This is a genomic window from Marivirga sp., from assembly GCF_051117495.1.
Lineage (GTDB): Bacteria > Bacteroidota > Bacteroidia > Cytophagales > Cyclobacteriaceae > Marivirga.
The window spans coordinates 57,672-115,342 of the sequence record NZ_JBNPEF010000017.1 but is presented as its reverse complement, the minus strand read 5'-3'; the positions used below and the strand labels follow the sequence as shown (position 1 = coordinate 115,342).

Here is a 57,671-nt window from a genome sequence, read left to right as displayed (position 1 = left end):
AGTTTTATGAAAAGACAGCTGTGCCACTAGACCCTATTTATACAGGCAAAATGATGTATGGATTAATGATGGAATGGAAAAAAGACAATATCTCATCTGATGATCATATTTTAGCAGTCCATTCTGGTGGATTACAGGGGATAGTGGGTTTTAATGAAAGGTTTGGGTTTGATTTGGATGATAAATAGGTGGCTCGAGCATATTCCCGAGCCCTATTTCTAATGACTTAATTATGAGTCAAGCCATTTTAATGCCTCCTCCTTGTTGTTAAAATTTTTCTTGGGCATTCCACTTTCATTAGATACGCTGTTTAATTGCATCACGGCTACATTTTCATCATGTAATTCTGCCACTTTTTTCACCCCTGCTTTTATTATTTTTTCCTGTGCTTTGGAGTGTACATCTCTTACATCTCCTGGATGTATCGTCATTTCAGTAGCATCTGTTAACAATGTGAACCCTTCTGAAAGTTTGTTGATGGCTTCGTCCCAATCCTGCAGATAAGCAGGAATATCCTCCTTATTTCTCCAAAAGCCATTGATTTTTAAAAAAGCCCTATTGTTGGTTAAATCTAACTTTAAAGAATATTGCTTGTTTTCCGCAATTGTAATCATATTAAAAAATTTGTTTGATTCAAATATCCGATAATTACCTATTTTTGTTTAGGCATAAATGCCTTTTTCGATAACCATTAGATTTAACCGGATAAGTAATTGTATTATATTAACTTCTTTTTGTTTTGCTTTGGGATGCTCCTTTTTTTGGGTTATATCAAGCCATGGTGGGTGCTGTGGTGGAATGATGCACCCAATAGACTTAAGGTGCTGAAGTATTATGGAATTCCTTTTTTGTTGGTGCTAGTTTTAAAATTATTATTGTAATCCCAACGACTGGTTGATTTTTTCTCCTTCGGTCTGACGGTTATGCTTTGTCTCTATATTGATGCTATATCAATTAATCTGCATATCCTGTTCATTGTGCTGAAACCGTCTGACCGATTGGATACCATTTCTACTCAAACATATAAGGCCGTTCCTACGGAACTTTTGTGCATGCTATTGATGTCTTAGTTACCATAAGCTCGTCCCTCTAGGAATTGGAAAGTTTTTAAATTACCGAATAATCTATCTACTACTCAAAAAGCTACCGCAAGCTTCCCAGGTCTTGCTTATTTCGCCTTTTCACATATCAACAATGCTTTCTCTTCTCCTTTCAAAGTGGTAGCAAAAAGATAATGCTCACCCCCATCCTTCAAACCCAACTTCTTCTTCAATTGTGCAATAGGCATAGGAAAATTTCGGCTAGCTAAATTGGCTTTCATTTCAGGTAAATATTTTTTCAGCTCCTTTTTTTGCACTGGTATCTGATTTTCTATTTTGAAAACCCTGCCCGGAAAATCTTTTTTAATTTCATGGCAAGTAAATAGATGAGTATTAGGATGAAGCTTCGAAAGTTGAAATTTTTGAGCTAATTGTTTGAATAACCCTGCTTTCATCATAACTGGAGAAGGTTCGTATAAAAAATGTTGAGGTATTCCGATCTTGATGGAGCTTTCCTCTTCTTTTAGTTTATCTCCGTTAAATGAGAAAATAGGCTTTCCTTCATCCGATAATTGAACCGCATGAATTTCTGGGTATTCAACCGCCTCTTTACTTAAAATGTATATTAATTCCTTTACTTCTCCTTGCCATTCTATAATGTAAACAGCTTTTACTTTATTATCCAATTCAGCTATAGCTCGGCTAATATCCTGCATAGGTGCAGCTTTCACCAAGATATTCTGTGCTTTTTCGAAAAGAAGTGGCAAAAGCTCTACTAAATTAGGACTGCAGTCCTCCCATAAAAAGACCTTTTGATTGCGATCTCCCCTTCTTGCAGGATCAAGGTAAATCCAGTCTAATGGTTTTTTGATAGAATTAAAAAACGCTTCAGATTGAGAATGGTGAATGTTTATATTTCTATTCAGCACTTTGAAATTATATAGAGCCAATTCACATAACTCCTTTTGTTGTTCTACATAATGACTTTCTGAGAAATTTTGAGAGAGGTAATAAGTATCAATTCCGAAACCACCCGTTAAATCCGCAAAACTTGTACCTGAGATTAAACTGGATTTGAATTTTGCTGTTGCCTCAGAACTGCATTGCTCCAAAGAAAGCTTGGACGGAAACCAAACTTTTTCAGCATACCATTCAGGTAATTTAATTTTTGCTTTTTGCCGGGATGCGATTTGCGAGGCAAGCTCTTTTAAAGGTAAATCAGGAAATTTTTTTTGCTTTAAAACCAATTGAGCAGGATTATCCTGCTCATGGTCTTTTATAAATTTCCAATATTCTTCTTTAACGCTCAATTCCATAAGGATGAACTAAGCTGTGCTCAATCATATATTCTGCAATCTGTACGGCATTGGTAGCGGCTCCTTTTCTCAAGTTATCAGCCACTATCCACATATTTAAAGTGTTAGCTGCAGATTCATCTCTTCTGATCCTACCTACAAACACTTCATCTTTTCCGTGTGCATTTAATGGTAATGGATAAACATTATTTTTTGGATCATCCTGTAAAACGACCCCTAGAGTATTGGATAGAATTTCTTTTACTTCTACTACATCAAAATCTTTCTCAAAAGTAACATTCACTGATTCGGAATGTCCGCCCATTACCGGCAAACGGACACAAGTTGCTGAAAGTCCAATGGAATTATCACTAAAGATTTTCTTGGTTTCATTCACCATTTTCATTTCCTCTTTGGTGTAATCATTTTCCAAAAACACATCTATATGAGGCAATGCATTCATATCTATTGGGTGAGGATAAACTTTCTCACCTTCTTTTCCGGCCCTTTCATCCATTAATTGGTCAACAGCTGCTTTTCCGGTTCCCGTTACCGATTGATAAGTAGAAACTACAATGCGCTGCATTTTATATCTTTTATGCAAAGGAGCCAAAGCCATGACCATCTGGATTGTAGAACAATTTGGATTGGCAATTATACGGTGGTCAATTTTCAATTCATGACCGTTGATTTCTGGCACTATCAATTTGATGCGGTCGTTCATTCTCCAAGCTGAGCTATTGTCAATAACTACAGTTCCTATTTCTTCAAATTTTGGAGCCCATTCCAATGAAGTTGACCCTCCAGCAGAAAATAAAGCTAAATCCGGTTTGGCTTCCACGGCTTCTTCCAAAGTGATCACGGTATATTCCTTACCCTTAAAGCTCATTTTCTTGCCCGCAGAACGAGCAGAAGCGACTAAAAGTAATTCATCAAATTGGACATTTCTTTCGTCCAAAACTTTTAACATTTCACCACCCACTAAGCCAGTGGCGCCTACGACAGCTATTTTCATTTTCACAAATATTTATACTTTTGTAATTTGCAGTATTAATCCCTGCTTTATTATTTAATCGCAAAAATAGCATATTTGATACAGAACCAAACCAAAACCTCATGATAAAAAAACTACTGATCCTGAGTATTTTATTTTGCTGTTCATTTTTTTCACTGGATGCACAACTAATTCAAGATGATTTTTCGGATGGTGATTTTAACCAAAATCCAGTATGGAGTGGAGATATTAATGATTTTATAGTAAACGATAAGCTTCAATTACAGCTTAATTTTGAGGACGAAACTTTACGGCCTGCCTATTTAGTAACGGAAGCGGAAAACGGAAATTTGGATGAAAAGGAATGGAGATTTGATGTCAGCTTGGATTTCAGTCCTTCCAATTCCAATAAAGTCGAAATTTATCTAGTCAGTACCACTGCTGCTTTGCTGGATTTTGAGAATGATGGAAGCATTCAAGAAGGCTACTATTTGGAAATTGGAGAAAATGGAAGTGATGATGGTATCAGTCTATTTTATAGAATTGGAGATAACAAAACATTAATCGCTAGAGGAGGTGATGGAGATTTCGCATCGGCATTTGATGTTCGCATTAAGGTCAGAAGAGATGCAGAAGCGAATTGGGAAATTGCAGTTGATCCCAATAAAGGTGAAAATTTCACTACTATCGCCGCTGGAAATGAGGCCAGCTTAAATGAAACAGGATATGCGGGTTTTATCTGTTATTTTACTTCCAGCCGAAGCACTAGCTTTTATTTTGATAATGTTTATTTGGGGGATTATGTTTTTGATACTATTCCTCCGCAGATTTTGGAATATGAAATTTTAAGTGAAAATGAAATTCAATTATTGTTTTCAGAAGAGATCACCGAATCATCAGCCACGAATATCAATAATTATATATTAAGCCCTGATGAAATCTCACCTGTGACCATTCAGCAAAATGAGGATACTGTTTGGTTGCGTTTTGAAAAGGATTTTGAAAGTGGGTTAGATTACACTTTAGAAATTGAAAATATAAGTGATTTAGAAGGAAATTTATCTGAAAGAGAGACCATCGTATTTTTCTACTTTGAAGTGGAGGAAGCAGAAATAGGAGATGTTATTATCACTGAATTTTTCCCCGATCCAACGCCTGTTTTAGGTTTGCCTGATGAGGAATTCGTTGAAATTTATAATCGTTCTGATAAATTCATCAATTTAGAAGACTGGAAGATTTCAGATAATACTTCCTCTTCGGGAACGCTACCTTCTTATATTTTATATCCGGGAGAATATCTGATTTTGGCACCCTCATCAGCTGAAGAAAGCTATGCGGAATTTGGTGAAGTTCTTGTTCCCTCTTCATGGCGAGCTTTAAATAATAGAGCAGATAGTGTGACCATCAAAAATCCTGAAGGTATTCAGATGGATGGATTAGGATATGATTTAAGTTGGTATCAAGATGAAGAAAAGTCAGAAGGAGGTTATTCCATTGAAATTATCAATCCAAATTTGCCTTGTTTTGACCAAAATAATTGGCAGGCTTCAAAAGCTAATGCTGGTGGTACTCCTGGAATTGAAAATAGTATTTTGAACTTAGATTTTACAGGTAATACTCCTGAGATTACTTCATTCAAAGCTATTTCCCCTACTCAATTGGAAATCCAGTTTGACAAAAGCATGAATTTAAATTCTTTATTAAATGCAGAATATTCTATCATACCTGAGATAGAAATCACAGTAGAGGAAGGGGCTGATAATTCTGTAAAATTAAATTTGGCAAATGAATTAGTGAACGAGATTTCCTATGAAATCACCATTAATGAAGTAGAGGATTGCAATGGAAATATTTCTCAGAATCTAACTTCAAGCATTTTATATGATATCATTCCGCCACATTTAGATTCTCTATTATTTCTATCAGATTCTATTTTGCTTTTGACTTTTGATGAGCCTTTAGATACAACAAGAGCCGAGAATATTGAAAATTATGATTTATCTCCTCAAATAAATTTGCATGAAGCCCAGCTATGGAGTGAAAACCAAGTGGTTTTGATTTGGGAAAATGATTGGATAGCTGGTTTTCCATACACTTTGACAATTGATGGGCTATCAGATTTGTCTCAAAACTCTATAGTGGATTTCCAGCAGCAATTCATATTGACCAGTCCTGCCAAGCCTACTTTTAACGACCTAATCATTACAGAAATTATGGCCAATCCTAATGAAGACCAAGAGCTGCCCAACCGCCAATATGTAGAAATTTACAATCCTACTGAGCAATTACTTTCACTCACCGATGTGAAATTTATGGATGAGCGAGATACCGTTAGTTTAGACTTGAATTATATAGAAGCAGGTGAATATTTGTTGTTGGCTCCTAGTTCTGCCGTAGAAGATTTAAATTCCTATGCCAGGGTGATTGGTTTAAGCCCTTGGCCCAATCTCAACAATAGAGGTGATGATTTACAACTTATCACGGATGAGACCATTATCAACCAAGCTTTTTATCGAGACAGCTGGTACAAAGAAAATTTCAAATATGATGAAGGCGGATGGTCATTGGAAATGATTGATGTCAGAAACCCGTGCTTGGGAATTTCAAATTGGAGAGCATCAATTGCCGATGTACAAGGAACTCCCGGAGCTGAAAATTCGGTTTCTGAAGAAAATATTGACCGGAGCGGGCCTGAATTGGATAAAGCTTTTGCTCCAAACTCAACTGAAGTGAATGCCTATTTTAATGAGGTAATCGACATTACCCAAATCCGAAGAAATCAATTTAAGATTAGTCCGGAAATAAGAATTGAAAGTGTGGAAATGCTGGGCTTAAGTTCAGTAAAAATAAATTTAGCAGAGGAATTGAAAGAAAAGGTTCGCTATAGTTTAAATGCCAATAATTTGACTGATTGTGTAGGGAACATTATCAATTCACAAGCTAATCAAGTAAATTTTGCTTTAGCAGAATCCCCACAACAAGGTGATGTAGTTTTAAATGAAGTGCTCTACGACCAAAAATCAAGAGGAGCAGATTTTATTGAATTGCTCAATATTTCGGATAAATATATTAATCTGAGGGGGTGGACTGTTGAAGGCAATAGCGATGAAAATGTAATTATAGAGAATGAAAATGTCATCCTAGGGCCAGGGCAATATTTGGCCTTAACTTCCGATAAGGCAAGCACTATTAAAGATAGTCCTATTTCTCATGAAGAAGAAAATATAATAGAGGTCAATCTGCCAACTTTGACTAATGGAGAAGGCATTGTAAGAGTAGTTTCAGCCAATCAGGAATTAGAGGAATTTTTCAAATATTCAGATGATTTGCATTTGCCATTTCTAAGAACGGTGGATGGGGTTTCATTAGAAAGAATCCATCCTGAAGCACCTATAATGGAAGCAGATTCTTGGAGCTCTGCTACTTCGGCAGTTGGTTTTGCCACCCCAGGTAAAGCCAATTCCCAGTTGACCAATGAAAATATAAGCTATGGCAAAATAGAAGCCAATCCAAAAACATTTTCACATAATCAGCCGGGTAGAAATTTCACCTTAATCAATTACCAATTGGAAGATGCAGGCACCAAAGCCACTGTAAAAATATTTGATATGAAAGGTACGATTGTGAACACTCTAGCGAATAATGAAACGCTCAGCAATACTGGCTTTTTTCGCTGGGATGGAGTAGATTTTAATGGCAGGAAAGTAAGAACGGGTTATTATATTATTTACTTTGAACTTTTCACAGCGGAAGGAAATAAAAGAGTAGTGAAGGAACGAGTGGCTGTGGGGTTTTAGACCCCTCTGTCCTTCGGACATCTCCCCTAAAACAGGGGAGAAGCTGGTTTGTGCTAAATATTAGCAATATGCTTAATCGAATTCTTTACTTACTAAACTAAATATAGGATTAAGAGAGTGAAATAAAACACAACAATTTGCTCGAAGCTGTTCCCCTCCTTACGAAAAGGAGGGGTGTCCGAATGACGGGGTGGTTGTAAAAAACCTGCAATGGAATTACGATATAATTAGGTTCTTAGTCGCAATTATTTAATCCACCACCTCACTCTCAATAGAAAATCGCACCTCATCTTTCATGGCCATTTTTTGCCTGCCATAGATTTTGTAGGAGTCTAAAACACTATAATCTTCAGATTTCTTGAAGTTGATTTCAAAATTTCTTTCGGAAACATAAAGTGCATTATTTTCATGATAACGCGCTTCAAGTTTTATGACTGCACTGTCGTTATCAAAAAAGACATATAAATATTCTATGCCCAAAGAAGGCTTTTCAGTGGTGTATCTCCAGATTTTCCCGTCACTTGTTTGCTCCTCGGTGGCTTCATAAGCATCATATAAAGTAGGCTTATTGATGTCTGCCAATTTGAAAACTTCCAGTTCATTTTTCCAACCTAAGGAATCAAATTCTATAGTGTCTTTCTCCTTTTTGCCATCTACTTGAATGGACTTTTCAATTTTGGGCTGAAGTTTAGTCAGTAATTTCGACTGTTTGTCAATTAAGGCATCCACATCATAATATTCATTGATGGGTTTTTCCCTTACTGCAGTTTCGCAAGCACAAAAGGAAATTACTATAATCGCAAAAAGAATACTGTTGAGTTTTGTCATAGTTTAGCTAATATAAGTCAGTAAACCTGTCAGGTTTTAAAATTAAAAGAATGTAGAAAAGACCATCATTAATACTCTTTAAACTGAAAGAAACCTGACAGGTTTTATCCAACTAATTTAATTTATAAAGTTAGATTAGAAATATCACTCAATTAAAATATCGCCCGTCATCTCTTTAGGGATTTCAACATCCATGATTTTCAGAATAGTAGGTGCCAAATCCCCCAATTTACCGTCTTTAATGGTGCCGTCAAAACCAGGGTCAACCAAAATGCAAGGTACTAAGTTAGTAGTATGGGCAGTATTTGGGCTTCCGTCTTCATTTACCATATAATCGGAATTTCCATGGTCCGCTATAACGATGGTGGCATAGCCATTCTTTTGAGCAATATCTATCACAGATTTTGCACAACTATCTACTGTTTCGCAAGCTTTAACCGCTGCTTCAAACACACCTGTATGGCCTACCATATCAGGATTGGCAAAATTCAAACAAACGAAATCAGCTTCGCCTTTTTCTAATTCTGGAATGATTTTATCTCGGATGTCATAAGCACTCATTTCTGGTTTTAAATCATAAGTGGCTACTTTGGGAGAAGGGCACATCAAGCGTTTCTCTCCTTCAAATTCCGTTTCCCTTCCACCAGAGAAAAAGAAAGTCACATGCGGATACTTTTCAGTCTCGGCAATTCTGATTTGCTTTTTGCCGTGCTTTTCCAAAACCTCACCTAGAGTATTGACCAAATTATCCTTTTCGAAAAGTACTTTTACTCCTTTGAAAGTATCATCATATTTGGTCATGGTGATGTAATGCAAATCCAATGGCTTCATACCCTGCTCAGGAAATGCTTTTTGGGTCAATGCTTGAGTAATTTCTCGACCCCTATCGGTTCTGAAATTAAATGAAATCACCACATCGCCTTCTTCAATTTTGGCAACAGGATTTCCATTCTCAGTATGAATAATAGGTTTGATAAATTCATCCGTAACGCCTTCATCATAAGAAGACTGAATCGCACCCGAAATGGAATCAGTGCTTTTACCAACACCTTTTACCATGGCATCATAAGCCAATTTGACTCTTTCCCAGCGGTTATCTCTGTCCATTGCGAAATATCTACCCGTAACGGAAGCAATTTTAGCTCCTGTTTTTTCGGCATGTTCCTCAACATCCTTCAAATAAGATTTACCGCCATTTGGGTCAGTGTCACGCCCATCTGTAAAGGCATGAACGAATAAATTTTGAACTCCCTCTTCATGAGCCAAGCTCATCAAGCCCTTCAAGTGCCCGATATGTGAATGCACGCCTCCATCTGAAACCAATCCGATGAAATGAACTTTTTTATTATTCTTTTTGGCATAATCCATGGCTTCTGCCCAAACTGGATTTTCCTTGATGGATTTTTCCTCTATCGCCTTATTGATTTTCACCAAATCCTGATAGACAATTCTACCCGCACCTATGTTCATGTGCCCGACTTCGGAATTTCCCATCTGTCCTTCAGGCAAGCCTACTGCTAAACCGGAAGCATCCAGTTTGCTATGCTTGAAATCCTTGTACAAGCTGTCCACAAAAGGAGTGTTGGCTTTGTCTATAGCGGAAACTTCTTTGTTGGTGGCTAAACCCCAGCCATCCAATATCATTAAGATTACTTTTTTGTTCATTTTATTGAAGTTCATTATTTAAATAATCAGATTTCATTTTACGTAAGACCACTTCAAAATTGTCTAATTTATCCTGTAAAAGAAAATTAGTGTTAATTAATATTAATTCTATCCAATCATCAATTTTTGAATTTTCACTTGTTGGTGTGTTCCAAAATCCTGACAATTTTTCCTCATCAGTCTCAGTAATGAGATTAAAAACTGATTGAATATTGTTCAATACGTTAAAATATATCTTGGGTATTTTTTTTAGTTTATGGCTTTTATAATTGAAATCCTTTTTTCCGCCTGCAGTAAAAACATCCCTCAAATTAGGACAAACAATTGATTTTTCTTTAACGAGCCAGATTGCAATTCGCGCAAATTTATCATTGCTATTACTAAATATTTCAGGAAAATATATCATTGATTTTATCATCAATTCAGATTTGTAGTCTTGCGATAAGTTTTTCCAAATATTGATGACAAAATTTTTCGATGAGTCATCTTCTTCCCCTATCCACCATAAATCCTGACCAGGTTTCAATCTGTTTTTATAATAATTAACAATGGGCTGAATAGGTTTGCTTTTCAATCTGATTTCATCATAGGGTATTTTTATTTTGTCAAAAATTGTTTTACCCTCTTCAAGCTCCATATCAATCAAATATCTGGGTGAGTGAGTAACTACCACCTCAGCTAAGCATTCCTCATATTTTCTAAATTTAAATTCAATTGGCTCCCCTAACTTTCCGAATAACATAAAAATTCTTTCCACATCCTCAACTCTTGTCGATTCCAGCACACTATTTCCGGTCGTTTTCCAATGATTTTTAGTGGTAGTTTTAACCTCAACCCCGAAATATTTCTTGGCGATTATATCGGGAAATTTTTGTCCTCCTATTAATTCTATGGTGTTTTCAAATGCTGTCCCAATAGCATTTTTAGCCATTATTTCCTTTATGTACGGTTCTAATTTAATACCGCTTAATTTTTCAATCGAGTTTTTCGAATCTTTTGAAAGAACATTCAATTCATTTACAGTCTTTTCTAAGAGATGTTCGAAATCTTCCAGATTTGAATCAGAATTTAAAGAAATCACCATGTCTTAAATGAAATAGTTATCCCAAACTTCCTCAATTCTTTTAGCAATATTATATGCAAGTAGTGGAGGTACAGCATTACCAATTAATTTATAAGCTTTAGAGGGACTTACTAAATAAGAGCCTTTCCTGCCGTTTTTGTTTTCGATTACAAATTCATAATCTGAAGGAAATGTTTGAATTAATGCACATTCCCTTGGGGTTAATCTTCTTTCAGCTAATCCGTTTCTTAATTCACTAAGATTTTTTCCTCCGTTTTCAATGGATAACCTTCTGAATTCAATATTGCCATGATGTTCAGCTCTGATTGTGGGGCCAATATGGTTTAATTTTACTTCTGTTTGACCTTGACAATGCTTCCCCATAAACTTGGCTTTGGAATAGTGTCTTTGAGATAAGTCATCGGACTGCTCAGGTTCTTCCAAACCATTAAGAATATCATTTAAGCTTACTGGCTTTTTCAAATAAGGCTCATCTTTTGTGAATGAATGAGTAGGGCTTGGATAGGGGTCAAAAGCGGAAGGAATATAATCATTGCTCAAAGCCTCAAGTGCCTCTTTTTTTAATGCAGATTTTTTAATCCCTATAAAGAAAACCCTCTCTCTTGATTGCGGAACACCATAATCAGCAGAATGCAATACTTTAGGTTTTAAAACTATATATCCATTTTTGCCGATGGTTGAAAAATCTTTTTGAATAATCTCTTTTACGTTCTTTAGGTTGACTAAGCCTTTTACATTTTCAGCAATAAAAATTTTGGGTTTAGTAATTTCAATGACTTCCTTCATCCACATATAAAGATGCCCTCTTGTTTCTGTAGTGGGGTTGTTTTCAGAATATAATTTACCTCTATGGTCTTTATTGGAATTGAAGCCATTTCTTTTCCCTGAAACACTAAAATCTTGACACGGAAAACCGCCTGTTACTACATCCACATTTTTAGGGAATACATTGACCCCCGATTTATGCAGTTTAACCAAGTCTACTATACTGTCGGTATGGAATACTTCTGGATTAGGTTGGGATTTTTTAAAATAATGCACCCATGCATTTCTTGCCTCGGTTAAAATATCATTGGAAAAAGTCGTTCGAAACCGTGTTTTTTTTAATTTGAGATATCCATTTGCACAATATTTTTCAATAAAGTCCTTATTTAAAATTTCATTAATAGACTCCTTTTTCACCTTAAAACCACCTTCAAACCCCAAATCCATTCCACCACAACCAGAAAAAAGGGAAAGTACGTTTAATTGATTTTCCTGTACATTTTCTTTGTACATATTTTGAAGTTTAAGCGCAATTTGAGGCTCTTCAACTTTGTTTTCAGGTGTGTCTTTGATTTGATTAATCATTTTTAGTGTTAAATATTCACAAGAAGTTTAAGTTATTAAAATAGTCAATATTAAACAATTTATATGTAAACTAAACTGCCCCCACCTCTTCTCCAGCCATATCAAATATAATGGTTTTGGCTTGTTCTATGTTTTCTATATCCTCTATTTTCAATATTGGTCTGCCTTTGTAGTCTTTCATCTTGCACTTTTTAGGATGCGTTTGTACGAAAGTTAAAATTCTGCCGAAGATGTCAGAATTAAAGTATTTCTTATTATCAGCCGACACAAAGTAAGCTTTTAAGCTACCATTTTTAATCAACAATTTCTCGAAACCAAGGCTTTCAGCTTTCCAGCGGATTCGCACAGTTTCTATCAAATCATAAACCGGCTCAGGTATTTTTCCGAAACGGTCTTCCAATGATTTTTCGAAAACACCCAGTTCTTCCTCATTTTTGATATTATCCAGTTGAGAATAAAGACTCAATCTTTCGGTGATATTCCCCACATAATCCTCTGGAATCAGGATTTCCAAATCGGTTTCTATGGTGCAATCCTGAGCGATGATTTTTGCCTTTTTGGCTAATTCATCTTTAAATAAATCGGCAAAATGGCTTTCTTTCAATTCTGCTACGGCATCATCTAAAATTTTATGATACATATCGAAGCCTAAATCGGTAATAAATCCGCTTTGCTCGGCTCCCAGCATATTTCCTGCACCTCTAATATCCAAATCTCGCATGGCGACTTTAAAGCCATCTCCCAAATCAGAAAATTCTTCCAAAGTGGTCAGCCTTTTTCGTGAATCGGAACTCAAGCCGATGGTAGGTGGGGTCAATAAATAACAAAAAGCTTTTTTATTGGAACGCCCAACCCGACCTCTCATTTGGTGCAAATCGGACATGCCAAACATGTGGGCATGATTGATAATAATGGTATTGGCATTTGGAATATCCAAACCGGATTCGATGATATTGGTGGAAACCAGTACATCGTATTCGCCTTCGATAAAGCGCATCATCACTTTCTCCAATTTGGCGCCATCCATTTGTCCATGGGCAACGCCAATTCGGGCATCGGGCACTAATTTGAGAATAATATTGCCGACTTGTTCGATATCGCCAATTCGATTATGTACGAAAAACACCTGACCGCCTCTTTGCAATTCGAAGGCAATCGCATCCCGCAAAACTTCTTCATTGAAAGTATTTAATTGAGTGGTCACGGGCTGACGATTGGGAGGAGGCGTTTGAATCACGCTTAAATCTCTTGCGCCCATCAAGCTAAAATGCAAAGTTCGTGGAATTGGCGTGGCGGTCAAGGTTAAAACATCCACATTCACACGGAATTGCTTCAATTTATCTTTTACCGAAACCCCAAATTTTTGCTCTTCATCAATCACCAATAAGCCCAAATCCTTAAACTGCACATCCTTATTCACGATTCGGTGAGTTCCAATGAGGATATCAACTTTGCCTTCAGCGGTGCGCTTTAAAATATCTTTAATCTGTTTGGTGGACTTAAACCGGTTGATGTATTCCACCGTGACAGGCATTTTTTCCAATCTTTCAGAGAAAGTCCTGAAATGCTGCATAGCCAGAATGGTGGTAGGTACCAAAACGGCTACTTGTTTATTGTTGTCCACCGCTTTGAAAGCCGCTCGGATGGCGACCTCTGTTTTACCGAATCCCACATCCCCGCAGACCAATCTGTCCATTGGGTGTGGCTGTTCCATATCCGCTTTAACATCTGCAGTGGATTTGGCCTGGTCAGGCGTATCTTCATAAATAAAGGAAGATTCTAATTCAGCTTGTAGGAAGCTATCAGTATCACAGGCAAAGCCAGGAGCAGATTTTCTTTTGGCGTAAAGCTCAATTAAATCTTTGGCGATGTCTTTTACCTGCTTCTTGGCTTTCTTCTTTTTGTTCTCCCATTCAGGCGAGCCTAATTTACTGATGGTAGGATTGTTTCCTTCTTTTCCGCTGTATTTTGAAATTTTGTGGAGGGCATGAATGCTGACATAAAGCAAATCATTATCCCGATAAATTAAGCGGATCACTTCCTGCTTTTTTCCGTTATTATCGACTTTATCCATTCCAGCAAAACGTCCCACACCATAATCGATATGGGTGACAAAATCCCCGGGCTGAAGGTTTTTCAGTTCGCGGATGGTGATTGCTTTGGATTTGCTCTGCTTGTCTTTAGTTTTGTATCGATGGAAACGCTCGAAAATCTGATGATCGGTATAGCAGGCTAATTTCAATTGCTCATCTATAAATCCTGCTCTCAAAGTATGCGGCAAAGACTGAAATTTGATGAAAGGGTCAATTTCTTCAAATATATTTTTCAGTCGCTCGGTTTGTGTTAAAGATTCCGAAGAAATGATATTGATGAGACCAGCTTCCTGGTTGCTGGATAAATTCTCTGCTATTAAATCAAAGTTTTTATTGAAAGAAGGCTGTGGCTTGGCTTGATACTCAAATTCCTGATGAGCTTTTAGGTAAAAACGATTTCCGAATTCTACTTTCAGATATTTTTCCAGTCCTTTTTTGAAGCTTTCAGGCGTTTCAAATAGCATTTCGGGTTCTAGGACTACTTTCGTCTGTTGAGTAGTTTTTAATATTTCTTCAAAAGATTGTGAGGCTTTTTCATAATACTGCTGAAGTACATCTAAACTCTGTTTATAATCCTTAAACCATATTTTGGTATTGTTAGGAATGTATTCCAATAATGATTCTCTGCTTTCTTCCAAAAGTTTGGTCTGCACATTGGGTATGATATTGATTTGCTTCACCGTTTCGGTGGAAAGCTGAGAAGCCACATCAAAAGTTCGGATGCTATCAATTTCATTCCCAAATAATTCTATTCTGAAAGGCTCATCACTGGCATAGGAAAAGATATCTATGATCCCCCCACGAATGGCGTATTGTCCTGGCTCGTAAACAAAATCCGTAGGTTCAAAATCATAAGTTTGCAGTAATTCTGCAATGAACTCCACATCCAGGCTTTCTCCCACTTTAGCTGTGAAGGTATTCGACTTTAAAGATTTTTTATTGATTACTTTTTCAGAAAGCGCCTCAGGATAAGTGACAATAATTTCACCAGTGGAGGATTTGTTATTGATGCGGTTTAGGATTTCCGCTCTCATCAGCACATTGGCATTTTCTATATCATCAAACTGATACGGTCTTTTATAAGAGGTTGGAAATAAAAGGGGCTCCTTAAAATCTAAAAGGTTTTGCAGATCATTTTGAAAGTAAGCGGCTTCCTCCTTATCATGCAAAATGATCAGTTGATTTTGATGATTTAAAAGATGCGAAACTGCAACGGCTATGGCATCCAAACTACCTACCAACCCCTTAAATTGGATGGTTTGGTCCTCATTGGGTTTGAGGGAAGCCACCATCGTTTGCATGATGGCATCATCTTTATATAATCTTAGAAAGTCTTTAATTTTCATGTATCGAATCTGTCTTTTTATGGCGACATGGAATAGTCAAAGTTTAAAAGCTCGGTTAATCATCCTTCTATGCCTTCATTTATCTGCTACTGTAAGTATGGATAGGCTCATGACTATTTCAATTTATGTGCTATTTAAATTTTGTGCTCACTTTTTCGTTCTAATTTCGTAAACACCATGCAAAGGTAAAACAAACTAACGGGAATGGCGCATAGTTCAAATTTGCAATCAAAAAATTAAGTGAGCTTAAAGCTGATTCTGGTAAACCTGTCAGGTTTGGCTTTGATATTGATGATGAAAGAGCCACCTTATCAATCTTTAATTTCATAAACCTGACAGGTTTTAGCCAAGCAACTGACTTGATTCTTTCAGGTGAAAACACCTGAAAGGGGGTTGGGTTTGGTTAAGCAAAAGTCACAGTAAGAACTAACATCCACCGTTTTGGTGTTTTCACCAAAACTTTTAACCTTAATATTTAAAAAGAAGCCTGACGAGTTTTAGTAAAAAGAAGAATCCTTATAACTAAACGCAGTATTAAGAGTTATGAATAAAGAGACTAAAGAAATCAGCTGGAGCGATTTTTCCAAAATTGAAATGCGAGTTGGTACAGTGGTTAAAGCGGAGGAATTTCCAGAAGCCAAAAAGCCTGCCTACAAATTGCAAATTGATTTTGGTGAGTTGGGAATGCGAAAGACTTCTGCTCAGATTACCAATCTCTATAATTTGGAAGACTTACCGGGTAAAAAGATAGTGGCGGTCGTGAATTTTCCACCCAAGCAAATCGCAAACTTTATGAGTGAATGTTTGGTTTTAGGAGCTGTGGATGGAGATGAAATTAGTTTGTTAAGCGTTGATAAAGACGCCAAAAATGGATTGAGAATTGCGTAGAAAGTAACAAGTTATAAAAATGGATAAGAATACTAAGAAAGAGAATTTATCATTTTTTGAGAGGGTTGAGAGACTGCATCCTTATAAAATGATTTTTATTTTGAGTTTAGTAGGGAGCTCTTTGATTTTTCTTTTCCTCCTATTCTCTTTTTTCATGAGCTTGGGAAATGAAGGCCAAAAAGACATTGAAATCCCTGCCGTTTTTGCTTTAAGCACCGTTTTAATTGGCGCTTCCAGTTTTATGATTCATCCAATTCACAGCCTTTTTAAAGCCGAAGAAATTTCATCCTTATTAACCGCCTTGCGATTCACTTTCTTTTTAGGTTTAGGTTTTGCTTTATGTCAATTCTTAGGTTGGAAAGCTTTAAGAGAATCAGATATACTATTTTCATCCGATGTGACTTCTTCCTTTTTTTATGTCCTGACTGGCGTGCATGCGCTGCACTATTTAGCAGCTCATACTTACTTGGGATATCTAATCCTCCAAACCCAAAGAATATCTAAAGATCCTGTTCAATATTTGATAGCCGAAACCAATCCGTATTGGCATTTGAAATATGAATTGCTCACCAAAGGATGGCACTTTTTAGGTGTTTTGTGGGCGATATTGATATTGAGTTTTTGGGCTTTTCTTTAGCCCAGCTCCCAAACCCGCCAGGGAAGACACATGGAATTTCTTTTACTTTTTAATTTGAATTAACAATACTTTTCCAATCTCTTACATGAGAAAAAGCTCCAAAGGAGCAACTGATTTCCACTAGCTGGTAGCAAACAGAAGAAAATGAATGGAGATTATTGATTTTTGTTCTTTTCTATTCTAATAATAGTAGTTAATTCTTCTTTAAATTGAGGAATTACCTTTTCAACTACAGCCCAAACCGCCCATAAATCCACACCAATGTAATCGTGGATCAATTTGTCTCGCATTCCCGCAATCTTCTTCCATTCGATATTCGGATATTTTAATCTAAACTCAGGATCAAGTTGCTTTTTGGCTTCACCAATTATCTCAAGGTTTTTTATAACGCCATCTTGAATAAGAGAATTATTTAGAAAGTCTCTTTCATTAATATTTAAGGTGTATTCTTAAATTTTTAAAATACAATCCTGAATATGGTTTAAATAAATGAGAGGATTTTTCTTCATTAAGCCAATGCTATTAAATCTTTTTCAACATAAACTTTTAGGCTTGAATGTAAAGAGCGGGTGGTTATTAAGTCAACTTTAATCCCAAGTTTTTCAGTCATTTTTTGCTCTATACCTATTATCTCTAATAAATCAGGTGTGTTTTCAAAATCAACCAAAATGTCTAAATCACTAGTGGAGGTGTTTTCTCCGCGAGCATAAGAACCAAAGACACCCACCGATTTTGGCTTATATTCCGATAGGGTCTCGAGAATGAATTCTTTTTGCTTAGCATTAATCATATCATAAATTCAATAAATTTTAATCAAAATTTATTTTCAAGCTTTAGGTTAAAATATTAATTCAAATTAGCATCATAGTTATTTCAGGATTTAGTTTCCCCTTCGGAGGCTAGGGGGCTGTAAATACCCTCCAACGCATCATCCAGACTCTCAAACTTGAATTCAAATCCTGAATCTAAGGTTTTTTTAGCGCTTACTTTATTTCCTCCCAATACCATTTGCGCCATTTCAGCTAACAATAGTTTCATTGCAAAAGCAGGTACATTGGGTAGAATCAAGGGTTTATCTAAAACTTTCGCTACAGCTTTTGTCACTTCTTTATTGGTTGCAGGATTGGTCCCGACTCCATTATAAACTCCGGTTAATTTATTTTCCAAAACATGTAAAAACAAGCGAGCTAAATCATCTATATGAATCCAGCTCATCCATTGCTTGCCTGAACCCAAAGGAGCTCCTGCCATTAATTTTATGGGTTGAGCAAGTTGTGGGAGGGCTCCACCTTTCTCGGTTAAAACAATTCCGATTCTGATTTTGGCAGTAGGAATTTTCAATGATTTGAATTGGTCTGCTGCAGCTTCCCATTTTTTAGTAACCTCAGCTAAAAAATCATTTCCGGCCTTCGATTCCTCATCAACTAATTTATCTCCAGTGTCCATGCCATAATAGCCAATAGCACTTGCTGATATGAAATGTTCTGGTGCTTCATCGGGTATTTTAGAAATTGTTTTATGCAATAGAGCCGCAGATTCGGTTCTGCTTTCGATAATTACCTTTTTTCTACTATCCGTCCATTTTTTGTCAGCAACTCCTGCACCAGCCAAGTGGATAATCACATCAGCAAAGCGAATGGCTTCTTCATCCATTTCTTGTTTTTTGATGTCCCATTCAAATTGTTGATATGGATAATTATCTTTTTTGCTTCTTGTTAGGTTTGCCACTTCATAGCCCTTTTCTTTCAAAAGAGCTGAAAGTTCCGTTCCTACTAATCCTGAGCCACCTGTTATTAAAATATTCTTCATAATTATCAATTCTATTACTTTTAACTCATGAAGACTAAATAAGTTGGCTTAGGAATTTGACATTTTTATTCAGGCCTGGTTTTTGTATTTAGCAATATCATATTGCATATATTTGCGTTAACAAGCTAAATTAATTGGTTTTAAGTATGTTAAGAATAATATCTATTTTCGCTTTTTTAATCTTGAGTCTAGGCCAGCTTAAAGGACAATATCAGACCTTAGCCACAGAGCATTACTTATTAGGGGTAGATGTCAATGGTTATGAAATAGACTTACCTTTTTCTAAGGAAAAAACAGAAGAAAGCTGGAATGAATATGCAAAAGATTTTGGCAAAAGCGAGGAAACCCAATCGCACAAAACTTATCAGACAACATTCAGAACAGATATTTACCCTAATGATATTCTAATTTATAGTCAAATAAAAGGCAATAAAGAGCAAAGTACTATTTGGGCAGGAATTGACCCTCAGGGTATTCCAAAGGATGTATATTCTGAATTGCAAAAGGCGATGGAGGAATACATCTATAACTTTAACATCAAAATGAGGACCGACTTGGCTCAGAAGAAAATTGATGAATCAGAGCAAGCCGCAACTTATTTGAGCAAGGAGTTTGAAAATCTTAAGAAAGACGAACGAAAAAACCAGAAGAATTTTGATAAAACGAATGAGAGAATCAGCTCCTATGAAGAAAAGCTAAAAGAATTGAGAAGTGATTCAACGCAATACTATCAAAATCTTCAAAGTCTAAAATCTTCTATAGATTCGTTATATGTTGAATTAGAAAAAGTTAAATCTATAGTGGAGACATATAAACAGAGACTGGAAGACATAAAGTAAGCCTAATGCTTTTTCTTCAATCTTACATAAACCAGTTTCAAATGGGTTTTAGTACCAATTCTTTCTTCAATTTCAAATTGCTTAAGTGATTTCAATAATGGGGTTAATTTGGCAAATCCATAATTCCTAGAATCAAAATTAGGTTGCTTCTTTTGAAGTAGATTTCCTACATCTCCTAAAAATGCCCAGCCATCCTCATCAGCTAAATCAGAAATCGTACTGGTAATCAACTTAATGTCTTTTGGTGTGACCTTATCTACAGTAGCTTTTGCTTTTGATTCAGTACTTTCCCTTTCTTCAGTTTGATTATTGAGGATTTCTATATAAATAAACTTATCGCAAGCTACTATAAAAGGGTTAGGCGTTTTCTTTTCGCCTATGCCATAAACTTTCATTCCTGCCTCACGGAGTCTAGTCGCCAGGCGAGTAAAATCGCTATCGCTGGACACTAAACAAAAGCCGTTTACCTTTTCAGAATAAAGAATATTCATGGCATCAATAATCATAGCAGAATCCGTGGCATTTTTGCCCGTGGTATAGCCATATTGCTAAATGGGGGTAATGGCATTTTCCAACAATAAATTTTTCCATTTGCTCAAATTGGGCTTGGTCCAATCACCATAAATTCTTTTGATGGTTGGGTTACCATATTTGGCAATCTCTTCCATCATTTCTTTCACATTTGCTGATGGAATATTATCACCATCGATTAGTACTGCTAGATTTATGTCCATTTTGACTCCTGTTTTACTCTTTTATACAAATTCGCTTTATTTTAGCAAACGCCATGCTAGTGGTATAGTTTTATTGAGGACTTGCTAATGATTTATTGCGAAATAAACCCAATAAGCCTAATAATGGTCCGATTGCCAAAATGATGAATAAAAATTCAGGACTTATTTCTAATCTAAGAACATTCAATAGCTGAATACTAATAATGGTAATAGCAAAGCCAATGGAATTCACTATCGTCAATGCAGTTCCTTTTTGTTCAGAAGGGGCGTTTTGTGCGACTAAAGTTGAAAAGAGAGGAGAATCCGCTATAACTACCATTCCCCAAAAAATTAGGAAGAAAATGAATACCTCCGCTTGTGCGTAAAAGATTATCAAGGGAGAAATAATACAGCATAAGCCTGAAAGTAACAGAAAGGTGCCAGCTGTTTTCTTAGGCCCAAATTTTTCTGATGTAAATCCTCCCGCAATACAGGATAAACTTCCAATTCCAATTATAATGAAAGATAGTAGCGGAATATTAAATTCTATTTTTACATGAAGCCTTTGATAAGCTAATAAGACAACCGGAACAAAAGCCCAAAAAGCGTATAATTCCCACATGTGGCCGAAATAACCAAAAGCGGATGCTCGAAATTCCTTTTTCTTAAAAACCTGAAAAAAGGCTGAAAAATCAGGCTTCTGACTTCTTTTCTGGAAAGGGCCATCGGGTACAAATGTTAGTAGCAATATCCCGCCCAATGTAGCCAGCGTAGATGTAATGTAGATAACTAATTGCCAATCAATATTTTGAGTGGCTTGCTTTAAAAGATGCGGAAAGGCTGTACCTAAAACCAAGGCTCCAACCAAAAAACCTAAAGATTTACCCAAACCTTCTTCATAATAATCAGAAGCGATTTTCATGCCTACTGGGTAGATTCCCGCCAGAAAAAAACCAGTAGCAAATCGACCACTGATTAAACTCCACAAAGAATTTCCTTCCCAAACAGCTCCCAAATTAAAAATAGCACCAATCAATGCACAAAAGAAAAATACTTTAGAGGGAGAAAATCTATCGGCTATGGACAGCACTGCAAAAACCAAGGTGCCAATGATAAACCCGAACTGCACCGCAGAAGTTAAACTACCTAAAGCGGTTGCAGCCAATTTAAAATCAAATAGCAAATTAGGCATCACAGCATTTCCTGCAAACCATAGAGAAGTGCAACAAAATTGAGAGAATACTATTATGGGAAGAATGCGGGAAGGTGGGTTCATGAAGTTCTAATATCAAATTTCACCTTAAAGATATTATTTGCTTACAGTTATTTCTAATTATCTACATTTTTTGAAACGTAGATTAACCTATTTGCGGCTATCCGACACCCCTATAATCCCCTCAAGGGGATAGTTCTCACAGATTTACATTAGAGAAAATGAATAATTTGGCTCATTTTTCTTCGAAGATTTTATGTGAAATAAATTAGAAAAAGTAATATTGGTCAGGTCTACTAAATATGAATTGAGATCGCTCTTATTGCATGATGATAATCAAAACCCCTCCACCATCTTCTCACTTTCTTCCCAAAGTCTATCTCTTGCAGCTTGACTGTTGGCTAAGGAAGAAGCTTTATTCACTTTCTTATCTTTAAAATATGCCCCGTTTTTATCGGTCGGCAAATCATTAGTTGCCAAATAGATAGAGGTGGAAGCTCCTTCTCGAGTGGTTTTCATAAATGGTTTCCCTAATTTCCACATCAATTTAAAAAAGCCTGGTAATGAATCTCCAAAACCTGAATCAATTACTCCAGGATGAAGTGCGTAAGAAGTCAATCCTTTATCAGCTAATGATTTGGTAAAGAGCACATTGTATAATTTAGCATTGCCATATCCCGCTATGGTGGAATATTTTTTCTTTAAATTCAAATCAGACCAGTCTGGTTTTCCTGCTCTGTGGGCTTCTGAGCTTACATTAATTACCTTGGTATTGCTCTTTTCTAATAATGGCATTAATATTTTGGTCAATAAAAAATGTCCTAAGTGGTTTACGGCTAAATGCAATTCAAAGCCGTCTTTGCTTTCCAAACGCTCATTGAAAGTTCCTCCTGCATTATTGATTAACACATCTAGTTTTTCTGCTTTCTGCAAGAGTTCTTCACCAGCTTTTCTTACTGATTTCAAATCTGCCAAATCACATTTGATAATGCTGACATTTTCTTTTTTATCCCAATTGGCAATTACCTCTTGGGCTTTCTCCGTATTGCGGACTAAGAATATTAAATGATGTCCTTTTTTCAATAATTCTTCAGAAGTAGCTAATCCAATTCCTGAAGTGGCTCCTGTAATGGCGATGGTTTTTGTATTTATCATATTCCTAACACAACTAAATTTGAGAGAAATAGTTGAGGAATTTCATGGCTTTAAACATAAAGGAAATTAAGTGGTTTCCTTTTTGTAAAACTTAAGCTCTATATTAGGATATGATTATTATTGTAGGTGCTGGTTTATCAGGTTTAGTGACAGGATATAGATTAAAGCTAGCTAAAATACCTTTTAAGATTTTAGAGTCTAAAGACAAAATTGGCGGTAGAATAATCACCAAAATCACTGATAATGATACTCCTATCGAAATGGGGGCAACTTGGTTTGGGAATCAACACCAAAACTTAATAAAACTCTTGAATGAATTAGAAATAGCTGCATTTCCGCAATTTCAAGGCCAATTTTATTATTACGATGACCAAAATTCACCTCATCATGGAAAATATAAATTTCCTCAGCAGGAACCTAGCTATAGAATAGCTGGAGGAAGTGTTCGTCTTATCAACAAACTGTTAGAAGAAATTGGTGATAATAATATTTTGACCAAGCACAAAGTGGAAGGCATAAAAAGGCTTGATGAAAAGTTAGTTTTAAAAATAAATAACAAAGAAAATATTGAAGCGGATCAGGTCATCATTGCTTTAGCTCCTAAAATTTGGGTGCATCAAATCCAATTTGACCCTCAACTTCCTAAAGAACTCACCGAAATTGCAAAAAACACACAAACCTGGATGGAAGATTCCATTAAAGCAGCTGTAGAATTTAAGACTCCTTTTTGGCGAGAAGATCAGCATCCATCCACTATTATGAGTAATTACGGCCCCTTCGTTGAATGCTACGATCACTCTAATCAGCAAGAAAGTAAATTTGCACTATGTGGATTTTTAAATCCTGCATTTAAAGAGATTGAAAAAGAGGAACGAGAGAGATTAGTCCTTCAACAGTTATCAACAATTTTAGGTGAAAAGGCGCTAGATGCTTTGAGCTACCATGAATACGTCTGGTCAGAAGATGATCTAGTGAAATGGCCGAAAGATATTTTCATGCCACCGCATCAAAATAATGGACACCCTATTTTCAGAAAACTCATTTTTAACCATCAATTAATCATATCATCTTCGGAAAGCGCTAGTAGATATCCAGGCTATATGGATGGAGCAGTGGAAGCAGGTGAAAATGCTTTTAAGCAAGTATTTGAGAAAATTCAATCCGAACAAAATCAACAATTAAACTGATATCCATCAGCCTTTTTAACCTTTATGTGTAGTACATTTATGCTCAAAAATAAGACCATGACAGATTTAGAAATAGCCAACAAAAGCAAATTAAAGCCTATACAAGAAATTGCCCAAAAATTAGGAATTGTAGCGGATGACCTTGAAATGTATGGTAAATACAAAGCCAAGCTTCCACTCAATATAATTGATGAAACTAAGATTGATCAAAGCAATTTGATTCTAGTTTCAGCTATTTCCCCCACACCTGGAGGTGAAGGCAAAACAACCATGTCAATCGGTCTTTCAGAAGGCTTAAATCAGTTGGGAAAGAAGACCACAGTGGTTTTACGAGAGCCATCACTTGGGCCTGTTTTTGGAATGAAAGGAGGCGCGACTGGTGGAGGTAATGCGCAGGTTCTTCCTATGGAAGATATTAACCTGCACTTTACTGGAGATTTCTCAGCTATAGAAAAAGCTAATAATTTACTGTCGGCTATAATCGATAACAATCTTCAAAGCAAGACCAATTCTTTGGGGATTGATCCACGGACAATTGCCTGGAAGCGCGTAATGGATTTAAATGATCGTGCTTTAAGAAACATTGTAGTCGGACTTGGCGGCACAACCAATGGAATCCCAAGAGAAACGGGTTTCGACATTACAGCAGCTTCAGAAATCATGGCGATTCTCTGTCTATCTTCTGATTTAATAGACCTTAAAAATCGACTAGGAAATATTTTTGTAGGCTATACTTTTGATAAAAAGCCTATTTATGCTAGGGATTTGAAAGCAGAAGGTGCTATGACCGCTTTGCTTAAAGATGCCATCAAGCCCAATCTGGTTCAAACAATTGAAGGAAATCCGGCTATTATTCATGGAGGACCTTTTGCCAATATTGCGCAAGGAACCAATACGGTAATAGCTACCAAAATGGGAATGTCATTATCAGATTATACGGTAACAGAAGCAGGCTTTGGCTTTGATTTGGGCGGTGAAAAATTCTTAGATATTAAATGTCAGAGTGCGAACTTAAAACCAAAAGTGGTAGTATTGACCACCACCATTCGCGCACTGAAATATCATGGAGGAGCAGAATTGTCAGCGCTTAAAGAGCCGAATGTAGCACAATTAAAAAATGGATTCCCAAATCTGGAAAAGCATATAGAAAATGTACAGAAATTCGGTATCACTCCGATTATTGCCATCAATAAATTCAATACAGATTCAGAAGAGGAAATTGCAGCTGTTTTAGAATTTGCCAGGTTGAAAAATATTCAAGCCGCTGTTGTAGATGTTTGGGCAAATGGAGGAAAAGGAGCTTTGGAATTAGCACAACTCGTAATCGACTCCGTTAATGCGGAGCTGTCAAACTTCAAACCTTTATATGATTGGAACAGTCCGGTTTTGGATAAAATAAGCAAAATAGCTCAGGAAATTTATGGAGCTACAAGAGTTGAATATGCAGCCAAAGCAATGACAGATTTGCGAAGAATTGAAAACTTAGGTTTGAGCAATCTTCCGATCTGCATGGCTAAAACCGAAAAATCACTATCCGATAATCCAAAGCTGTTAGGAAGACCAAAAGATTTCGTCATCACCGTTCGAGAAATAGAAATTGCTGCTGGAGCAGGATTTATTATTCCGATAACCGGAACTATTATGCGCATGCCTGGGTTGCCGTCACATCCTGCATCAGAACAAATTGATGTAAATGAGGAGGGTAGAATTACGGGGTTGTTTTAAATAAATGTAGAGACGTGATGCATCGCGTCTCTACATTTATTTAACCGTCAAAATTTACGTCTCCCCTAAATGACCTTGAAATTGTCAACCACTCTTCGCCAATTTTAACCTTATCTTTCTGAAAAGCAGATATTTTATTTTGGTTAACTATAAAAGAGCGATGGATTTGGGTGAAATTATCAGGCAATTGGTCAAGAATGGATTTCAAAGTCATTTTGCTGACTAGCGGTTTTTCATCTTCCAAAACAAACCTCAGATAATCTCCTTTTGCTTCTATATATAAAATTTCATCTAATAGAACTTTTTGTTGTTGCCGATCTATGGAGATAAATATATGATTTGCTTTTTGAACTTCTTCAGTGGATTTGGTATCCAACGCATTTACAGATTTCAGGAATCGCTCAAAAGAAATTGGCTTGAGCAGATAATCTAGTGCTTTTACTTCAAACGCCTCCACTGCATATTTTCTATGCGCTGTTATGAAAATTACTTTTGGCTGAACATTGTAGCTTTTGATAAAAGTCAGTCCATCCAATCCAGGCATTTCGATATCGATAAATAATAAATCAACCGAATTTTTCTGTAGAAAATCCCGCACTTCCCAAGCATTGCTGAACACTCCTTTCAATTCCAGAAAGGGAACTTGAGCTACGTAATCGCTTATCAATTCTCGCGCTAAAGGCTCATCATCTGCTATGATACATTTCCAGGTTTTCAAATCATTTTCTTTTTATAGGAATAGTGATTTCAATTTTAAAGATTCCGTTTTCCACAGTCTTTCTCAACTCATAATCTTGTTTATAAATATAGGATAATTGGCTTTCGATATTTTTGAGCCCGATGGCTTTTGGATTATGCTCGCCTTCTATAAAATTATTGGAAAACGAGATTTTTAATTTATCATCAGTTTCCTGTAGTGAATAGTTTATAGACAATTTTTCTATATTGTTTTTGCCCGCATGCTTAAAGCAATTTTCCATTAAAGTAATCAAAATCAATGGTGGGATTATAATAATTTCAGTATTTTGAACTTGAATGCTTTTTTCAATTACCAATCTATCGCCAAAGCGAAAGCTTTCCACATAAATGTAATCTTCCAAAGTCTTGATTTCATCGGATAACTTGATGAGATCTTTTTTGCTGTTTTCCAATATATATTCAAGCAAGGCACTGAGGCGTAAGATCATTTCAGGAGCTTTATCAGATTTCTTCAAACTAAGTGCATATAAATTATTCATAGTATTGAATAAGAAATGCGGGTTCAGCTGACTTTTCAAAAACCGAAGCTCTGCTTCTGCCATATTTTTGATTGCCTCATTCTTCTCATTTTCGGTTTTTCTCCATTTTTCTATGCTATTGATGGCTACAAAAAGAAATACTATTAAAAATAATACGGTATTCAGAATAGCCAGATCCCGAGTGGCGGGTGGCATCAAATTATACTGAAGATCCGCTATCAAGATGAAAACTAGAGTGTTGATAAGCAATGTTAAGAAAATGGCTGAGATAATAAGATAGATGACGTAAACTACAAACCTTCCTTTTCTACCCTTCAATAAATAGGTAGGAATTAAATAATTGGAGATTAAATAAGCGGAAACTATAGTGATGGGCAAATAAATTATGGCTAGTAGTAATGCCTCTTTCCAATTGTTATCATAACTAAGCAGAAAAGCGCAGAGCACAAATGATAGGAGCCAAAAAAGAATATGGTATAAATAGTTTTGCTTCATTAGAAGGTAAATTTAATCAAGTTCAGATAAGAAGCATTTATTATCGACCAAATACTGCTTTAAGTAGGCAGAATGCAAAATATACCTTCCAATACTGCATTTATGTTTTCTACCTTTAGAAAAATGTCAGTTATCGATATTTAAAAATTATTAGCTGAAAAGGTTATAGCATTGTACATCACCAAAAAACAAAAGTTATGAACATTATTGAAATTCATGTTGAGGGAGGGATCTTATTTATGGGGATATTATTCTTTCTATTAGTTGGGGTAATTGCTACTTCCGTTTTAGTAATTAAAAATAAGGCGGATCAACCAAAAGCTAAAAAATGGCTGAAAATTTCGCAAGAGATTGCACTATTTGCTTTAGTATTCGGCATTTTAGGTCAATTAGTAGGCTTGGTAGGTGCTTTCCAAGCTATTGAACAAGTGGGAGAGGTTTCCCAAGCGCTCCTAGCAGGTGGGTTGAAGGTATCCTCTTATACCACTCTGTACGGGTTCTTTATTTTTCTTCTGGCCAAGCTATTCAAAATTGGCTTTCAATTCTCTCAAAAATAAGGTGTATTCATAGTGGTCAGATTTGGCATCTCTAATGATGTCATTTCTGATCATTTTGGTAAACTTCAGACATCCTATTTAATACATTATATCAAAGAAATAATTATTCAAATATCTTTTTAATCAAGAGAACTTATGAGAATCATAGAAATCATACTATTATTAATTGTAACCGTTTTTCCAATTTACATTTCAATAAAAAACTACTCACTTAATAAGAAAAGTGCTTTAGTATTTATCGGAATTGTATTTCTTATTCATCTGATTTTCGAAGGATTCAGATGGCAAATGATTCCCTCCTATTTACTTATCCTAATCCTAACATGGTGCATTTTTAAAGAGTATTCCTTTTTCAAAGGAGGATTGTTTAGAAAAATAATAACCGGAATTGGATTCGCAATTTTGATAATTTTTGCTTGGGTTTTGCCTTATATTCTACCAGTATTTGATTTGCCAACGCCATCAGGAAAATATAAAGTCGGTGCTCAAGATGTTCATTTAATTACAGATGAGGAGGAAACCATTACACTAGAAGCAGGAGATAAAAGGGAGCTGATGGTTAAAGTTTGGTATCCTGCTAAAATCAATAATGAAGAAAAGGAAGTTTATCTGAATGATGCAGAGAGAATTGGGTTTAGCACTAAATATGGAGCTCCAAAAGGCATCTTTAATTATTTGGATCATGTAGAAACCAATACTTTTAAAAAGCCCGATGTGGCAGAAGGAAAATTTCCTGTTCTTATTTTTTCTCATGGACACCAATCTAATGCTACCGGATACTATGCAATATTAGAGGATATAGTAAGTCATGGCTATATTGTATTGAATATTAATCATACTTATGAAAGTGTGGGTTCGCTTTTTCCTGACGGAGAAATTAAATTGTATAGTAAGGAATTTGAAAAAATCCAACTTGATGAAAAAATGTCTGCAATGACTTGGTCAGCCACGCAAGAATTGGAAAAAGCTAAAACTAATGAAGAAGAGTATGCTGCTGTTAAGGATCTCATTCGAGATTATGTAGCCGGAGATATCGGATTGCGCTGGAGCAATGATATTTCTATGGTCATTGATGCTCTAGAAAAAGGAGATACTTTTTCATTCTTCGCAACACACATTAATACCTCAAAAATTGGAGTGTTCGGACATTCGCAAGGCGCTACAGCAGCAGGTCAGGGGTTATTGAATGATAAAAGAATAAAAGCAGGAATAAGTATTGACGGAATTCTATGGGGCGCCATGATTGATACTACTTTGACAAAACCCTTTGCTATACTTTCTGCAGATTGGGATTATAACGCTTATCAACCTGATTTAAATAAACACATTTTTCGAAATGGTACTGCTAATGATTTCTATCAAGCTAAAATTTTAAATGCTGGTCATTCCAACTTTATGGATATTCCCTACAAGATTAGAATACCAGTTATCAATGAGGCAGGATCCATCAAACCAGAGCAAGCATCTAGAATAAGTTCAAAGTTTGTCCTGCAGTTTTTTAATAAATATTTAATAGGTCAAAATATTAATTTATTGAAACTAGAAGACGAATACGCTGAACTTGAATTAGTTCAGGAAAATTAGCCGTTTAAAATAACGCAATAATGTGTCTCATGAAATTATTGCCATTTTAAACTTAAGCACGCATTGACTTGTGTGCTTTTTTGTTTTGAAAAAATTGATGCTGTTTATATGAATTAAGGACGAATAGAAAGTTAAAATTTAATAATCAAAATTATTACGATTTCCACTTGATTTTTTCCGTGTCTCATCCCTTTGAAGAAAGGGATCTATTGATTTTAACCAAAGGTTAAAATATAAATTGGTGTTTATGGAGATAGCTAGTGCACCAAAAAAGAAGCATGAGCGTGTTAAGAGTCAAAGACAGCAAATATTGAAACAGCGTTTCAATAAGACAAGATTCCCTTCTGCATTGGCATGACGCTCGGATTTCCATATGCAGATAATCAAACCATTGCTCTTTTCCGCTAGCATTTGTGTCTTCACAAATGCATTGAGAAAAGCAAATCAATATTCTGCAATCTGGTTGTGGAGACACAACCAGAGGCAAAGGTGCACAGCATACGCCCTGTCACATTAAAAAAGGAAGAGGTTTGATAAAAGCTTAAATTAACTACATTGGGCAAGCGTTTCCAAACGCATGACTTCACCAATTTCCACTTATGCTTTTTTAAAATCATTAAGCCCAAGTTTAAAATTTACTTAGCTTTGCAAAAACACTTTATTATTTATTGCATTTACTTATTATGGAAGACAATAAAACACTCAATTATACAAAGAAAGTAATCGAAAACACTCCAACCGATTGGTTGAAACTCACAACCCACCGATTGGATATCTACAATGAGGATTTGGCTAAAACTGAATTTCTGGAAAAATTTGAGGCTTTATATGATTCTCAAGTTGCTGAAAAATCGACACTTAGTGAACTGCCTACTGCTTATGATTATATTCGCTTAGGACATCCATTGTCCACTGTTTTGGAATGGACTATTGCCAAACAAAATGGTTTAAAGCCAGATAGCGTCATTGCTTTTTCTTCCAAAATAATTCCGATTTTGGCCATTTTGAGAACTAATTTATTTGATAATAAAAATACTCGAATTATATATGTTGACAATCTACCTGACGCCTTTAATGAAGAAACCATAAAGCGTGTTTATGGCTATCATTTCGAACTGAAAAAAGTTAATGATTTAGAAGAAGTTGGCGAATTTGACGGAAGTACTATTTTCATCTCTCAAGAGGATGATTTAAATAGTATTTCTTTACAACAAAACATTGATTTTTTCATTAGCACACAGGGAAAGCTAGGAAGTATTTTATTGGTTAATGGTAAATTGAATGAAAGCTATATTTCTCCTATTCAACATGTAAGGAGAAGGGAAACTATTGCTATGACTCCTCAAAATTGCTATGCATTATTGCAGCAAATGACAGGGAAGTCGGTTTCTGAAGATGCAGTTTCTAATTACGAAAGCAATAAAGCTAAAGTATTGGATACGGTAAGGAAAATTACTGCTGTTGATACCAAAGCACTATTAGGCTCTTGTGGACTATCGGTTCAGTATGCCATCATGATGGGACTTATTGAAGATGCTATGGAAAACCATAAAGGAAAAGCCATCAAAATTATTGTGCCTCCGAATTGTTATGGAGGAACTAACGATCAGGCCAGAAGAGTTGCCGCTTGTTTGGACAATGTTGAAATTATGGATCTTCCGGTTGATGGCGACAATGACATGGTGCAATCAACAGATAAAGTATTGGATGATGTAGCTAAGTTGGATGCTGTTCCATTGATTATAGCTGAAATTCCGACCAACCCTAGAGTGGAAGTGCCTGATATGGAGGCTTTGAGAAAATCTTTAAGTAAAGAAAGAAAAACACCAAATGGGGAAAAGGCTGTTGATCCTGTTTTCATTTTGGACCAAACCTTCTGCCCTAATATCCAATTTTTAAGCGACTCTAGTATTTTGTCAGAAATCCAGACTATTTCTTATGTAAGTGGATCCAAATTCCCAAGTGGAGGGAAATGTACTGCGGGCTATGTCACGGCAAATAAAAAAGCATCTTCCCTAATGGATAAAATTGAGAAGCACATTATTCTTTGTGATAATGAGGCAACACCATTGCAAACTGAAATTTTAGCCGAGCAATTACCCTCTATGAATCAAAGAATTGCGGATGCTTACAAAAACACCAGAGAGTTTGTTAGTTTTATTCAAAAAACTTTACCTAGCGCTAAAATCAATTTCGTATCGGAAGAACTGGCAGAAGCTGGATTTACCCCTTCTGTTTTTTCATTGGATTTGCCAACTAAAGGAAATTCTGATGAAGAAAGAGAAAATTATAAAAGGGCTTTAAACCAAAAGCTCATTGACATGATGATTACTGAGATTCCGAATGAAAGTAAATATTGTGTGAGTTATGGTCAGTTAAAAGGTTGTTATTGGACCATTCCTGCTACTTCCACACAAGGAACTACCAAAGAAGAGGATAAAGATTATATTGCCAGAGTATCCGTATCGGGTGATTTAGATTTGGAAAAGCATAAGGAGGTATTTGCGGAATTTGTAAAAGGAATTTAAAGATACTGATATAGGGATAATGGGCAAAAGCAGATGCTTTTGCTTTTTTATCATCTTGAAAGACTATACTATTCAATATCTCAAGAATAAATAAATTATATAGTTTAATAGTTTGTATATTATTTTTCAAATACATTTGTAGTCCTTTAATGAGAATAATTAATTTATAATGAAGAAAGCCCTACTTATTTTCAGCATCATCATTTTTTCTCTTGAGTTAAAAGCACAAGACCAAACAGAAGGAAGTTATTATGAACCTGAGGATCGTCCTAAGTTTTACATAGGGATTGGAAGCGGAATTAATGCTTATACCGGACTCGCAGGTATTTCTGCAAATTACATAATAAATGATAAAACGCTTTTTGCACAAGGAGGACTTGGATTAAGTGCTTGGGGCATTAGAACCTCCATCGGAATTCGTTATGATCAATCCTATAGACATGGTTTTACTTTCGGAGTGAATCTATCAAGATCTTCAGGTATTGATGATATCGATATGGAATTTGATTCAGGTAACGGCTCCCCAAACGAAGTCAATATGCGATTGGAAAGTGCCAGCACCTTTGATTTAAAAGCGGGCTACAACTGGTGGTTTGGGAAATACAATACACTGAATATTAGCCTTGGTTATGCCGTACCTTTAAAAAATCAACCTTGGACAGTAAAAGACGGATCGACTTTATCGTCATTTGATCAGGCAGTTTTACAATTAATTTCTCCTGGAGGGATTATCATTGAGGGTGGATTAACTTTTGGTATTCGATGATAATGATGGTTTTTAATGTTCATTCTGTTAAACATATCTTCTTGAATCAGTACAGAAAATATTAGACTGCCAAAAACGTCCGCTTTTGCTATTATCTGACCTATTTGTGTATAAAATTATTGTTTTAGTGAAGCAGGAGTTTTGTGTTCCTACTTCAATTTTCATTTGTTAAAAATCACTCCAAAACACAGCTACAGCATTCATAGAACTTAGATTTCAAGGACTCCCTTCCTCTTTGTACCCGCATTTTAGCTGCTGAATAGGAAATATTTAATTTCTCAGCAATCTCTTTTTGGTTTACACCTTCCAAATCAGACATTCTTACCGCTTCCCTGTATTTATCGGGAAGTTGTTCTAGAAGTTTTAAAACACAGTTTTCTGCCGCAATATTTACAAATTCTTGATCCTCTTCTTCTGAGAAACTTTCAGCTAAGGGCTGGTTGATTTTCTTTTGTTCATCCCTAAAGTAATCCATCACCACATTTGAAGCCACCCTATATAACCATGCTCTTAGGTTCTTAACATCTTGTAGTTTTTCACACATACCGTATAATTTAAGAGCTAACTGAGAAGTCAAATCCTCAGCTATTTCTTTGGATTTGACTTTCTTTAGGATATGGTGCTGTATTTCATCTTTAAATTCCAAATAGATTGGAAAAACGGCTTTGCATTCTTCATTCATAATACAATATCTAAAATTTATTTCAATGCAACAGCACTTTCATAATAGCCCGGGCTGTCCTGATAAGTAGTAAATAATTCCCATTCATTCTGGTCCTGATCTTTTGCCCATGATTTTTGCGATTTTGCATAGCAGCAGGTAGTTAACCCTTCCTCTTCCATGGCCACATTCGCATTTTTAGCTTGTTGATAAAGTCCTTTCAGTTCCTCCTCAGAACTGGCTTCAATGCCTAAGTGATTGACTCCAAAAGCTTCTGCAGAATTACTTTTTAAACTCAAATTCAGGCTTGGATTATCAATTTTCCATTGTAAGTAATCCTCTTTTTCTTTTGTGGGAGCGCTTCCCAATAAAGCGGAATAAAATTTTTTTGCATTTTCTAAACTACTTACATTCAACATAATGTGTATTCTTTTCATCTTTCTATTTTTAAAATTCACCCCTATGACGGAGACATTTATGAAAAGACACATTTTTTACTCGATGATATTGAAAAATCAGTATACCGCTGGTAAATTTTAGATTGGATTAAAAGTATATTCCCAGTAAATTCGGTATAGAATGAAAAATTGAAAAATTTAATATGAACATAAAATCCTATTTCTCGCTCATTATTGCAGGACTGTTGATATTGGCCTGTACAGATCAAAAACCAGAAACGGCCACCAAAGTAAAATATGTAGCCATTGAAGGCATAGACTCTACCAGAAATCCAGGGGATAATTTTTTCCAATATGTAAACGGAATATGGTATGATTCAGTCTCAATACCCGAAACCCAAGCGGGAGTAGGTGCTTATCGGTTCATGAATTATCCGCAAAGATTGCGCCTTCAAAATTTATTGGACAGCGTCTCACAATTGGATAATGCTAAAGGAAGCATAGAACAGAAAGTAGGCGATTTTTATGCTTCGGGAATGGATACTGTAATCATTAATAATAAAGGCCACCAGCCTATTCAGCCAATTCTTTCTGAAATTGAGGATATAAATGATGTTCCTACTTTGATGAGCTATGTAGCTTCACAAACCAAGCAGCAAAATAATTCCATCATAGGCTTTTATGTAGGTCCGGATGATAAAAACAGCAAAATTAATATTGCTCATGCCTATCAAACAGGAATAGGATTGCCTAATAGAGATTATTATTTCGAAGACAATTCCTCTACCGCAGGAATACAAAATGCTTATAAAAAATATTTGACTACACTTTTTGAATTGAGCGGAACGGATGCTGAACAAGCAGAGAAAAATGCGGAAACCATTTACGAAATAGAAAAACAAATAGCAGAATCGCATAGAACCCGAGTAGAGCTAAGAGATGTGAAAGCCAACTACAATAAATTTTCTGTTGAAGATTTAAATGAAATGTATCCCAATATAGCTTGGAGTAGATTACTAAATGAAATGGGGGCCGAGACAGATTCTGTAGATGTAGGTCAACCCGATTATTATGAAAAATTAAATAAACTCTTAACCAGCATTCCCCTTGAAGATTGGAAGCTTTATCTAAAGGCCACCACTTTACGGAATTATGCTGACAACTTGAGCAAAGATTTTGTGGATGCAGAATTTGCCTATACTAAAGTGATCTCTGGTCAGTCTGTTCAAAAAACAAGAGGCGAAAAAATGGCAAGTGCTGTGGATAATATGTTGGGAGAAGCATTAGGGCAATTATATGTGAAAAAATACTTTCCAGAATCCGCTAAAGAACGAATGCTGGAATTATTGGATAATGCTCAGAAGGCTTATGCCAACCGAATTGATCAACTGGAATGGATGACAGACAGTACAAAAGTTAAGGCAAAGGAAAAATTATTCTCCATCACTAAAAAGATTGGGTATCCAGATGAGTGGCGAGATTATAGTAATGTAGAAGTCGTGCCCAATGACTATTTCGCTAACATCCTTTCAGCTTCAAAAGCTCAATATGATTATAATCTAGCTAAACTTGGCCAGCCGGTCAATAAAAAAGAATGGTACACAACCCCATCAACCGTAACCGCTTATTATAATCCTTCTGCAAATGAAATCGTGTTTCCTGCAGGAATTTTACAGCCTCCTTATTTTGACTATGAAGCAGATGATGCGCTCAATTATGGTGGAATTGGTATGGTAATCGGGCATGAACTTACCCATTCATTTGATGATCAAGGTGCGCAATTTGATAAGGACGGTAATGTGAATAACTGGTGGACTAAAGCCGATTATGAGGAATTTAATGCCAGAACGCAGGCCGTGGTAGACCTTTACAGTTCATTCACTGTTCAAGATACATTGCATATCAATGGCGCCATGACGGTAGGTGAAAATACTGCTGACTTAAGCGGATTAGCTGTAGCTTATGATGCATTTAAAATGACAGAGCAAGGACAAGATACTACCAAGATAGACGGCTTTACACCGGATCAACGATTCTTTATGTCATTGGCCAGAATATGGCGTGTAAAAATGAAAGATGAATATCTTCGCTTGTGGATCAAAACCAATTCGCATTCACCCCCAATGTGGCGTGTAAACGGGCCATTAATGAATATACCAGCTTTTTATGAGGCCTTTGAGATTCAGCCAGAAGATAAAATGTATTTACCTGAAGAGGAAAGAGTAGCCGTTTGGTAAAATAGCTTAATAGGGGCAGGGACTTGATCAGAGTCCTTGCACTTTTATTTTAAGAGATAGTATTTTTTCAAAGTCAACAAAATGGCAAATGTTGAAGATTTCATAAACCAACTGGAAAATAAGCAAAGAGAAATTATGCTATATTTTCATGAACTACTGGCACACCAATTAGAATTAGAAGATAAAATAAGGTTTAAAATCCCGTTTTATTATCATAAATCTTGGGTTTGCTATCTAAATCCTATTAAAAATAATGCGGTTGAACTAGCTTTTTTATATGGAAAGGAATTATCAAACCAACAAGGTTTACTGGAAGCCAATGGTCGGAAACAGGTTGCAGGAATTACCTTTTCAAAAGTGGTAGATATTCCTAGAGATCAGGTTTATGAAATTATTCAAGAAGCTTTAATGCTTGATGAAATGAAATCTAATCAACGAAAGAGTAAATCCACTTAAGCTTTGGCAAAGAGCTGCAACAAAAGCCTTATCTTATGCATCTAATGATTATTATACTAAAGTATTAGCATTCGTTTTTCAATCTGGCTCTAATACCTTTAGTCCATACACTAAATGAAATAAAATGAATCATATCAGTAAGGAGTTAAAGAGTACAGCAAGGCTTGCTGGTATATGGTATTTATTACTGGCCGTTTCAGGTGTCCTAGGATTTCTGGTGTTTCATTCGCAGGTTTTCAATGCAGATCCGCAAGTAACATTAACCAATTTAATTGAGGCAGAACCAACAGCCCGTATTCGCTTAATATTGGAATTTGTAATTATTATTTCTCAAGCACTTACAGCCATTTGGTTTTATAAACTCTTCAGAAAGATCAATAATGCGGCTGCTTTAGCGACTGGAATTTGGGGAACAGTGAATGCAGTAATCATTATGATCAGCGCAATATCAATGGCTTCGGCTATTGCAGTAGCTTCTTCGGATCACACTATAGAAGAGAAAGTACTTTTAATTGAGCTTTTTAATCAGCTGATTTCAAATTCATGGGCAGTAGGAGGTCTTTTCTTTGGTCTTTGGCTAATTCCCTTAGGTTATATCATTAGCAGTTCGCAAAGAATGCCGATTTGGTTGGGAAGGATATTGATAATTGGTGGAATTGGTTATATCGTCAGTATATTGCTTAATTATGCAGGTGTAACTGCATCTTGGCTAGATTATTTGACAATACCAGCTAGCATAGGTGAATTTTGGATGATAGGATATCTTTTAATATTCGGCATCAGACCAGCACCTGAAGAAAATGATTTGTGAATTATCCATCGAATCAATCCAAAGATAAAAATCTATTTTTCTACTGTACTTCGTAAGTTCTTGATAACTTGAGTGTAGAGCTCAAATCAGCATTGCAAAAACTAATTTTATTTATCTGTGTTCCTATAGCATGAGACAAGGCACTTATTTATTTCATACTTTCTTAGTGATATCAATTTTTTTCATGTTGGCTTGCGAAAATTCAACAGATGAGATCGACTTTGATGAAATCGATAATAATGATTCAGACACAGCAGAAACAGACCTTCAATATTTAGCTTTGGGAGATTCCTATACCATTGGTCAGGGCGTTTCGGAGAATGAACGATGGCCAGTACAATTAAGCCAGCGGATTGAACAAGAAACTACATTGCATGTGGAAGTTGAAATAATTGCCCTAACGGGTTGGACCACAAGTAATTTATTAGGAGCCATAGAATCTTATGATATAGATACAGGAGATTATAATTTAGTATCGCTCTTGATTGGTGTAAACAATCAATATCAAGGAAAGCCATATTCACTATATGAAACTGAGTTTGATTCGCTACTTCAAATCGCAACTCAAATAGCAGGAGCAGGTGGAAATGTCTTTGTAGTCTCCATTCCGGATTATGGGGTTACGCCTTTTGGAAGCTCCAATAGTGAAAAAATAGCGAGAGAAATTGATCAATATAATGAGTACGCCAAATCGGTCTGCAATGAAGCGGACATTCCCTTTATCGATATTACTTCCATATCCCGTGATTTAGGAGCTTCTTCAGGAGCATTAGCTAGCGATAATTTGCACCCAAGTGGATACCAATATTCCCTTTGGACAGATAGGATTTTACCAAGAGTATTGGAATTGATTGAGGAATGAGGTCATTTTCTAGCTTTTAATCGTTTTTAAATCGAATTGTTTTTTTATATAAACGATCATTCTCTAAACATCACTAATCCTTGAGCTTAAATATCCCGGAGTCTAAAAGAAAACCAGAAAAGAATTACATAAAGCTTACCCCTAGTATTTTGTAATTTACAATATTATAGACAAATGAACAGTTAATTAAAAGGTACAATATATTATTAACATGAAAAAAACAATAATTTTATTATTGGGCTTTAGTATTCTTGTATTCCTTACAGGTTGTGAAGATGTTGAATTTCAGTGCTTGAGTGGGGAAGTTATTGGAAAAATAAGAAGTAGTGGTGGAGGCCTTGCTGTTTCTTTGGATCAAGATCATGAACAAGCCGTGAGTTGGCAGGGAGAAAAAAATGTAATTGTGCTATTAAATATTCCCGATAATTATCAAAGTTCTGGAACAACTATATTTTTTACTTCAAGACCTGCAACAGTAAAAGAGAAAGGTCATATAACCGATGATGGTGACGAAAGTATAGAATTAGTGCTCTATGGGTTGGAATTTAACGATAATGAATGCCCGTAAGTATAATAATATTTTCCCGTTGGCGCATGCGTGTTCCGTGTGCCAATAATCTACCACCTCACTAATCCTCCTCCAAAACCTCCTTCACCCTTCCCACTTCACCAGTTTCCAGCATCACTTTTATACCATGCGGATGAAAGGCAGATTTAGTCAATATCTTTTTCACAAACCCATTGGTCAGATCACCAGTTCGCTGATCTTGTTTTTGCACAATTTCCACTTCATCTCCAATTTTTATATTGTTTCTATTTTTTCCGTCAGCCATATATTGATTATTTGCAATGAATTAAAATGCAAGTTACAGGATTTCTTTCTTAAAAGACAGCTTTTTGAAGCATTGGATTTTACAGCATTTGAGCTTTTTAACTCATAAGAAGGCATAGAATTAACTTTTTTTATTAAGTTTGGTACTATTCAAACCTTAAATAGACAAGCATGATTAAATACCTTTCCAAAGCTGAATTTTTACTTTTAGGCTTATTAGCTATAGCCGTTGTCCTAGAATCAATTGGAACAAAATTGGATATTTTATATCTCATCAGTTTGGCTGGACTAGGATTGGTTTTCTTTTTATTCGCCCAATTTCCGAATCAAAATGAAGAATCTTCTTCAGAAGAAAACAACGATAAAGAAGAAGGAGGCGGCTTTAAAGCATTATTAGGACTTGTAATTGTGCCAAAAGTACTATGGATTGGAACGGCTGTGACTACCATAGGAATTATGTTTTTCTTACAAGATTTTAAAGGAGCTGAAAATTTACTCACGATTGGAGGCATCACTATTGCAATCACTACCGTCATTCTGCTGGTTTTGCGAGTAATAAATGTAAAGAATCTGCATACGGTAATTCCTATTCTTTACAGATCATATCCTGCTTTGTTGGCAGCCGCTTATTTAGTCTTTGCTTGAATAGGAAGCCAGAAATGAGGGAATTAGTGTTTCCGGACAGGTTAATATGTGATTTGTAGTCAGTAAGATTACAAACAGTTTTTTATCAACATTAAATGGAAAATGCTATCTTCATTAAATGAGTAATTTGTTTTTACTCAAAAACTATAAACCTCTATCAGATGAAAGCCGTTTTTTGTTCTCATTACGCCTCTCCAGAAGAACTCGAAATCAAAGAGGTGCCCAATCCGGTTCCTGCTAAACATGAAATATTGGTAAAAATACATGCCACCGCCATCAATGACTATGATTGGGGCATGGTGAGAGGAAAACCCTATCTGTATCGCTTAATATTTGGACTTACAAAACCAAAGCGTCCTATTGCTGGAATGGAATTATCGGGCGTGATTGAAGATATTGGAGAAGGCGTTACACAATTTAAAAAAGGAGATGCAGTTTATGGAGATATTTCTGAATTTGGCTTCGGAAGTTTCGCTGAATACATTGCCATCAATGAGAAAGCTGTGGTATTAAAACCAGAGGCCATGAGTTTTGAAGAAGCCACTGCTATTCCACATGCTGCATTGCTAGCTTACCAAGGACTAGTAGAGAAAGGGAAAATTCAGAATGAACAGAAGATTTTGATTAATGGTGCCGGTGGAGGAGTAGGTACTTTTGCACTGCAAATCGCTAAAATGTATGGTGCAGAAGTAACGGGTGTTGACACAGGCGAAAAGCTCAACAATATGAAGACCATAGGTTATGATGAGGTCATTGATTATAAAAAAGAGAATTTCACCAAAAGAGGCGAGCGCTATGATTTGATTCTGGATGCGAAGACCTCTCAGCCGACTTGGAACTATCTAAAAGCCTTGAAGCCTAAGGGAAAATACGTTACGGTAGGAGGAACAGCTGGTAATTTAATACTATTCGGATTAAGCAGCGGATTAATCTCTATTTTAAGCGGAAAGAAGTTTCTGCTTTTGGCACTACAGCCGAATCAAGGGCTTGATACCATCAACCAATTATATGCCGAAGGTAAAATCAAACCCGTTATCGATGGTCCCTATGCCTTCCATGAAATTCCCCAATTGATTCAATATTTTGGAGAAGGAAAGCATACTGGAAAAGTGGTGATCAGACTTTAAAATATTCACCAATGCAAAAACTCTCAACTTAACGGCTCTTTACGCCACTGCTACTTGGTACTATTAGTACTATTGCCTAAACCTGTCTGGTTTGGCTTTGATATTATTGATAAAGATACCATTATTTTCAGTCCTTATAATTATTGAAAACCTGACAGGTTTCAACGTATTGCTCGACTTGAAAGTAAGTTTAGGGCTTGCATACAGAAAGCTGCTATATAAAAACAATCAAATTTTTTTCATTTGTTATATTGAGACAGATGATAGTAAATTGCACCAAATTTTAATTTTATAAACTATGGCTTCTGGATTTTTTGCTTTACTGGATGATATTTCAATGTTGATGGATGATGTGGCCACGCTCAGCAAAGTGGCTGGTAAGAAAACAGCGGGGATACTTGGAGATGATTTGGCAGTAAATGCAGAAAAAGCATCTGGTTTTATGGCTTCTCGAGAGATTCCAGTGCTTTGGGCTATCACGAAAGGTTCTTTGCTGAATAAACTCATCATTTTGCCGCTCGCCTTTTTACTGAGTGCTTTTGTCCCCGAGGCTATTCATATCATTCTTTTGTTTGGTGGCTTATACCTTGCTTATGAAGGAGCGGAAAAAATTTATGCCTATTTCTTCCATGCTAAGCCAAAGGTAAAAATAGAAAAGGCTGAAAAATTGACTAAAGAAGAGGCATTAAGTCGAGAAAAGGAAAAAGTAAAATCCGCTATTGTAACTGATTTCATCCTATCCGTGGAAATTATCATAATAGCTTTAGGGACAGTGGAAAATGAAACCTTGCTTAACCAAATCATGGTGGTTTCAATTATCGCCTTAGTAGCTACAGTAGGTGTTTATGGAATAGTGGCCCTAATTGTTCGAATGGATGAGTTTGGGGTTAAATTGATCAATTTAAATGAAGAGGATAATAGTTTTTCAGATAAAGTAGGAAAATTTCTAGTACAAGCTTTGCCTAAAGTAATTAAAAGCTTGACCGTAATCGGGACTATTGCGCTTCTTCTAGTTTCCGGTGGAATTTTTGCTCACAATATAGACTTTCTACATCACCTACTTCCCTCTATACCTTCTTTTGTAACAGAATTTCTCATCGGCCTTGTGGTGGGAATAGTGGTTTTAGCTGTGGTGGAGTTAGGTGGTTTTGTAGTGAAGAAAATAAAAGGCAGTAAATCTTAATTAATTGGTTCTATAATTTATTTAGCTGCAAAGCATCTTTTTTAGAGGTTTGGTCTTATTCATTTTAGGTATTTTGAATTTTTGTTACAAGTGCTCGCTGTCTTATAAACTGAACATCAAGGAAGATAACAAAAGTATTCTCTGCGAAAACTCTGCGTCTCCGCGACTCTGCGAGACTTTTCAAGCGTCTTTAGACGCCTGCGGTCAATTTAATTATATATGGTCTAAAGAAAAAGAGGTCTATACAATGTGAAAACAGCAATTTTTATGAAAATCTGAATTTCTAAATTAAAGTCGAATTCAGGTTAATACTTTCATATCCTTCATGCTTCCATGTGAAAGACTTATATTCGTTGAGTAAATTCACTAAACGATATATCATGGAAATTACACCTCAGTATTTCAAAATCGAGATCAAAAATAAAGTAGCGACCGTTAGCTTTAATAGACCAGAGAAATCCAATGCGCTCCACATGCCGGCCTGGACGGAGATGAAGGAAATTTTCAATTTACTTTCCGAAACCGCTGAAGTACGAGCTATTGTGCTAGCCGGAGAAGGCAAAAACTTTTGTGCGGGGATCGATTTGGAATTGCTGATGTCGGTGAGTCAATATCAAAAAATTGAATGTGGCGGAAGAAGAAGTGAAGAAATAAGAAAGTTAGTCTTAAGCCTTCAAGAAGCCGTAAATGCTATTGAAAAATGCAAGAAACCCGTATTGGCCGCAGTACATGGCGGATGCATAGGTGGGGGAGTCGATATCATTGCCGCTTCCGATATGCGCTATTGCAGTAATGATGCCTATTTCACCATTAAAGAAATCGATTTAGGAATGGTAGCAGACCTGGGAACTTTGCAACGTCTGCCAAAATTAATTTCTCCCGGCATGGTTTCCGAAATGGCCTATACAGGCAGAAAAGTGCATGGAAAAGAAGCTAAAGAGATTGGGCTAGTGAATCAATCTTTACCATCAAGGGATGAATTGATGGAAAGCACCTTAAAACTGGCCACCGTGATCGCTTCAAAATCTCCTTTGTCCATTCGAGGCACTAAAGAAGTGCTAAAATACAGCCGAGATCATTCGGTGGAGGATTCACTAAATTATATGGCTACCTGGAATTCCGCCATGTTGCTTTCAGATGATTTGAGCGAAGCCTTTAAAGCTAGTATGGAAAAAAGGAGTCCAGAGTTTAAGGATTAGTGGGGGTGTATTATTTCTAATTTTAATTATACCAATTTCGGTATAATTAAAATATATTCTTAATTATCTGATTATTACTAAGGAGGACAAGAAAGAGACTTAAATGATATTTGAAGAACTAGATCTCTATTTTTCTAGTTAAGAATATTTATTAAATTTATAATATGACAAAATTAAAAGATAAGCTTATTGAAGAAATCAAAAACTCCCAAGACAAGGAGCTATTGGAGGAGATTTACCAAGTCTTATGCGACAAAGGTCATGATGAAATCGTTCATTTTTCCGACACACAAATTGAATCTATAAAGAAGGCACAACAAGAAGTCGGGGAAGGCAAGTATTTCACACAGGAGCAAATTGATGACCAACTAGATCAATGGCTAGAAGAGTAATTTGGGCAGATACCGCTAAAAACCAATTACATGATATTATTTTATATTGGAACAGAAGAAATAAATCTAAGACCTATAGTCGAAAACTCCGCAAACACCTCAAAAGCATTCTAAGACTTATTGTTTTCAACCCTAATATTGGTAAAAAAACGAACTATCCAGATAAAAATGTTCGATCGAAAACCTTTATGAAAAATTTTCAAATTATATATCAGGTTCGGGCAAAGGAATTAGTGATTCTAAATTTTTGGGACAGTCGTCAGGATTCTGAAAGAAACGATTATCTTTGAATATCATATATTACTTTTGGCAAGTGCTCACTTGTGCTTTTGACTAGTCTTTAAAATCCCTCACCCATTTAACCGACCCCTTTTCCAACTAGCCCAAAAACAAGAATCAATTGAATTTTTTCGATGAATAGTACTATTTATATGGTGAAAAATAGAACGGTATTTCTATATTTACAATTCATCAATAACCGAAACCTTTATAATTCCTCCGATACTTAAGTACAGGAGGATACCCAATCAAATCATAAAGTTTTCTGGGAGTTGAGAAAATGAAAAAGCGCATTGCTTATACCTGAATCGTTTAATCTCTATGCAATAGCACTAACAATGTATATCAGTAATGCTGGTAGTCCAATATTATGCTTTATTATGAAAACCAACGCTAAAGACAGATGCCGATACTGAATGACATAATAGACTGGGTTGAAAATAAGCCTTCATTTTGGCAAGTAGCTGTTGACCGATTAATCCGAAACAATGAACTGACAGATACCGACATTTCTGAACTTACGGAAATTTGCAAGGTTGATTTTGGAATTTCTGAATTTGAATTTGATGCAGTTGACTTTGATGACTTAAGGGATTTTGCTGATAACTCAGTAAATGATGACGATGTCATACTATCCAAAATCAATAACATTGATAATATTAATGCTCTTTCAAAATCAAGTGAATTAGAGTTTTCACCAAATGGATTGACAATCGTTTATGGAGACAACGGTTCAGGAAAATCTAGTTATGTGAGTATTTTAAAGCATTCTTGTAACACAAGAGGTCAAAAACCAATAATAAATGACAATCTATTTGACCCAAGCTGTGTTGGGAATGATAAAAAAGCAGACATAGAATATACTTCTGATGGTGTAAATTTCTCTACTGTCAACCTTATCAATGAAACAATAAGTGAAAATACCTTAAAAAAAATTGATGTATTCGACACTTTTAGTGCAAATCATTATATCGATGGAGAAGATGAAATTGCCTTTATTCCACAAGGTCTTTCCATTGTTGATAAATTAGCCGAAGCTGTAAAAAAAGTCGAAGCGAAATTAGGTCTCGAGCTTTCCGCTCCTTCAATGCAAAAGTTTGATTACGAACTATTAGAAGTGCCGGAAGGAACGACTGCAAAATTATTTCTTGACAACTTAAATTCGAGCTCAACTTTGGGTGAACTAAGAGCTGAATCTCAATGGAATTCAGCCAAAAACACGAGAATTGAAGCTCTTCAAAAGGAAATAGATAAATTAAAAGCAACTGACCCTAAGAAAAGCTTAAAGTCCAATGAAGAGAAAATCAAGCGGTTTGAAGTTTTAACAAATAAGTTTCAAAATCTAGAAAACAACTTAACAGGTCAATCCCTAAATAATCTAAAGCAGATATTAAATAATTTTTGTACAGCCAAAGAAGCTCTGACGGAATCCTCAAATACTGCATTTTCGGATTTACCTATAGAAGGTGTTGGAAATAATGCTTGGAAGGTTTTATGGGAAAGTGCAAGGAAATTTTACAATGAAAGCAATCAAACAGAAAGTTTTCCTGATGTATCAGATGAAAGCAATTGTCCTCTTTGTCTTCAAGATTTAGATGAGGAAGCTAGAGAAAGGTTTACAAAATTTGAAGATTTCGTAAAAAATGACATTCAAAAAACCTTTGACGAAGCCAAAGAAAAATATGATTTAGCAATTGAAAAATTAAATAGGCTTGAGTTCGATTTTGAAGAGCAAAAACCTACAACTCTAGAGTTAAATGAACTAATTGAAAATTATACAGATAAAAAGACAGAGTACCTAACCTCTCTTTCTGAACAAAAGCAATATATAGTTGAATTATTTAATTCAAAAAAGTCTATTCCAAGCATTAATACAATAGAGTTTGACAATACAGCTAAAACTTTGATTCAAGAGTTGAATAAATCTTTAGCCGAAACGAATGAAAAATTGAAAGTTCAATCGATTGATGATGATTTAAAACCTTTAGTGAAAGAATTAAATAAATTAAACGGTGAAAAGAAAATTTATGAGCATAAACCAAAATTAGGACGTGAAATTTACCGTCAAAAAAAGGTAGGCTTGTTAAATCAATGTATAAGTAAATGTAATACTCGAACCATCACAACAATAAGCAATGAACTAACAGCGGGTTATATAAATCAAAACCTTAAACAAAATTTCAAAGAAGAATTAAAAAAGCTAGGTTTTAAAAACATTAAAATAGAACCTGAAACAAAAGGTCAAAGAGGGAAACAATACCACTATTTAAGACTTGATGAAAACAACTCGACTAATATTGCTTTAAAAGATATCTTAAGCGAAGGAGAACATAGATGTATTTCATTAGCTACATTCTTATCCGAATTATCTATTTCAGAACATAAAAGTGCAATTATTTTTGACGACCCAGTTTCCTCACTTGACCACAAATGGAGAAATAAAATATCAAAAAGAATTACAGAAGAAGCCCTTGAAAGACAAGTAATTGTTTTTACACACGACATTACTTTTCTTTTGATGATTCAAGAACACTCAAAGAGTCTTAATTGTGCATTAGATATTAAGAGCTTGACAAGAAAGAAAAAGGAAACGGGATTAATAGCCAGTAATCCACCGTGGGATGCTTTACCTGTTCGTAAGCGTATAGGTATTTTAAAAAGTGCATATCAACAACTTGAGAAAATCGAAAGAACGGAAACAGAGGAAATATATAAAGAACGTGCTAAAGTATTATATGGTAAACTTCGAGAAACTTGGGAGAGGTTTATTGAGGAAATATTTTTAAATGGCGCTATTCAACGCTTTGGAAGAGCTATTCAAACTCAGAGGTTATCAAAAATTATCGATATAACAGATGATGATTATAAACTCGTTGATGTTAATATGAGTAAATGCTCTACTTATTTTACGGGGCACGATACAGCAGGAACCTTAATTGAAGAAATGCCTGATTCTGACGAATTTCTTGCTGATTTGAATGTATTACAAGAATACATAAAAGCAATTGATAAAAGAAGAAAATAAAACTGTTCCCGCCATGCTCTGCATGGTGGTCTTCCATCCTTCATTCAATATAGCCAACCTCAAAAAGGTAATTTTTAGTTAAATGGAATTAAAATTTGACATCTTTATTCCGAATAAGAACAAGCAATATTCGATTAGTGATATTCTAGGAATAGTTGCTATGATTCTTGCAATACTACTGCTCATCTTAAATCATTATTTCAAGATTCCAGAATCAGTTAATCAACCGTTTGCTGGAATTCTCTTTTCTATAATGATTTACTATTTCGCACGGGCAGTAGTAGTAAGAGGTAAAATTCAACCTCTAAAGGGGGAGTTGAAGGGACAGCTAAAGTTTAACCATACAGAGATATTTATAAATGATCAGAAAATTGATCTCCGTGAGATAAATAAGGTGGAGTTCATTTTTGGCAATTACTATTCTGAATTTAAAAGTAGACAACCAATTTTTGACCCACATAGTGAAAATGGAACGAGTAACTGGGTGACCCTATGTTTTAATAATAAAGAAAATCAAACAATTCAATTTCAACGAATGTATGATGGCCAAGAAAAATACCTAAAACCATTGCTAGAATATCTCCATTTCAAAGATAAAATCTCTTTTTTGAGGTTAACCGAGATATTAGGGATGAATAAATATGAGGAGATTCAAGATTATAAGCTCGAATTGAAAAGGAGAGTAGCAACCATAGAGAGTTAATTATTTCTGCTAGACCAGACAGCAGCAAAATTTTCCTAACCTCTTTTCAATCACTATCCCCCATCTCCAAAGCTCGTCCATGAGTAGCCCCATCCAAGCGAAAGCCTTGATCCCCTGCAGGCAATTCCAATCCCCACTTTTTCAATATCGGAGCCTCCAATGATTTTTGTCTGTATTCATCAGGAGTCATAATCGGAATACCGTAAATAATAGAGAAATAAGGCTGACAATCTGAGCAAGTCAGAAGTCCTTCAATAATTTCCTCATACTCTTTTTTGAAAATACTTATATTTTCCTGCTGGGCAAGTCCGCTTGAACTGTAAAACTTGAAAAATTGCTCCGTTCGCATCCCATGATCGGATAATGAACTATCAGACCATCACTTACACCCTATTCCAAAGAAAATAGATTTCGAAGAGCACTTCGGGAAGTCCTTATTTTTGATTAAATTTAGTATAGCATCTGTCCTTTTCATTCAAGGAATCGTCAACTATTAGATGCGGAGCTAATCCAATAGTTGGGTTTGAGCCGAAAATATTAAGCTTATGGAATTAGTATTTTTTTATGGATTGGCTATTGCATCATTATTAATTGGAACTGCTGCCATTTACATGGCTTTAGTAGAAGCTTTTCCCTTAAGTTGGTTGTACTACCACTATTTTTTACGAAAGCCACTCAATTGGTCTATTTTTATAGGGCTATTAGTATGGACGGGCCTAATTTTTTACCAAAGCAATGAAATGCCATTATGGGCCATTGCCCCCTTATTGATCACAGGATTTGCCTTGATTTTAACCTTTAAAATGCATCAGGAGAAAGCGTTTCCCGCTGTGTTCTTTCCAGCAATGGCGAAAGATCCTAATCAACTACCTCTTGATGATCAAATGGAAATGGCCGTGATTGATTATCAAGGAATTACGAAGTGCTACCCCTTGGACTATGTCATTCACCACCATATCATCAATGACCATTTTGCAGACAAAATTGTAGCACTAACCTATTGTGCCATGTGTAGAAGCATCATCCCTTTTGATGTTACGGCAATAGGGCCCTTAAAAGTAGGCTCATTTAAAAATGCCAATATGATTGTTGCAGACGTCAGGACTAATACGTTCTTTCAGCAATCTACCTTTAAATCATTAATAGGTAAGCTGCATCCTTATGAATTGACCATGATCCCATTTCAAATTCTTTCCTGGCGAGAAGTCAAACATACAATCCAATCGCCAAATGTCGTTAAAGTAAGTGAAAAAGATTTTAAGGATTTTGAATTACCAATTCCGGGTATTTGGAAAAAATTAGTGGCTTCTGAAGCTACTCCAGGACTGGCCTCAAAAAACCGTGATAAAACATTCCCTGCACGTACTCATGTAATCGGAATAACCGACAGCTCTATAAATGACCGGTTGGTTTATTTAAAGAAGCAGGTATTGTCAGAAAAGGTAGTGGAGAATAATGAATATGGATTTGTCCTTATTGGGGCTGGGAAAACAGTAAATGCTTTTAAAAATAGTTTGAATACAGATAAGCTTGCTTTAAGATTACAGGATAAAGAATTATCCGATGCAAACAGCAATACAAAGTGGAATATCAGAGGGAAATATATTTCCGGGGATCTGAAAGCAGATTTGGAACCAATCGCTATTTCAGATGAATATTGGTTTTCATGGATTAAATTTCATGAACATTCGAAGCTCATTAGATTGTAAATGTAGTACTAAGAAATAGGCACATAAATTAGATTTGTTATGAAACACCTAGATATAATTGGTCCATGCATCTTTATTATTTTCTTGTGTCTGATCACCTATCTTTTTGCAGGGAAAATTGGCCCCATAGTAATTGGTGGGGCAAGCGCAGGAGGCTTTCTTTTATATCTAAAAACCGGATATAAATACCGTTTTGACACCTCAAAAGTGATTGTAGCGTACTTGCTGACCATCATTTTTTTTATAATCCATGTTTATGAAGAATACATTTTCGGTTTTGAGAAAATTGCTTCCCAGCTAAGCGGTCAAGAAGTTACCCAAGAAGGCTTATTGACTTTTGCGGCATTTTTTGCGCCTATTATGTGGGTATCGGGCGCCATATTTATTATAAAGGAATGGGCTATTGGTTATTATTTTCTTGCCTTTTTCTTTGTGGCCATGACGATTGCTGAACTGACTCATTTTATATTTCCCTTTATTTTGTATGGAGAATGGCAATATACCGCAGGTGTAGCTACCGCAGCCATACCACTCATCCCGGCCTGGTATGGATTATTAATCACCCTAAGAGAGACTAAAAAATTAAGAAATGAAAATTAGCAGACCCATCTACTTATTCTTTTTCATTAGTTTCGCCAATAGTCCTGCAAGCGTTTGGGCTCATACTGGTGTCGATTCTCATGCCGGCATGCTATCCAATATTATTGCCCTCGGAATTGTGATGCTGTCGATTGTTATTTATCTGATAATCGACCAGCGCAGAAGCAAAAAAACACCACGAAACAAAAGCTGAAGTGAAGATCAATTATATTGAAGGATTTTCATGATAATTTGGGAAATCGAACTGCTCCACAACATGTGTGAAATTGGTCCTTACAAAATTCTTGTCAAGCCCACCTTAAATTCTAATCAAAGTCATAAGTTTGCAGGCGGATGTCATCAAAACGAAATTTAACCATTGGAATATTAGCGCATGTAGATGCAGGTAAAACTTCATTGACGGAGTGTTTGCTGCACCAGGCAGGTGCTACCAAAGCGCAAGGCAGTGTGGATAAAGGTTCTGCCATCACGGATGGCTTGGCGCTGGAGAAAAGCAGGGGGATTTCCATCAAAGCGGCTTCCGTTAATTTCAGTTGAAAGGAAACACAATTCCAATTGGTGGATACCCCGGGTCATATCGATTTTGCAGCAGAAGTCGATCGTGCACTTTCCATTTTAGATGCGGTGATCTTAGTGGTTTCCGCTAAAGAAGGCGTTCAGGCTCATACTTTAAATTTATGGGAAAATCTGAAAGAGCGTAATCTGCCTGTCATCATTTTCTTTAATAAAATCGATAGAGATGGTGTTTTCCCGGAGCAGGTTTTTAATGATTTTCAGAAAGAATTAGGCGCTAAACTATTTGCTTTAAACCTTCCTGATTTATCGGATTCCCAGCAAATTCAAGTCATGCCTTTTGAAGCTTGCCGGAATCATACGGATCATGCAATTCTTGATAGCTCTCTAGAGAACCTAGCCGAATGTGATGAAGCTTTTCTGGAAAAATACCTGGAAGGAACTATAGGCGATATGTCCACTATTTTGGCGCAAGCCTTGCCGCATATTCAAAACGGCAGTCTTCATCCTGTTCTTTTTGGAAGTGCTAAACTAGGGCTTGGGAATGATGCTTTATTAGATCAGTTGGAAAAGCTCATTCCTCCTCATCAAAATTATTTTTCTAATCCTGCTGCCAAGGTTTTTAAAGTCGAATTTCATGAAAAATTGGGAAGGCTCGCTTATATCAAATCTTATGGCGGTCTGCTAAAAACCAAAGACAGCATTCCATCTCAGGAGATGGGCAAAGATATTAAGATCAACCAAATTTTTAAAGCAGAAGCCGGTGGATTGGAGCAAGTGGCTGAGCTGCATCAAGGAGAAATCGGTTTGATTACGACTTCTGATATTATCCTAGCAGGAGATATTTTAGGCAATGAAAAACTCGCTGATTCCTATTCGAAAATCAGTAATGCCGTACTGGCGGTGGAGGTAAAAGCCGTAGAAGAGAAAGATTATCAGAAGTTAGGTGAAGCATTAGAGATTCTCAATCTGGAAGATCCCATTTTAGATTTTAAATGGTTCAAGGAAGAAAGAGAGTTTCACTTAAAAATTCTAGGGCCCATTCAAACCGAAGTCTTGAAGGACAGCCTGAGCCAAAGATGGGGAATAGAAGCAGAATTTCTTCCGCCTAAAGTGATTTATAAAGAAACGCCTGCTCAATCAGCCGAAGGCTATGTGCGGTACTGGATGCCTAAACCTTGCTGGGCGATTATGACATTTCTGATAGAGCCGGGAGAAGCAGGCAGTGGTATGAGCTTTGAAAACAAAGTCCGCAGCAGCGATATCAGCCAAAAATATATCAATGAAGTAAAGCGCGCCATTCCATGGACTTTAAAACAAGGTTTGCATGGCTATGAAGTAACCGATATCAAAATCACCTTGATCAAAGGCGAAGAGCATAATGTACACTCCAACCCGGGTGACTTTTTATTGGCAACCCCAATGGGCATAATGCGAGGATTGGAAAATGCAGGTACTGATCTTTTGGAACCCATGTATGCCTTTGAAATCAAAGCTCAGCAAGAATTTCTTGGGTCGGTCTCCAGTGATTTAAGCCAAATGCGAGCCACTTTGGAAAGCCCGCTTTTCGATGGGGATTTTTTCATCTTGAAAGGTAGAGTTGCCGTAGCCCAAGCCATGGATTATGCCATCCAGTTCAACGCCACCACTTCCGGCAAAGGCAGACTAAAACTCAGCCTCGATGGTTATGAAAAAACGACCTTAACTGAAGATAAAGTCCGTGCCTACAAAGGCGTTTCACCTCTTGATGAATCCCAATGGATTTTGCATATGCGTGGGGCTTTTAAAGCGGTTGAACGGATTATGGGGTGAGATTTGAAGGGCAGGTTGGTCCAAGCGGACGCTTGAACCAGGTGCTAAAATGGAACAGTATGCAATTACCTCCCATGGCGCAAGCATCCGCTTGTGCTATGCTAGCGAATCCACCATTCGTACGATGTGTAATGTATGAAAGAATAAAACTAAACTTGCCTCTCCCAAGAATACTTATTCAACAGCTACTTCACCAATCACCTCCAAACAAGTAATATAAACTGGCTTACCTGCCATACATATACTTCCCATTTCTTCAGCGGCTTCAAAGCCTAATCGGACGCGTTGACCTGCTACGAAAGTAAAATCATAAAGCGGGTCTTCTGTAGCTTCTTTGGGCAGTGGAGGAGTTCCACACCAGCCCCATCGCCATACAGGCTCTAAATAATCTCCATTGTCAAGTTGGAAAACAAACCCACAACCATCCAAGCCTTCTAAATCAACGACTGTTGCAGTATAAGTACAATCTTGAGAAATTTTTGAATCTTCAGGTTGGCAAGCTAAGATGCTTAGCATTATTACCGTGATCGCTATTGTTCTTTTCATTTTATTGAAGCTTTATCTAATACAAAGACCCCGGTTCCATTTCATAGGTTGGAATTTTCTTTTTAGTCCAAACGGACGCTTGAAATATTGGAGATTGTTATTTGCTACTTGGTCCAAACGGATGCTTGAACCAGTGCTAAATTTGAAAGTAAAATAGCCTATCATAGCGCAAGCGTCCGCTTGAGCCTATTTGAAAATGATACTTTCAGCTCAATACAAATCCAACCCCAATCATCTCCAACAAATACAAATTATGGTCAATCACGAGAACATCATTATCCATGCTGAGTTTTTCTAAGATTCCATAAAGCAGGTCGATGTCCGCATAATGTAATCCGGTGCTTGGTTCATCTAAAATAAAGAGTTCGTTTTTCGGGGCATTTTGTAGCCAGGTCAAGAGTAGCAAGCGTTGCTTTTCACCTGAAGAAAGCGATTGCACCGTTTGCTCTAAACTCAAATGTGACAAGCCTATTTCTTCTAAGCTATTGATGAAATTAAAGGTAGAATTCGACACTTTAAATTCCGCAAACCAAGCACTTAATTCTGCTATATTAAGAGCTAGGATGTCCGCAATGTTTTGTCCCTCTATTTCATGTTTTAGTATATCTTTTCGATAGCGTTTTCCATCACAGTCCTCACACTTTTCAATCGCATTGGCGGCAACATCCAGGCTAGTTTCTACATATCCTTTTCCTTTACAAGCTGAGCACTGACTGCTTTTGTTTTTGTAGGAGAAGTCGGCAGCCTTTTCACCCGTTTCAGATGCAAATATTTTCGTGATATCTTTCAGTAGATCTAAATAAGCAACCAATAATGTATCCGAATGGCTATTTAGTTTTTTAGGCTCAAAATACTCTGCACTGTCATATATTTTAGGAATTTCAATCTGCTCACAATTCACGGGACCTCCCTTTTGAACGCTTGGAATCAGGATGTCTTTTACCAAAGTGGTTTTTCCAATTCCTGATTTTCCTGTAAGAGCAGTGATGCCGCCAATAGGTAGTTTAAGCTCATCTCGCACCAAAGTATGTTTTGCCAGCTTACGAATATGGATATGTTTCTTTCCATCATTGAGCTGTAGCGGTTTGCTTGGCTCCTTCAAGAATGGGTGGCATTCATCTTGTTCTAGAAGCCCTTTTGTGGTTCCCTGATAGGTAATATAGCCACCCTGTTTTCCTGCCTTCGGCCCAATCTGTACCAGATGATCCGCAGCATGGATAATGGCTTTATTATGCTCAATGATGATGACTGTATTTCTTTTTTCTATCAGCTCTTTCAGAATTTTAATGAGATCAGGAATGTTATCATTCGATAAGCCTGCAGAAGGCTCATCCAATAAATAGCTGATCCCTTTTAGTGGGCTATTGAGCTGTTTGATCAACTCTAGCCTTTGGTTTTCACCCCCTGAAAGGGTAGGCGATTTTCTGTTGAGTTGGAGATGGTCAATATGTAATTGCTTTGCCCGTTCCATGGTGTTGATTAAATGGGGTTCAATTTTAGCGAGTAATTTTCCGTCAACAGTGTTATCTGTATCATGTGCAGTTAACCATTCGCCCAGGGTTTTAAAGTTCATCGATTTTATAGCATGAATAGACTTTCCTGCTAATGTAAAAGTCAGTCTTTCTGGTTTTAATCCGCTGCCTTCGCAATGGCTACATTTGCTATAAGAAAATAATGAGGTCAGCTGGCTAATGTTTTTATTCTTTCTGGTTTTGTAATATTCCTCTTGCAGATATTGAAAAAGACCTTCCCATTTCATGTTCAAGTCTTGCGTACCTGTACGTGTTTTCGTTTTGTATTCCCAGGTAGCATTCCATACTTTTTCTCCTGTCCCATGAAATAGAATATCCTTTTGCACTTCACTTAATTCCTTGAAAGGCGTAACCAGGCTAAAGCCATGTTCTGTTCCAATTTTCTTCAATATAGCCATATGTTGACCAGATGGATCACCATAGTATCCAATCGCTTTATTGTGGGCAAAGAGGCCTTCAGCTATGCTTTTGTTTTCATCCAATACCAATTTGTTCAAATCAGGCAATAATTCTTCACCTATGCCTTCGCAAACTACGCATTTCCCCAGTTCGTGATTATTCGAAAAGTGACTGGCGGATAAATCTTTGCCTTCAAACTGCGCCTTTCGGGAAAAGGCAAAACGTAGGATTTTATCAATACCCGTTTGTTTGGCTATGTCCGTTCTAATAGAATAATTCTTTTGCTTTCGCGTAATACAGATTGTAGGCGTAAGTCCTTCTATGTAGTTGACTTCAAACTGAAAATTCACACCCACTCTCGACTGCTGATAACTCGAAAATTGCTTGGTCATTTCTTGCAGTCCGTAGCCATGCAAAGTGTCAATTACAAGAGAAGATTTGCCTGAACCTGAAATTCCTGTAACTACGGATAGTTTATGCTTTGGCAGTTCCAAGTCTAAGTCTTTCAGGCAATGAGTTCTAGCTCCCTGAATTGTTATTTTTTCTCTTTGCTGATTCGGTTTTTCTTGAATTTCGACAGCGTGCATTTCCAGTGCGTTATCCACTAAAGTATCGCATCCCTTTTGGAAAAGAGCATGATTCTCAAAGCAGATAATACCTGCCGTCTGTTCCTTTAGTTCATGCAGTGCATCGAGCAGTTGCCTTACATTTTGTTGGTGCAATCCGATGCTGGGTTCTTGCAGTTGTAAAAGTGTCTTCTTTGATTTCTTGGCGAAATGCTTGGTGAGTTTTATCCGTTGTGCCTCTCCACCCGATAAGGTATTGGAAGGTTGTCCCAATTTGATATAGCCTAAGCCTAACTGTAGCATCAAAGACAGGATTTCAGTGATTTTCTTTTCCCCAGCGAAGAAATCATAAGCTTCTTCTATGCTAAGATTGTAGATGTCCGCAATATTTTTTTCATTCCAATTTACACGAAGCACTTCCGGCTTAAATCGCTTGCCATTGCAGGTTGGACACACCTGATTGATATTTCCAAGTGCGCTCATCGACAGTGTAATCACACCTGCTCCTTCGCAGGCTTCGCATCTTCCGGTTTTGTTGTTAAATGAGAAAGCTCCCTTTGCTAGCTTTAATTCTTTTGCTTCAGAGGTTTTGGCTAGCAAGTCTCGTATTTTATCTGCTAGTCCAGTATATGTGGCCGGATTACTTCTGGGAGTTTTTCCTATTGGCTGATCCGTTACGGTCAGTAAGCTTAAGTTCTGCTTTTTGCAAAAGCTCGAAATGCTTTGAAGTAGTGTCGCAGTCTTGCGACTTATGACTGTCAATTTTTGTGCTTCGGGGGTAAACTCAGTATCCAAGACGTTTTTCGGAGGTTCACCATCAATTGAATTTCCCTGATTCAAGGCCTTCAAAGTTGAACTGTTTATTTTCTCGGCCTTTAGAAAATCCTTAATAGGGCCATTAAAAATAACTTCCCCACCATGAACTCCGGCTTCGGGCCCTAACTCCACAATCCAGTCAGCGGACTTGATAAATTCCAGGTCATGCTCCACTACCATCACTGTATTTCCTCTTCGAATTAGCCGATCTAGAATGTGTAGTAAATATTGCTGGTAGTCTGCCGATAAGCCAATAGAAGGCTCATCAAAAACATATAAAATGCCCTGCAGATTACTATTCACTTGGTTGATCAGTTTGATTCTTTGTGCATCCCCGGAGGAGATATCCGTGCTTGGCGTGCTGAGCTGATATTCCTCCATACCTAAGCGAATAAGGTCATATAATTGAATGATGATCTTTTCTACCAACACTTTTTCCCCAGCTGAAAACTTAAGAGAATTAAGCTTTACAAATAATTCGCCCAAAGAAGGCTTCATCCATTCCTGAAAATTCATCCCGTTCCATTGGAATTTAAGATGCTCTGCTTTAATCCTTGCGCCTTTACAACTCGGGCACACTTTTGAGCTTGCAAATTTCAAAATGTTAGGGTTTCTATCTCTTCTGAGAATATCCTGCATGATCGGCAGCATACCTTTATAATAGCCCTCTTCTCTTGGTTTTGCCTTAATGCCTTCCCATCTTAATCGAGACTCTAAGCCATGTTTTCCATAAAACACCTTGAGCCGATCACTTCCATTTAAAACTACATCTTGTTGTTCTTCAGTAAGATCCTTCCATGGAATATCCACATTGAATCCATGTGCTTCACATACTTTGTTTAGCTCCTCTACTGTTATCTGCGAATAGACGATATAGCCACCTGGCAAAGTAGTGGTGATAGCGCCTTCACGAAGGGTCTTATTTTCATCGCCAATTAATTTATCGAGGTCAATATATTCTGCCTCGCCTATTCCTCTGCATACTTCACAGGCGCCTCTTGGGTGATTGAAGGAAAATAGCGATTTGCTCATCTTTTCATCAGCTGAATAGCGCGCAAATAGAATTCTAAAAATAGCCGTCAGCTCTGAGAGCGTACCAAAAGTGGTATTGATTGATTGGAAGCGTTTGGATTGTTCCACCTTAATCACAGGTGGCAAATCCTGTATATCATCAACCTCAGCGGTAGGAATTAACTGGCCATTTTGCTGATTATATGCCGAAAGACTTTCCAAGAAATAGCGATAGCCTTCATTAGCAATTACGCCCATAGCCAATGAAGATTTTCCGGAGCCCGATAAACCGGTTACCACAATTAATTGGTTTTCAGGAATAGTTAGATCAATGTTTTTAAGATTGTTTTGGTGGGCATTTTGGATGCGCATTTGATTTAATTTGGTAATGATCATGTGGCAGAGACGCAATGCGTTGCGTCTTTAAAGGCGTTGTGTCGCCACAAATTTTTAACGAAATTACAATTTAATATCCTTTCCACAAAAGAAGGTGTTTTATTCAATTTTAAACCGAACCGTAATTTTCTTGCT

At 36.5% G+C, this 57,671-nt stretch carries 49 protein-coding genes and 2 pseudogenes (2 of these 51 cut by a window edge); 28 read left to right on the top strand and 23 right to left on the bottom strand.

Translation table 11 applies throughout. The features are described 5' to 3' along the window. Positions 1 to 188, top strand: partial view of a 1-aminocyclopropane-1-carboxylate deaminase/D-cysteine desulfhydrase gene (locus tag ACFE0M_RS09775; protein ID WP_434545571.1) — the 3' end only. The gene continues 712 nt to the left of window position 1, outside the view; the window shows 188 of its 900 coding nt (coding positions 713–900); the start codon falls outside the window, past its left edge; the stop codon is at positions 186 to 188. A 42-nt stretch (positions 189 to 230) separates the two neighbouring features. Here ACFE0M_RS09775 and ACFE0M_RS09770 read toward each other — a convergent pair whose 3' ends face one another. The 3 genes from ACFE0M_RS09770 to ACFE0M_RS09760 form a co-directional block, all read right to left on the bottom strand. Next, positions 231 to 614 (bottom strand): hypothetical protein, encoded by a 384-nt coding sequence (locus tag ACFE0M_RS09770; RefSeq protein ID WP_434545570.1) that lies wholly within the window; start codon positions 612 to 614, stop codon positions 231 to 233. Between the two features lie 554 nt (positions 615 to 1,168). Next, entirely contained in the window at positions 1,169 to 2,356 is a 1,188-nt protein-coding gene (locus tag ACFE0M_RS09765) for a THUMP-like domain-containing protein (RefSeq protein WP_434545569.1), read from the bottom strand. Next, positions 2,340 to 3,350, bottom strand: a complete 1,011-nt coding sequence (locus ACFE0M_RS09760; RefSeq protein ID WP_434545568.1) for an aspartate-semialdehyde dehydrogenase — start codon at positions 3,348 to 3,350, stop codon at positions 2,340 to 2,342. The genes ACFE0M_RS09765 and ACFE0M_RS09760 overlap by 17 nt, the downstream gene beginning before the upstream one ends. Before the next feature lie 101 nt (positions 3,351 to 3,451). Between ACFE0M_RS09760 and ACFE0M_RS09755 the strand changes: the two genes are divergently transcribed. Next, positions 3,452 to 7,126: a lamin tail domain-containing protein gene (locus ACFE0M_RS09755; protein WP_434545567.1), complete on the top strand. Its 3,675-nt coding sequence runs from the start codon at positions 3,452 to 3,454 to the stop codon at positions 7,124 to 7,126. Between the two features lie 249 nt (positions 7,127 to 7,375). Here the strand turns inward: ACFE0M_RS09755 and ACFE0M_RS09750 are convergent, their stop codons facing one another. From ACFE0M_RS09750 to mfd, 5 genes are all read right to left on the bottom strand, one after another. After that, on the bottom strand, positions 7,376 to 7,954 hold the full coding sequence (locus ACFE0M_RS09750) for a hypothetical protein (RefSeq protein ID WP_434545566.1): 579 nt from the start codon (positions 7,952 to 7,954) through the stop codon (positions 7,376 to 7,378). A gap of 144 nt (positions 7,955 to 8,098) precedes the next feature. Continuing rightward, positions 8,099 to 9,634: a 2,3-bisphosphoglycerate-independent phosphoglycerate mutase gene (gene gpmI / locus ACFE0M_RS09745; RefSeq protein WP_434545565.1), complete on the bottom strand. Its 1,536-nt coding sequence runs from the start codon at positions 9,632 to 9,634 to the stop codon at positions 8,099 to 8,101. Next, positions 9,621 to 10,703 carry a hypothetical protein gene (locus ACFE0M_RS09740; protein WP_434545564.1) on the bottom strand — a complete coding sequence of 361 codons (1,083 nt, stop codon included), beginning with the start codon at positions 10,701 to 10,703 and terminating at the stop codon, positions 9,621 to 9,623. The genes gpmI and ACFE0M_RS09740 overlap by 14 nt, the downstream gene beginning before the upstream one ends. A gap of 3 nt (positions 10,704 to 10,706) precedes the next feature. Further along, complete coding sequence (locus ACFE0M_RS09735; protein WP_434545563.1) at positions 10,707 to 12,053, bottom strand: DNA cytosine methyltransferase; 1,347 nt, start codon at positions 12,051 to 12,053, stop codon at positions 10,707 to 10,709. A 70-nt stretch (positions 12,054 to 12,123) separates the two neighbouring features. Beyond that, positions 12,124 to 15,492 carry a transcription-repair coupling factor gene (gene mfd / locus ACFE0M_RS09730; protein WP_434545562.1) on the bottom strand — a complete coding sequence of 1,123 codons (3,369 nt, stop codon included), beginning with the start codon at positions 15,490 to 15,492 and terminating at the stop codon, positions 12,124 to 12,126. Between the two features lie 543 nt (positions 15,493 to 16,035). Here mfd and ACFE0M_RS09725 point away from each other — a divergent pair. After that, positions 16,036 to 16,380, top strand: coding sequence for a tRNA-binding protein (locus tag ACFE0M_RS09725; RefSeq protein ID WP_434545561.1), 345 nt, complete (start codon positions 16,036 to 16,038; stop codon positions 16,378 to 16,380). Positions 16,381 to 16,399: 19 nt separating this feature from the next. Next, a complete protein-coding gene (locus ACFE0M_RS09720; protein WP_434545560.1) occupies positions 16,400 to 17,017 on the top strand; it encodes a cytochrome c oxidase subunit 3 in 618 nt (205 codons plus the stop codon). 155 nt (positions 17,018 to 17,172) lie between these two features. Here ACFE0M_RS09720 and ACFE0M_RS09715 read toward each other — a convergent pair whose 3' ends face one another. From ACFE0M_RS09715 to ACFE0M_RS09705, 3 genes are all read right to left on the bottom strand, one after another. After that, positions 17,173 to 17,451, bottom strand: coding sequence for a HepT-like ribonuclease domain-containing protein (locus ACFE0M_RS09715; RefSeq protein WP_434545577.1), 279 nt, complete (start codon positions 17,449 to 17,451; stop codon positions 17,173 to 17,175). A gap of 74 nt (positions 17,452 to 17,525) precedes the next feature. Next, complete coding sequence (locus ACFE0M_RS09710) at positions 17,526 to 17,807, bottom strand: nucleotidyltransferase family protein (protein ID WP_434545559.1); 282 nt, start codon at positions 17,805 to 17,807, stop codon at positions 17,526 to 17,528. 83 nt (positions 17,808 to 17,890) lie between these two features. After that, complete coding sequence (locus tag ACFE0M_RS09705; protein ID WP_434545558.1) at positions 17,891 to 18,826, bottom strand: TIGR01777 family oxidoreductase; 936 nt, start codon at positions 18,824 to 18,826, stop codon at positions 17,891 to 17,893. Positions 18,827 to 18,972: 146 nt separating this feature from the next. On the opposite strand from ACFE0M_RS09705, the gene ACFE0M_RS09700 reads away from it, so the two are divergent. Further along, positions 18,973 to 19,665, top strand: coding sequence for a hypothetical protein (locus ACFE0M_RS09700; RefSeq protein WP_434545557.1), 693 nt, complete (start codon positions 18,973 to 18,975; stop codon positions 19,663 to 19,665). A 2-nt stretch (positions 19,666 to 19,667) separates the two neighbouring features. On the opposite strand, the pseudogene ACFE0M_RS09695 reads toward ACFE0M_RS09700, so the two are convergent. The 3 genes and pseudogenes from ACFE0M_RS09695 to ACFE0M_RS09685 form a co-directional block, all read right to left on the bottom strand. Then, a pseudogene (locus ACFE0M_RS09695) lies at positions 19,668 to 20,399 on the bottom strand (NYN domain-containing protein). Positions 20,400 to 20,469: 70 nt separating this feature from the next. Beyond that, positions 20,470 to 21,654, bottom strand: coding sequence for an MFS transporter (locus tag ACFE0M_RS09690; protein WP_434545556.1), 1,185 nt, complete (start codon positions 21,652 to 21,654; stop codon positions 20,470 to 20,472). A 273-nt stretch (positions 21,655 to 21,927) separates the two neighbouring features. Then, positions 21,928 to 22,746 (bottom strand): SDR family oxidoreductase, encoded by an 819-nt coding sequence (locus ACFE0M_RS09685; protein WP_434545555.1) that lies wholly within the window; start codon positions 22,744 to 22,746, stop codon positions 21,928 to 21,930. A 110-nt stretch (positions 22,747 to 22,856) separates the two neighbouring features. Between ACFE0M_RS09685 and ACFE0M_RS09680 the strand changes: the two genes are divergently transcribed. Both ACFE0M_RS09680 and ACFE0M_RS09675 read left to right on the top strand, forming a co-directional pair. Next, the gene (locus tag ACFE0M_RS09680) at positions 22,857 to 23,933 is read left to right on the top strand and encodes a flavin monoamine oxidase family protein (protein WP_434545554.1); all 1,077 of its coding nucleotides are present in this window, start codon (positions 22,857 to 22,859) and stop codon (positions 23,931 to 23,933) included. A gap of 57 nt (positions 23,934 to 23,990) precedes the next feature. Continuing rightward, complete coding sequence (locus ACFE0M_RS09675; RefSeq protein WP_434545553.1) at positions 23,991 to 25,658, top strand: formate--tetrahydrofolate ligase; 1,668 nt, start codon at positions 23,991 to 23,993, stop codon at positions 25,656 to 25,658. 40 nt (positions 25,659 to 25,698) lie between these two features. On the opposite strand, the gene ACFE0M_RS09670 is transcribed toward ACFE0M_RS09675, so the two are convergent. Both ACFE0M_RS09670 and ACFE0M_RS09665 read right to left on the bottom strand, forming a co-directional pair. Then, a complete protein-coding gene (locus ACFE0M_RS09670; RefSeq protein ID WP_434545552.1) occupies positions 25,699 to 26,376 on the bottom strand; it encodes a LytR/AlgR family response regulator transcription factor in 678 nt (225 codons plus the stop codon). Between the two features lies 1 nt (position 26,377). Beyond that, positions 26,378 to 27,391, bottom strand: a complete 1,014-nt coding sequence (locus ACFE0M_RS09665) for a sensor histidine kinase (protein ID WP_434545551.1) — start codon at positions 27,389 to 27,391, stop codon at positions 26,378 to 26,380. A gap of 197 nt (positions 27,392 to 27,588) precedes the next feature. Here ACFE0M_RS09665 and ACFE0M_RS09660 point away from each other — a divergent pair, with 197 nt between their 5' ends. The 4 genes from ACFE0M_RS09660 to ACFE0M_RS09645 all read left to right on the top strand — a co-directional run bounded on the left by ACFE0M_RS09660 (position 27,589) and on the right by ACFE0M_RS09645 (position 32,826). Then, positions 27,589 to 27,948, top strand: a complete 360-nt coding sequence (locus ACFE0M_RS09660) for a MotA/TolQ/ExbB proton channel family protein (protein ID WP_434545550.1) — start codon at positions 27,589 to 27,591, stop codon at positions 27,946 to 27,948. A 135-nt stretch (positions 27,949 to 28,083) separates the two neighbouring features. Beyond that, positions 28,084 to 29,532 (top strand): alpha/beta hydrolase family protein, encoded by a 1,449-nt coding sequence (locus tag ACFE0M_RS09655; protein WP_434545549.1) that lies wholly within the window; start codon positions 28,084 to 28,086, stop codon positions 29,530 to 29,532. 683 nt (positions 29,533 to 30,215) lie between these two features. Continuing rightward, positions 30,216 to 32,060, top strand: coding sequence for a cystathionine beta-synthase (locus ACFE0M_RS09650; protein WP_434545548.1), 1,845 nt, complete (start codon positions 30,216 to 30,218; stop codon positions 32,058 to 32,060). 169 nt (positions 32,061 to 32,229) lie between these two features. Further along, positions 32,230 to 32,826, top strand: a complete 597-nt coding sequence (locus ACFE0M_RS09645) for a hypothetical protein (protein ID WP_434545547.1) — start codon at positions 32,230 to 32,232, stop codon at positions 32,824 to 32,826. Positions 32,827 to 33,001: 175 nt separating this feature from the next. Here the strand turns inward: ACFE0M_RS09645 and ACFE0M_RS09640 are convergent, their stop codons facing one another. Together ACFE0M_RS09640 and ACFE0M_RS09635 are read right to left on the bottom strand one after the other, a co-directional pair. Further along, positions 33,002 to 33,508: a sigma-70 family RNA polymerase sigma factor gene (locus ACFE0M_RS09640; RefSeq protein WP_434545546.1), complete on the bottom strand. Its 507-nt coding sequence runs from the start codon at positions 33,506 to 33,508 to the stop codon at positions 33,002 to 33,004. Positions 33,509 to 33,525: 17 nt separating this feature from the next. Then, on the bottom strand, positions 33,526 to 33,924 hold the full coding sequence (locus ACFE0M_RS09635) for an ArsI/CadI family heavy metal resistance metalloenzyme (protein WP_434545545.1): 399 nt from the start codon (positions 33,922 to 33,924) through the stop codon (positions 33,526 to 33,528). Between the two features lie 164 nt (positions 33,925 to 34,088). On the opposite strand from ACFE0M_RS09635, the gene ACFE0M_RS09630 reads away from it, so the two are divergent. The 5 genes from ACFE0M_RS09630 (at position 34,089) to ACFE0M_RS09610 (ending at position 38,819) form a co-directional block, all read left to right on the top strand. Then, positions 34,089 to 36,122 (top strand): M13 family metallopeptidase, encoded by a 2,034-nt coding sequence (locus ACFE0M_RS09630; RefSeq protein ID WP_434545544.1) that lies wholly within the window; start codon positions 34,089 to 34,091, stop codon positions 36,120 to 36,122. A gap of 81 nt (positions 36,123 to 36,203) precedes the next feature. Then, entirely contained in the window at positions 36,204 to 36,578 is a 375-nt protein-coding gene (locus tag ACFE0M_RS09625) for a DUF1801 domain-containing protein (RefSeq protein WP_434545543.1), read from the top strand. Between the two features lie 124 nt (positions 36,579 to 36,702). Then, positions 36,703 to 37,389, top strand: coding sequence for a DUF4386 domain-containing protein (locus ACFE0M_RS09620; RefSeq protein ID WP_434545542.1), 687 nt, complete (start codon positions 36,703 to 36,705; stop codon positions 37,387 to 37,389). A gap of 130 nt (positions 37,390 to 37,519) precedes the next feature. After that, positions 37,520 to 38,251, top strand: a complete 732-nt coding sequence (locus ACFE0M_RS09615; RefSeq protein WP_434545541.1) for an SGNH/GDSL hydrolase family protein — start codon at positions 37,520 to 37,522, stop codon at positions 38,249 to 38,251. Positions 38,252 to 38,462: 211 nt separating this feature from the next. Beyond that, entirely contained in the window at positions 38,463 to 38,819 is a 357-nt protein-coding gene (locus tag ACFE0M_RS09610; protein ID WP_434545540.1) for a hypothetical protein, read from the top strand. Positions 38,820 to 38,880: 61 nt separating this feature from the next. On the opposite strand, the gene ACFE0M_RS09605 is transcribed toward ACFE0M_RS09610, so the two are convergent. Continuing rightward, complete coding sequence (locus tag ACFE0M_RS09605) at positions 38,881 to 39,084, bottom strand: YwbE family protein (protein WP_434545539.1); 204 nt, start codon at positions 39,082 to 39,084, stop codon at positions 38,881 to 38,883. A 170-nt stretch (positions 39,085 to 39,254) separates the two neighbouring features. On the opposite strand from ACFE0M_RS09605, the gene ACFE0M_RS09600 reads away from it, so the two are divergent. The 8 genes from ACFE0M_RS09600 to ACFE0M_RS09565 all read left to right on the top strand — a co-directional run bounded on the left by ACFE0M_RS09600 (position 39,255) and on the right by ACFE0M_RS09565 (position 47,636). Then, complete coding sequence (locus tag ACFE0M_RS09600) at positions 39,255 to 39,728, top strand: hypothetical protein (RefSeq protein WP_434545538.1); 474 nt, start codon at positions 39,255 to 39,257, stop codon at positions 39,726 to 39,728. Positions 39,729 to 39,889: 161 nt separating this feature from the next. Then, entirely contained in the window at positions 39,890 to 40,855 is a 966-nt protein-coding gene (locus tag ACFE0M_RS09595; protein ID WP_434545537.1) for an NAD(P)-dependent alcohol dehydrogenase, read from the top strand. 298 nt (positions 40,856 to 41,153) lie between these two features. Continuing rightward, positions 41,154 to 42,038 carry a DUF808 domain-containing protein gene (locus tag ACFE0M_RS09590; RefSeq protein WP_434545536.1) on the top strand — a complete coding sequence of 295 codons (885 nt, stop codon included), beginning with the start codon at positions 41,154 to 41,156 and terminating at the stop codon, positions 42,036 to 42,038. A 380-nt stretch (positions 42,039 to 42,418) separates the two neighbouring features. Beyond that, positions 42,419 to 43,237 (top strand): crotonase/enoyl-CoA hydratase family protein, encoded by an 819-nt coding sequence (locus ACFE0M_RS09585; RefSeq protein WP_434545535.1) that lies wholly within the window; start codon positions 42,419 to 42,421, stop codon positions 43,235 to 43,237. A 164-nt stretch (positions 43,238 to 43,401) separates the two neighbouring features. After that, positions 43,402 to 43,629, top strand: a complete 228-nt coding sequence (locus ACFE0M_RS09580) for a hypothetical protein (protein ID WP_434545534.1) — start codon at positions 43,402 to 43,404, stop codon at positions 43,627 to 43,629. Further along, a complete protein-coding gene (locus tag ACFE0M_RS09575; RefSeq protein ID WP_434545533.1) occupies positions 43,614 to 43,919 on the top strand; it encodes a type II toxin-antitoxin system RelE/ParE family toxin in 306 nt (101 codons plus the stop codon). The genes ACFE0M_RS09580 and ACFE0M_RS09575 overlap by 16 nt, the downstream gene beginning before the upstream one ends. 392 nt (positions 43,920 to 44,311) lie before the next feature. Beyond that, complete coding sequence (locus ACFE0M_RS09570; protein ID WP_434545532.1) at positions 44,312 to 46,933, top strand: AAA family ATPase; 2,622 nt, start codon at positions 44,312 to 44,314, stop codon at positions 46,931 to 46,933. Positions 46,934 to 47,015: 82 nt separating this feature from the next. Further along, a complete protein-coding gene (locus tag ACFE0M_RS09565) occupies positions 47,016 to 47,636 on the top strand; it encodes a hypothetical protein (protein ID WP_434545531.1) in 621 nt (206 codons plus the stop codon). Between the two features lie 46 nt (positions 47,637 to 47,682). Here the strand turns inward: ACFE0M_RS09565 and ACFE0M_RS09560 are convergent, their stop codons facing one another. Further along, positions 47,683 to 47,985: a Trm112 family protein gene (locus ACFE0M_RS09560; protein WP_434545530.1), complete on the bottom strand. Its 303-nt coding sequence runs from the start codon at positions 47,983 to 47,985 to the stop codon at positions 47,683 to 47,685. A 196-nt stretch (positions 47,986 to 48,181) separates the two neighbouring features. Between ACFE0M_RS09560 and ACFE0M_RS09555 the strand changes: the two genes are divergently transcribed. The 4 genes and pseudogenes from ACFE0M_RS09555 to ACFE0M_RS09540 all read left to right on the top strand — a co-directional run bounded on the left by ACFE0M_RS09555 (position 48,182) and on the right by ACFE0M_RS09540 (position 52,270). Beyond that, positions 48,182 to 49,345, top strand: a complete 1,164-nt coding sequence (locus ACFE0M_RS09555; RefSeq protein ID WP_434545529.1) for a DUF3179 domain-containing protein — start codon at positions 48,182 to 48,184, stop codon at positions 49,343 to 49,345. 39 nt (positions 49,346 to 49,384) lie between these two features. Next, complete coding sequence (locus tag ACFE0M_RS09550) at positions 49,385 to 49,945, top strand: HXXEE domain-containing protein (RefSeq protein WP_434545528.1); 561 nt, start codon at positions 49,385 to 49,387, stop codon at positions 49,943 to 49,945. Between the two features lie 333 nt (positions 49,946 to 50,278). Beyond that, positions 50,279 to 51,031 (top strand): annotated as a pseudogene (locus ACFE0M_RS09545) (GTP-binding protein); the annotation flags it as partial. Positions 51,032 to 51,175: 144 nt separating this feature from the next. After that, positions 51,176 to 52,270, top strand: a complete 1,095-nt coding sequence (locus ACFE0M_RS09540) for a hypothetical protein (protein ID WP_434545576.1) — start codon at positions 51,176 to 51,178, stop codon at positions 52,268 to 52,270. A gap of 174 nt (positions 52,271 to 52,444) precedes the next feature. Here the strand turns inward: ACFE0M_RS09540 and ACFE0M_RS09535 are convergent, their stop codons facing one another. From ACFE0M_RS09535 to ACFE0M_RS09525, 3 genes are all read right to left on the bottom strand, one after another. Next, a complete protein-coding gene (locus tag ACFE0M_RS09535) occupies positions 52,445 to 52,816 on the bottom strand; it encodes a hypothetical protein (protein WP_434545527.1) in 372 nt (123 codons plus the stop codon). Between the two features lie 205 nt (positions 52,817 to 53,021). Next, a complete protein-coding gene (locus tag ACFE0M_RS09530; protein WP_434545526.1) occupies positions 53,022 to 57,512 on the bottom strand; it encodes an ATP-binding cassette domain-containing protein in 4,491 nt (1,496 codons plus the stop codon). A gap of 123 nt (positions 57,513 to 57,635) precedes the next feature. Continuing rightward, a protein-coding gene (locus tag ACFE0M_RS09525) for a TonB family protein (RefSeq protein ID WP_434545525.1) crosses the window boundary here: on the bottom strand, positions 57,636 to 57,671 show its 3' end. It continues 1,335 nt past the right edge of the window; only the last 36 of its 1,371 coding nucleotides appear in the window; the start codon falls outside the window, past its right edge — the gene reads right to left on this strand; its stop codon occupies positions 57,636 to 57,638.

Excerpts from the sequence above, each read along its gene's own strand:
- ACFE0M_RS09770 (WP_434545570.1), bottom strand. The coding sequence starts at position 614 with ATGATTACAATTGCGGAAAACAAGCAATATTCTTTAAAGTTAGATTTA.
- ACFE0M_RS09765 (WP_434545569.1), bottom strand. The coding sequence starts at position 2,356 with ATGGAATTGAGCGTTAAAGAAGAATATTGGAAATTTATAAAAGACCAT.
- ACFE0M_RS09760 (WP_434545568.1), bottom strand. The coding sequence starts at position 3,350 with ATGAAAATAGCTGTCGTAGGCGCCACTGGCTTAGTGGGTGGTGAAATG.
- ACFE0M_RS09755 (WP_434545567.1), top strand. The coding sequence starts at position 3,452 with ATGATAAAAAAACTACTGATCCTGAGTATTTTATTTTGCTGTTCATTT.
- ACFE0M_RS09750 (WP_434545566.1), bottom strand. The coding sequence starts at position 7,954 with ATGACAAAACTCAACAGTATTCTTTTTGCGATTATAGTAATTTCCTTT.
- gpmI (WP_434545565.1), bottom strand. The coding sequence starts at position 9,634 with ATGAACTTCAATAAAATGAACAAAAAAGTAATCTTAATGATATTGGAT.
- ACFE0M_RS09740 (WP_434545564.1), bottom strand. The coding sequence starts at position 10,703 with ATGGTGATTTCTTTAAATTCTGATTCAAATCTGGAAGATTTCGAACAT.
- ACFE0M_RS09735 (WP_434545563.1), bottom strand. The coding sequence starts at position 12,053 with ATGATTAATCAAATCAAAGACACACCTGAAAACAAAGTTGAAGAGCCT.
- mfd (WP_434545562.1), bottom strand. The coding sequence starts at position 15,492 with ATGAAAATTAAAGACTTTCTAAGATTATATAAAGATGATGCCATCATG.
- ACFE0M_RS09725 (WP_434545561.1), top strand. The coding sequence starts at position 16,036 with ATGAATAAAGAGACTAAAGAAATCAGCTGGAGCGATTTTTCCAAAATT.
- ACFE0M_RS09720 (WP_434545560.1), top strand. The coding sequence starts at position 16,400 with ATGGATAAGAATACTAAGAAAGAGAATTTATCATTTTTTGAGAGGGTT.
- ACFE0M_RS09710 (WP_434545559.1), bottom strand. The coding sequence starts at position 17,807 with ATGATTAATGCTAAGCAAAAAGAATTCATTCTCGAGACCCTATCGGAA.
- ACFE0M_RS09705 (WP_434545558.1), bottom strand. The coding sequence starts at position 18,826 with ATGAAGAATATTTTAATAACAGGTGGCTCAGGATTAGTAGGAACGGAA.
- ACFE0M_RS09700 (WP_434545557.1), top strand. The coding sequence starts at position 18,973 with ATGTTAAGAATAATATCTATTTTCGCTTTTTTAATCTTGAGTCTAGGC.
- ACFE0M_RS09690 (WP_434545556.1), bottom strand. The coding sequence starts at position 21,654 with ATGAACCCACCTTCCCGCATTCTTCCCATAATAGTATTCTCTCAATTT.
- ACFE0M_RS09685 (WP_434545555.1), bottom strand. The coding sequence starts at position 22,746 with ATGATAAATACAAAAACCATCGCCATTACAGGAGCCACTTCAGGAATT.
- ACFE0M_RS09680 (WP_434545554.1), top strand. The coding sequence starts at position 22,857 with ATGATTATTATTGTAGGTGCTGGTTTATCAGGTTTAGTGACAGGATAT.
- ACFE0M_RS09675 (WP_434545553.1), top strand. The coding sequence starts at position 23,991 with ATGACAGATTTAGAAATAGCCAACAAAAGCAAATTAAAGCCTATACAA.
- ACFE0M_RS09665 (WP_434545551.1), bottom strand. The coding sequence starts at position 27,391 with ATGAAGCAAAACTATTTATACCATATTCTTTTTTGGCTCCTATCATTT.
- ACFE0M_RS09660 (WP_434545550.1), top strand. The coding sequence starts at position 27,589 with ATGAACATTATTGAAATTCATGTTGAGGGAGGGATCTTATTTATGGGG.
- ACFE0M_RS09655 (WP_434545549.1), top strand. The coding sequence starts at position 28,084 with ATGAGAATCATAGAAATCATACTATTATTAATTGTAACCGTTTTTCCA.
- ACFE0M_RS09650 (WP_434545548.1), top strand. The coding sequence starts at position 30,216 with ATGGAAGACAATAAAACACTCAATTATACAAAGAAAGTAATCGAAAAC.
- ACFE0M_RS09645 (WP_434545547.1), top strand. The coding sequence starts at position 32,230 with ATGAAGAAAGCCCTACTTATTTTCAGCATCATCATTTTTTCTCTTGAG.
- ACFE0M_RS09640 (WP_434545546.1), bottom strand. The coding sequence starts at position 33,508 with ATGAATGAAGAATGCAAAGCCGTTTTTCCAATCTATTTGGAATTTAAA.
- ACFE0M_RS09635 (WP_434545545.1), bottom strand. The coding sequence starts at position 33,924 with ATGAAAAGAATACACATTATGTTGAATGTAAGTAGTTTAGAAAATGCA.
- ACFE0M_RS09630 (WP_434545544.1), top strand. The coding sequence starts at position 34,089 with ATGAACATAAAATCCTATTTCTCGCTCATTATTGCAGGACTGTTGATA.
- ACFE0M_RS09625 (WP_434545543.1), top strand. The coding sequence starts at position 36,204 with ATGGCAAATGTTGAAGATTTCATAAACCAACTGGAAAATAAGCAAAGA.
- ACFE0M_RS09620 (WP_434545542.1), top strand. The coding sequence starts at position 36,703 with ATGAATCATATCAGTAAGGAGTTAAAGAGTACAGCAAGGCTTGCTGGT.
- ACFE0M_RS09615 (WP_434545541.1), top strand. The coding sequence starts at position 37,520 with ATGAGACAAGGCACTTATTTATTTCATACTTTCTTAGTGATATCAATT.
- ACFE0M_RS09610 (WP_434545540.1), top strand. The coding sequence starts at position 38,463 with ATGAAAAAAACAATAATTTTATTATTGGGCTTTAGTATTCTTGTATTC.
- ACFE0M_RS09605 (WP_434545539.1), bottom strand. The coding sequence starts at position 39,084 with ATGGCTGACGGAAAAAATAGAAACAATATAAAAATTGGAGATGAAGTG.
- ACFE0M_RS09600 (WP_434545538.1), top strand. The coding sequence starts at position 39,255 with ATGATTAAATACCTTTCCAAAGCTGAATTTTTACTTTTAGGCTTATTA.
- ACFE0M_RS09595 (WP_434545537.1), top strand. The coding sequence starts at position 39,890 with ATGAAAGCCGTTTTTTGTTCTCATTACGCCTCTCCAGAAGAACTCGAA.
- ACFE0M_RS09590 (WP_434545536.1), top strand. The coding sequence starts at position 41,154 with ATGGCTTCTGGATTTTTTGCTTTACTGGATGATATTTCAATGTTGATG.
- ACFE0M_RS09585 (WP_434545535.1), top strand. The coding sequence starts at position 42,419 with ATGGAAATTACACCTCAGTATTTCAAAATCGAGATCAAAAATAAAGTA.
- ACFE0M_RS09580 (WP_434545534.1), top strand. The coding sequence starts at position 43,402 with ATGACAAAATTAAAAGATAAGCTTATTGAAGAAATCAAAAACTCCCAA.
- ACFE0M_RS09575 (WP_434545533.1), top strand. The coding sequence starts at position 43,614 with ATGGCTAGAAGAGTAATTTGGGCAGATACCGCTAAAAACCAATTACAT.
- ACFE0M_RS09570 (WP_434545532.1), top strand. The coding sequence starts at position 44,312 with ATGCCGATACTGAATGACATAATAGACTGGGTTGAAAATAAGCCTTCA.
- ACFE0M_RS09565 (WP_434545531.1), top strand. The coding sequence starts at position 47,016 with ATGGAATTAAAATTTGACATCTTTATTCCGAATAAGAACAAGCAATAT.
- ACFE0M_RS09560 (WP_434545530.1), bottom strand. The coding sequence starts at position 47,985 with ATGCGAACGGAGCAATTTTTCAAGTTTTACAGTTCAAGCGGACTTGCC.
- ACFE0M_RS09555 (WP_434545529.1), top strand. The coding sequence starts at position 48,182 with ATGGAATTAGTATTTTTTTATGGATTGGCTATTGCATCATTATTAATT.
- ACFE0M_RS09550 (WP_434545528.1), top strand. The coding sequence starts at position 49,385 with ATGAAACACCTAGATATAATTGGTCCATGCATCTTTATTATTTTCTTG.
- ACFE0M_RS09540 (WP_434545576.1), top strand. The coding sequence starts at position 51,176 with ATGGGCAAAGATATTAAGATCAACCAAATTTTTAAAGCAGAAGCCGGT.
- ACFE0M_RS09535 (WP_434545527.1), bottom strand. The coding sequence starts at position 52,816 with ATGAAAAGAACAATAGCGATCACGGTAATAATGCTAAGCATCTTAGCT.
- ACFE0M_RS09530 (WP_434545526.1), bottom strand. The coding sequence starts at position 57,512 with ATGCGCATCCAAAATGCCCACCAAAACAATCTTAAAAACATTGATCTA.